Raw genomic sequence first — 56563 nt, forward strand, 5'->3', positions numbered from 1 at the left:
CGCCTCCGACGGGTGATCCGGTGACGGGTGAGGGTGAGGAGACGACCCCGCTGCCCGCCGACCCGGGCCTGAGCGTGACGAAGATCGGCACCCTCGACCCCGACGCCGAGGTGCGTGCGGGCGCGGTGCTGAACTACACCTTCCACGTGGCCAACACGGGGAATGTGACTTTGAGTGATGTTGCTCTGGATGATCCGCGTCTGAATGGTGCGGAGGTGGTGTTCCAGTGGCGTGATGATCAGAGTGCTGGGGTGCTGGTTCCGGGTGATTCGGTGACGGCGTCGGCGGAGTATGTGTTGACGCAGGCGGATGTGGATGCGGGTGTCGTGGAGAACACGGCGACGGGTTCGGGGACGCCTCCGACGGGTGATCCGGTGACGGGTGAGGGTGAGGAGACGACCCCGCTGCCCGCCGACCCGGGCCTGACGCTGGAGAAGGACGGCGAGCTGTCCGCCGACGCCCGAGCGGGCGAGCGGGTGGACTACCGCTTCACCGTCGCGAACACGGGGAACGTGACCCTCACGGGCATCACCCTCAGCGACGTGCTCGACATCACCGGTCTGGCCTTCGACTGGGATGCCACGGAGCTGCAGACCCCTGGCACGCTCACGCCGGGCGACCGTGTCACCGCCACGGCGGCCTACACGCTCACCCAGGCCGACGTCGACGCCGGGACGATCCTCAACAGCGCGACGGCGAGCGGGACCCCTCCGGCGGGCGACCCGGTCACCGACGGCGACGACGCGACCGTGCCGCTGCCCGCCGACCCGTCGATCGAGATCGTCAAGACCGGCCTGTTCGACGCGGGCTTCACCGGGGTGCCCGGCGACACCGTCAGCTACGGCTTCGAGGTCCGGAACACCGGGAACGTCACGCTCAGCGGCGTCGTCATCGCCGACCCCCTGCCCGGCCTCGGCGAGATCGTCGTCGACGGCTGGCCGGGTGACGCGGGCGTGCTCGCTCCGGGACAATCCGTGACCGCGACCGCGCCGTACACGCTGACCGCGGCGGACGTCGACCGCGGCGAGGTGCTCAACACCGCGACGGCGAGCGGGACCCCTCCGACGGGCGACCCGGTCACCGGCGGCGACGACGAGACGATGACCATCCCGTCCGAGCCGGCGATCCAGCTGGACAAGAGCGGCGTGCTGACCCCCGGCGACGGCCCGGCTCAGGCCGGGACGGTGGTGGAGTACTCCTTCACCCTCACCAACATCGGCAACGTCACTCTCGGCGACGTCACGCTCGCGGACGAGCTCGAGGGTCTGCGCGACCTCACGCTGACCTGGACCGACGAGCAGACGGCCGGCACTCTCGCCCGCGGCGGGCAGGTCACGGGCACGGCGAGCTACGCGCTCACGCAGGCGGACATCGACGCGGGCGTCGTGACGAACCTCGCGACGGCGACGGGAACGCCGCCGAGGGGAGCCGACCCGGTCTCCGACGAGGACACGGTGGACGTCCCCGTGCCGCGCGAGTCCCAGCTCGAGCTGGTGAAGACCGCGAGCGCACCCGACGGCGAGCTGCGGGCCGGCGACGAGGTGCGGTTCGAGTTCCGCGTCACCAACACGGGCAACACCACTGTGAGTGACGTCGTCATCGACGACCCGCTGCCCGGGCTCGGCGAGATCGCCTACGACTGGTCGGGGGCTGCGGGCGAGGGCGTTCTTCGTCCGGGCGAGGTGCTGCTCGCCAGCGCGGGGTACACGCTCACCCAGGCGGACGTCGACCGCGGCAGCGTCGCGAACTCGGCGACCGTCACCGGTGACACGCCCGATGGCGGGGACCCGGGCGACGATGACGGCACCGAGCTGCCCATCCCGGCCGCACCGGCCATCGCGCTGGACAAGTCGGGGGAGCTTCCCGGCGGTGCTGCGGCGTCCGCCGGTGACACGGTCGAGTACTCCTTCGAGCTGAGCAACACGGGCAACGTCACGCTCCACGGCGTCGCGGTCAGCGACCCGCTGCCCGGCCTCGGCGCGATCAGCGTCGCCGAGTGGCCCGGCGAGTCGGGCGTCCTCGCACCGGGGCAGACGGTCACGGCCCGCGCGGACTACACGCTCACCCAGGCGGACGTCGACCGGGGCTCGGTGGCGAACACGGCCACGGCGAGCGGGACGCCGCCGGACGGCGGTGACCCGGTCACCGATGTCGACGAGGTGCTGGTGGAGATCGAGCCCGCGCCCGCCATCGAGGTCGTCAAGGACTCGAGCCTCGAACCCGGCGCCACCGGGGTGGCCGGCGAGACCATCCGCTACGACTTCCTTGTGCGCAACACCGGGACCGTGACGGTGGACGACGTCCGGCTCAGCGACCCGCTTCCCGGCCTGTCGGCGATCGAGTTCGGCTCCTGGCCGGGCGAGACCGGCGTCCTCGCGCCCGGTCAGCTCGTCGCGGCGACCGCGTCGTACACGATCACCCAGGACGACGTCGACCGCGGCTCGGTCGAGAACACCGCGACGGGCACGGGCACGACGCCCGGCGGCGACACCGTCGAGGACGAGGGGTCCACGACGACCCCGCTGCTCCAGGACTCGGCGCTCCAGCTGGTCAAGAGCGGCTCGATCGATGAGTCCGCTCCGACCGTCGCGGGGGATGTGGTGCGCTTCACCTTCGAGGTGAGCAATGTGGGGACCACGACCGTCTCCGGTGTCGTCATCACCGATCCGCTTCCGGGCCTCGGCGCGATCACCGTCGCGGAGTGGCCGGGCGCGCCCGGCGTCCTGGCGCCAGGCCAGAGCGTGCTCGCCACGGCCGACTACACGCTGACTCAGGCGGACGTCGACCGCGGCTCCGTCGAGAACACCGCGACCGTCACCGGCACGCCCCCCGGCGGCTCGCCCGTCGGAGGGGAGGACGGGACGACCGTTCCGCTCCGGCCGGTCAGCGGTGTCGAGGTCGCCAAGTCGGCTGCGGTCGTCGGAGGGGGCGCCGCGGCGCTGGACTCGACCATCGAGTACACGATCACGGTGGTCAACACCGGCGGCACGACGCTCACCGGCGTCGTCGTCGACGACCCGCTGCCGGGGCTCGGCGCCCTGCGCCTGGTCTGGCCGGGCGAAGCCGGAACGCTGGCTCCGGGCCAGACGGTCACGGCGACGGCGGACTACCGGGTCACGCAGGCGGACGTCGATGCCGGGCAGGTCGCGAACACGGCGACGGTGACGGCGACACCGCCGGTCGGCCCGACCGTGACCGGAGGCGACACCGTGACGGTGGACGTTCCGGGGCCGCTGCCGAGCACGGGCGCCGAGTCGGCGGTCGCGCTCGCGGTGCTCGCCGCGTTGCTGCTCGCCGCGGGTGTCCTCGTGGTCACGCGGCGCCGCCGGTCGGCTCCCGTCGTCGGGACGGCCGGCTCGGAGGACTGAGCACGATCGAGGGGGCGGGGCCGCGCACGGTGCGGCCCCGCCCCTCGCGCTGCAGCCGGCCTCTGTGCTCGGAAGCCCCCGACGGTGTGGACGCCGCGCGTCATCCGGGCGCCGGGCGCCCGCGAGCGCGGATAGCCTTGACCCATGACCGCTGAGCCCCACTCCACCGCGCCCGCCACGACCGGAGGGCGCGTGCCCGTCGACGGTCCCGGAGCCGCCGTCCGGTCCGTTCCCGGTGCCGTCGACGCGGAGGGGCTGGCCGGGATCGCCGAGCGCATCGCCGTTCGCGCGGCCGAGCTCGTCGCCCGGCGTCGCCGCGACGGCGTGAGCGTCGCCGCGACCAAGTCGAACCCGGTCGACATCGTCACCGCCGTCGACCGCGAGTCGGAGGACCTCATCCGCGAGCTGATCCTCGCCGAGCGGCCCTCCGACGGCTTCTTCGGCGAGGAGTCGGGCGGTTCGGGCACGGGCACCTCCGGACTCACCTGGGTCGTCGACCCGATCGACGGCACGGTCAACTACCTCTACGGCATCCCCGACTACGCGGTGAGCATCGCCGTGGTCAGGGGAGAGCCCGACCCGCGGCGCTGGGAGGCACTCGCCGCCGTCGTCGTGAACGCCGCCACCGGGGAGGTGTTCCGCGCGGTGCGCGGAGGGGGCGCCACCCGCGACGGGGTGCCGCTCCGGGTGAACAGCGGGGTCCCCGTCGATCGTGCGCTCATCGGCACCGGATTCGGCTACGACCCGCGCCGCCGCGTGTGGCAGGCGGGACTGGTCAGGGAACTGCTTGCCGAGGTCAGGGACATCCGCCGTCTCGGCTCCGCCGCCCTCGACCTCTGCTACCTGGCGCAGGGCCGGATCGACGGCTTCTTCGAGCGCGGCCTGCAGCCCTGGGACCACGCGGCCGGTGCGCTCGTCGCCGCCGAGGCCGGCGCGCGGGTCGAGGGGCTCAACGGCGCCCCGGCGTCGAGCGACTTCCTCCTCGCAGCCGAGGAGGGGCTGTTCTCAGCGCTGCACGAGCGGCTCGTCGCGGCGGGGGCCGACGACACGTCCTTCTGACGCGTGCGGCGCCCGTCGAGCGAGCCCTGCGGCGCCCCTCGGACGCGCGGAAAACGTGACCTACTGGCCCTGCTCCCGGTACCGCGCCTCGGTCGCGTCCTTTTGCGGGGCCCACCAGCCCTCGTTGTCGCGGTACCAGGCGATCGTGCTCTCCATCCCCGAGCGGAAGTCCGCGTAGCGCGGCGCCCAGCCGAGCTCGTCGCGCAGCTTGCTCGAGTCGATCGCGTAGCGCATGTCGTGACCGGGGCGGTCGTTGACGTGGTCGTACGCGTCGCGCGGCTGGCCGAGCAGCTCGAGGATCAGCTCGACGGTGTCCCTGTTGTTCTTCTCGCCGTCGGCGCCGATCAGGTACGTCTCGCCGATCGCGCCCCTCTCGAGGATCGTCAGCACGGCGGAGGAGTGGTCGTCGGCGTGGATCCAGTCGCGCACGTTCTCACCCGTGCCGTAGAGCTTGGGACGCTCGCCGCGGAGCACGTTCGTGATCTGGCGGGGGATGAACTTCTCGACGTGTTGGTACGGACCGTAGTTGTTGGAGCAGTTCGAGATCGTCGCCTCGACACCGAAGGAGCGCACCCAGGCCCGGACGAGCAGGTCGCTGGCGGCCTTCGTCGACGAGTAGGGGCTCGACGGGTTGTACGGCGTCGACTCGGTGAAGCGCGCCGGGTCGTCCAGCTCCAGGTCGCCGTAGACCTCGTCGGTGGAGATGTGGTGGAAGCGGGTGCCGTGACGGCGAACCGCCTCGAGCAGCGTGTAGCTGCCGATGATGTTGGTGTCGAGGAACGGCCGTGGGTCGTGCAGGGAGTTGTCGTTGTGGCTCTCCGCGGCGTAGTGGACGACCGCGTCCGAGCGCTCGACGAGGGGGTCGACGAGCTCGGCGTCGGCGATGTCGCCCTTGACGAAGCGGAATCGGTCCGAGGGCAACCCGTCGAGAGAGGCGAGGTTGCCCGCGTAGCTCAGCTTGTCGAGCACGGTCACCGTGTGGTCGGTGTTGGCCAGGACGTAGTGGACGAAGTTGGATCCGATGAATCCGGCGCCGCCGGTAACGAGGAGTTCAGACACGCGCTCAGTGTAACCGGGCCGGGTGGCCGACCCGTGAGCGTCGTCCCCCGGCCCGGGCGTACGCTGGCGTGCATGAGAGCAACCGTCCTGCACGCCGCCCGCGACATCCGCCTCGACGAGGTCCCCGACCCCGTGATCGCCGTCCCCTCGGACGCCATCGTCCGCGTGGTCGCCGCCTGTGTCTGCGGCTCCGACCTCTGGCCCTACCGCGGCATCACGCCGACCGAGAAGCCCAAGCGGATCGGCCACGAGTTCGTGGGCGTGGTCGAGGAGAAGGGGCGAGACGTCACCGGAATCGCCGTCGGCGACACGGTCATCGCGCCCTTCTACCACTGCGACGGCAGCTGCGTGAACTGCCGCAACGGCGTCAGCACCTCCTGCGTGGAGGGCGGCTGGTGGGGTGCGGACGACCGGGACGGCCACTTCGCCGACGGCGGCCAGGGCGAGTACGTCCGGGTCCCGCACGCCGCGGGCACGCTGACGGTCGTCCCCGGGCCGGTCGACGCCGCGCTGATCCCCTCCCTCCTGACCCTCAGCGATGTCTTCGGCACCGGTCACCACGCCGCGGTCTCCGCGGGGGTGCGCCCCGGTGCAACGGTGGCCGTGGTCGGTGATGGCGCGGTCGGCCTGAGCGGTGTGCTCGCCGCCGTCCGGCTCGGTGCCTCGCGCGTCGTCGCGATGTCGCGGCACGAGGACAGGCAGCGGCTCGCCCGCGAGTTCGGGGCGACGGACGTCGTCGCGGAGCGCGGTCAGGAGGGCATCGACCGGCTCGCCGACATGTTCGACGGCATCGGCCCCGACTGCGTCCTCGAGTGCGTCGGCACGAAGGAGTCGATGGATCAGGCGCTGCGCTCGGCGAGGCCCGGTGGACAGGTCGGCTTCGTCGGCGTGCCCAACGGCGGACCGGAGCTGCCGGTGCGGACGATGTTCGCCACGAACGTCGGGGTGAGGGGAGGAGTCGCGCCGGTGCGGGGCTACGTCGCCGAGCTGCTGCCCGAGGTGCTGGACGGCTCGCTCACTCCCGGCAAGGTTTTCACGCGTGAGCTGCCGCTGGACGACATCGCTGAGGCGTACCGGTTGATGGACGAGCGTGAGGAGATCAAGGTCCTCGTGCGGCCGTGACGGCTGGGGACCGGCGGTGCCGGGATCGGGCGATGCCGGCGTCGAGGCGGGCGGCCCGGTTGTGACACGCGCGGGTTACAGAACGGAGTTCTCATGGACGCGTGCGGGATGCTATTCTCATCTGGTGCCACGATCGCTGGCACGCGCCCCGATAGCTCAGTGGTAGAGCACTTCCATGGTAAGGAAGGGGTCGCCAGTTCAATCCTGGCTCGGGGCTCGTTGCACATCCACGTTGGGTGAGTACGCGGCAGGGTAGCTCAGTTGGTGAGAGCGCACGACTCATAATCGTGAGGTCGCGGGTTCAAGCCCCGCTCCTGCTACAGATGTCCAGATCAGCCCCGGCCTCGGCCGGGGCTGATCCTGTTTACGGGGGCGCGTCATCGTCCGCTCGGACGCGACGGTTCGTCGTGTCCCGGACCGGCCCGCGGGGAAAGGCCTCAGCTCAGGCGGCGGAGCTGCGACGCGGTCGGGCAGTCGAAGGGGTCGCGTGCGGCCAGGCCGACGCGGTTGAGGTACGCGATGACGATGCCGTAGGACTCGAGCAGGGACGTCTCGGTGTACGGCACGTCGTGGGTCTGGCAGTACTCGCGCACGATCACCCGCGCCTTCGCCAGGTGCGGGCGCGCCATGCTCGGGAACAGGTGGTGTTCGACCTGGTAGTTCAGCCCGCCCATGAGCGCCGTCGCCCACCACCCGCCGCGGATGTTCCGTGAGGTGCGCACCTGCTTGGTGAAGAAGTCGAGCCTGGCGTCCTTGGCGATGACGGGCATGCCCTTGTGGTTGGGCGCGAAGGACGCACCCATGTACACGCCGAAGACCGCCAGCTGCACCCCGAGGAACGCGAACGCCATGCCGAGCGGGAGGAGCAGGAACAGGGGCGCGAGGACGATGACGAAGCGCGCGGCGATGATGCCGAGCTCGGTCCAGCGGCCCTTCACCTTGCCAGGGGTCAGCAGGTATTTCAGGCTCTGCACGTGCAGGTTGATCCCCTCGAGGGTGAGGAGGGGGAAGAACAGCCAGCCCTGTTTGCGGGTGATCAGCCGGACGATGCCGCGTGATCTGGCCGCGTCCTCGTCGAGGAAGGAGATCGTGTCGACGGCGATGTCCGGGTCCTTGCCGACACGGTTGGGGTTGGCGTGGTGACGGCTGTGCTTGGAGTCCCACCAGGCGTAGCTCATGCCGATCGACCCCGCGAGGACGCGGGCAAGTCGGTCGTTGGCCGGCCCGGTGGAGAGGATCTGGCGATGGGCGGCCTCGTGGGAGAGGAAGGCGATCTGGGTGAAGACCAGCCCCAGGCCCCCGGCGACGATGAGCTGGAGCCAGCTGTCGCCGAGCAGGAGGAACGCGGCGACGCAGCCCGCGAGCGCCACGAGGATGACGGCTGCCGTCGAGGCGTAGAACCAGAAGGCGCGGCGGAGCAGCCCGCCCTCCCTGACGACCTGCGACAGCTGGGTGTAGGTCTTCGCCATCGGGGGGAAGGTGTCGGTGGTGGCGTAGCTTTGGCGGATGGGCCCGAGAGTGGACTCGCGGACGGCGGTGGGGGAGGCCATGATCGGCACCTGCTTAGATCGGTGACGACTGCGGTGGTCGTCGATCCGGAGCGGACAGGCGGCCGCCCATCGCTGTGCCAACCGTAACCGCACCGGTATGCAGGCGTGGCTATCGCGGGCTGATGCTCAGGATCGATGTCGGCGTCGTCCAGCGGGACACGCCGCGCGGTCAACGGCTCCGTCCCCGCCTGAGGTTCGTGCCACGGCGCAGCCGCGAGCTCACCTGCCCGACAGTCGGGGGTGCCCCGTCGGGGGACGGGGCCCGAGCTCCCGGCCGAACCCCCACACCTGCAGCGTGGCGTGCCGGGACTCGGCGACGGTGAAGTCCTGCTCGGGCATCCGTTCGAAGCCGAGGGACCGGTAGAGCCGGTGGGCGGCCGTCATGTACTCGGCGGAGTGGAGGCGCAGGCCGTCGGCGTCGAGCGTGCGCGCCCGCTCGAGGGCGAAGCCGATCATCGCGGCGCCGAGGCCGCGACGGCGTGCGGAGGGGGCGACGGCGAGCAGGGAGCAGTGCGCCCAGCCGTCCACCACGGCACGCGAGGTGGAGATCGTCGCGACGGGCTCCGTCCCGTCGAACGCCAACCAGATGTCGTCGTCGGCGACCCTGTCCTGCGGTCGGGCGAGCCGCCGGCGGTACTCAACGCTGAGCGGCGCGTAGTCCGCCTCGTACGAACGGAGCAGCAGCCGGGCGACGGACGGGAGCTCCTCGGCCGACGCCCTGCGGACTGTCCGTCCCTGCGACGCCGACGGCTGGGCGCCCTGCTCGTCTTCTGCGGTGGTCATCGACCCCATTATCGCCCGCGGGCATAGGCTTCACGGGTGACCCCCGCCGCCGTGCCTCCCATTGCCTCCGCAGCTGACGCCGTCGTCCGCGCGTCCTCCGACGGGACCGAGACGGGCGGTCCGGAACGCCCGCCTGGGCCGTTGAGCACGGGCATCCTCGCCTTCGTCGAACACGGCCGGGCCGCCGGCGCCCGCTCCCGCGCGCTCGAGGACGGGCTGGCACTCGTCCAGCTGGCCGAGGACCTCGGCTACGACAGGGCCTTCGTCCGCGCCAGGCACCTGGAGGACTACCTGTCCTCCCCGCTGACCTTCCTCGCTGCGGCTGCGCAGCGCAGCGAACGCATCGGGCTGGGAACCGCGGTGATCCCGCTGCGCTACGAGGACCCCATCCGGCTGGCCGAGGACGCGGCGACCGTCGACCTGCTCAGCGGTGGGCGGCTTCATCTGGGCTTCAGCAGCGGCTACGCCCAGAACGAGGCCGTCTTCGCGCCCGTCTACGGTGCCATCGACCGGCCGTTCGCCGCGGAGGCCGAACATCGGCTGCGGCGTTTTCTCGCCGCGGTGGAGGGGACCCCTGTCACCACGGCGGACGAGCACACCGGCTTCGCCGCGGCGGGGACGCCGCTGCGCGTGACCCCCGACGCCCCCGGCCTCGCCGGGCGCGTCTCCTACGGGGCCGGCCGGCTGGCGTCGGCCGCCCGGGCGGGGGAACTGGGCGTCCACCTGCAGCTGTCGACGCTGAGCACCGGGAGGGACGACGGCGGCTTCGAGGCGGGGCAGCTCGCGCAGATTCGGGCCTACCGGGCGGCGCGCGCAGAGGTCACCGACGTCCCCGGGCACGTCAGCGTGAGCCGGATGATCCTGCCGATCCTCGACGCCTCCGACGCCGAGGCGCTCGCTCCTCTGCTCGACCGCGACGCCGAGCGCCAGCGCGCCGAGCACTCCGACGCGCCGCCGTCGATGCAGTTCGGGCGGGTGCACGCCGGTGACCCGGATGCCATCGTCGCCGGGCTGCTGGCTGACCCTGCGCTCGCCGAGGCCGATGAGCTCATCCTGGCGCTGCCGTTCGGGCACGGGGACACGACGGTGCGGCGGATGATGCGCGCGGTGGCGGTCGAGGTGCTGCCGGGGCTTCGCCGCTAGGCTGGTCCGGTGGCAGTGAATCCTGAGATCAAGGGGCGGGTCTTCCCGCCGACGGAACCCTACCTGGTTGGCCGCGAGAAGGTCCGCGAGTTCGCCCGTGCGGTGGGAGCCCAGCACCCGACGCACCACGACGTCGCGGCGGCACGCGCGGCCGGGTACGCCGACGTGGTGGCGCCGACGACCTTCGCGGTCGTCGTGCAGGAGCTCACCCTCGCGCAGCTCCTCGCCGAGCCGGATGCGGGCATCGACTTCTCCCGCGTCGTGCACGGCGATCAGCGTTTCAGCAGCACCAGGCCCATCGTCGCCGGCGACGAGCTGACCGCGACGGTCACCGTCGCGGACGTCAAGAGCCTCGGCGGGCACTCGATGGTCACCGCGAGCACCGACGTCGTCGACGCCGACGGCGGGCACGTCGTCACCGCCATCTCCACTCTCGTCGTCAGGGGGGACGAATGACCGCGAACACTCCCGCACCCGTCCTCGCCGAGCTCGAGCAGGGCCAGGTCGTCGCCGAGCGCACCCTCGCGTTCAGCAGGGACAGCCTCGTCCGCTACGCGGGCGCCTCCGGCGACTTCAACCCGATCCACTACCGCGACGACGTGGCCGCGTCGGTCGGCCTCCCCGGGGTCATCGCCCACGGCATGCTGACGATGGGCGCCGTCGTCCAGCCGGTCGTCGACTGGCTCGGCGACCCCGGCCGCATCAGGGACTACCAGGTCCGCTTCACCCGTCCCGTCGTCGTCGACCCTGTCGCGGGCGCCGAGGTCGAGGTGACGGCGACCGTCGCCCGCATCGACGCGGAGGCCTCGACCGCGCGGATCGACCTCACGGTGCGGTTCGGCGGGCAGACGGTGCTCGGCCGCGCGCAGCTCGTCGTCGGGCTGGACTGAGCCGTGACCTCGCCGCTTCTGGCCGAGCACACCACTCTTCGGGTCGGCGGGCCGGCCGACGAGATCGTCACGGCGGCGACGGAGGAATCGCTCGTCGCCGCTGTCGCCGCCGTCTGGGACAGGGGGGAGGACCCCCTGGTCGTCGGCGGGGGATCGAACCTGCTCGTCGGTGACGACGGCTACGACGGCACCGTCGTCCTGGTCAGGACGACGGGGATTCGGCGTCTGGACTCCGACGAGGGCCGCGTGCGGCTGCGCGTGCAGGCGGGCGAGAACTGGGATGCGCTCGTCGCGGCGACCGTGGAGTCCGGCTGGTCCGGCATCGAGGCGCTGTCGGGAATCCCCGGCTCGGTGGGGGCGGCGCCCATCCAGAACATCGGCGCCTACGGACAGGACGTCGCGGGCGTCCTCGTCGGTGTCACCGTCCTCGACCGCGAGAGCGGCGACCGGGTCCACCTGGACGCCGCCGAGCTGGCGCTCGGCTACCGGACCTCCGTGCTCAAACGGCACGGTGGACTGCCGCCGGTGAGGGACGCCGTCGTGCTCAGCGTCGACATCGAGCTGGTCGAGTCGGGGGGCCGTTCGCAGCCGGTGGCCTACGAGCAACTCGCGCGTGCGCTCGGCGTCGAGCTGGGCGCGGTCGTCGCGCCGGCCGAGGTGCGCTCGGCCGTGCTTGCGCTCCGCGCGAGCAAGGGAATGGTGCTCGATGCCGCCGACCCCGACACCCGCAGCGCGGGGAGCTTCTTCACCAACCCGACCGTGCCGGCGGCCGTCGCTGCCGTCCTCCCCGCCTCCGCTCCGCGGTGGCCCGTCGAGGACGGCACGGCGGCGGACACGGTGATCCCGCTGGACCGGTTCGACGGCTCGGTCCCGGCGCCGTCGGGGCACGGAGCCGCGCGGGTGAAGCTCAGCGCGGCATGGCTCATCGAGAACGCCGGGATCCCCCGCGGCTTCGCACTGCCGCGCTCGCGGGCCGCGATATCGAGCAAGCACACCCTCGCGCTCACCAACCACGACGGTGCAACCGCCGCCGAGGTCGCTGAGCTGGCCCGCTTCGTCGTGCTGCGCGTGCGCGCCGAGTTCGGCGTCGACCTGGTACCCGAGCCGGTGACGCTCGGCGTCGAGATCTAGGGCTTCCCGTCGCCCGTCGATGACGCCTCCCCTGCGTGGCGTCCGTGGCGCGAGCGGGACCGGCGCGTGCCGGGGGCGGTCGGGTCGCGGAGCGGGTCCGGCTCCGGGCCGAAGACGGCGGTGCGGATCAGCCCGGGGTCCACGCCGGCGTCGATGAGCTGTGCCCGTACCGAGGTCATGAACGGGATGGGGCCGCAGACGACGACGACAGCCCCGTCGGGCACGTCGGTCGCGGAGACGCGCAGGTGCCGATCCTCCTGCGCGCGCCCGTCGGTGAACCAGAGGACGGCGTCGGCGCCGGGCAGCCGCGCGAGGAGCTCGTCCAGCTCGCCCCTGTGTGCCAGGCGCTCCGGCGTCCGGTCGCTGTGCAGCACACGGATCGTCCTCGCGTCCCCGGTGTCGGCGAGGTAGTGCAGGATCCCGAGGAACGGCGTGATCCCCGCGCCCGCGCTGATCATGACCAGGGGCACACCCTCGTCGGGCAGGCCGACGGCGCCGAAGGGCAGGGAGGTCCTGATGGTGTCGCCCTCGTGGACCGTGTCGACGATCGCGTTCGACACCTCGCCGGGCAGGTAGGCGGCGTGGGAGCCGCGGGTCGGCTCGATGCGCCTGACGGTGATCCGCCAGCGCCCGTCCATGCCCGGCGACGACGACAGACTGTACTGCCGGATCTGCTCCGCGCCGTCCGGGAGTCGCATCTGCACCGAGATGAACTGTCCGGGGAGGAAGGACGGCAGCGGGGGCTGCCCCTCGGGCGCGGCCAGGACCAGTGATACGGTCCCCTCCGCGGCCTGCTGCCGGTCGATGACGAGCCGGTCGCCCCACACCTCGCCGTCGCCGACGTGGGCGTGACGGTACAGCGCGCTCTCCGCCGCGACCAGCTCGTCGGCCATCAGCCAGTACACCTCGTTCCAGGCCGCGCCGACGTCGGCCGTCACCGCGTCGCCGAGGACGGCGGCGATCGCGGCGAAGAGGTGCTCGTGCACGACCGGGTACTGGTCCTCGACGATGCCGAGGGAGGCGTGCTTGTTGCTGATCCTGGCCATGAGCTCGGCCACGGGCGGAGCGCCCGGCGTCGTGAGGTGCCGGGCGAAGGCGACAACCGCACCCGCGAGCGCGCGCTGCTGGTCGCCGCGGGCCTGGTTGCCCCTGTTGAACAGGTCGGACTCGAGCGCGGGGTGGGCGGAGAACAGCCGGCGGTAGAAGTCCGCGCTGATCTGCTCCATGTGCTCCGAGACGAGGGGGAGCGTGGCCGCGATCAGCGTCGCGGATCGTGGGGTGAGCATGGGTGTCCTTCCGTCGATGACCGCGCGGTCCGGGCGCCGACGGTCCGTCGCCCGATCGCGCTGCGGCCCGGCGACGGCCGGGACGGGGGAGCGCCGGGGGCGCGGGGCCGGCGTGTGCTCGCGGGCGGGCCGATGTGGCCGCACCCAGCCTGGAACACCGCGAGCCCTCCGCGCCGGGACGGAGGGCTCGCCTGGGGACAACCGGTGACCCGCCCCGTTCGGGTCGGTGGGGCCGGAGGGGCGGCCGGTCAGCCGAAGAGGCGCTGGAGGCGCTGGATCCCCTCGAGCAGCGGCTCGTCGCCGAGGGCGTAGCTGAGTCGGAGGTAGCCGGAGGGGCCGAAGGCCTCGCCGGGGACGGCGGCGACCTCGGCCTGGTCGAGGACGAGATCGGCGAGCTCGAGCGAGGTGTGCGCGGTTGTGCCGTTCCAGTCGCGGCCGAGCAGCCCGCTGACGTCGGGGTAGACGTAGAACGCACCCTCGGGGACGGGCGTGACGACGCCGGGGATGCGGTTCAGCTCCTCGACGATGAGCCGTCGCCGGCGGTCGAAGGCGCGGCGCATCTGCTCGACGGCGTCCTGCGGGCCGGTCAGGGCGGCGATCGCGGCGCGCTGCGCGACGTTGTTGACGTTCGAGCTCAGATGGGATTGCAGGTTCGCGGCCGCTTTGATGGCGTCCGACGGCCCGACCATCCAGCCGACCCGCCAGCCGGTCATGGCATAGGTCTTGGCCACGCCGTTGACGAGGATGGTCTGCTCGGCCAGTTCGGGGACCGCCTGGAGGATCCCGGTCGCCGAGGTCGGGGCGGCCTCGGGGTCCTCGGTGTAGGTGAGGTTCTGGTAGATCTCGTCGCTGATGACCCAGATACCGTGGGCGAGCGCCCACTCCCCGATGGCGCGCACCTGCTCGGGGGAGTACACGGCGCCGGTGGGGTTCGACGGGGAGACGAACAGCAGCACCTTCGTCCGGTCCGTCCGTGCGGCCTCGAGCTGCTCGACGGTGACCAGGTAGCCCTGCTCGGCCCCGGCGAACACCTCGACCGGAACACCGTCGGCCAGGCGGATCGCCTCGGGGTAGGTGGTCCAGTACGGGGCGGGGAGGAGCACCTCGTCGCCCGGGTTCAGCAACACCTGGAAGGACTGGTACACCGCCTGCTTGCCGCCGTTGGTGACGATCACCTGGCCGGGGGTTGCGGCGTGGCCCGAGTCGCGCGCGGTCTTGTCGGCGATCGCCTCGCGGAGCTCGGGCAGTCCCGCGGCCGGGGTGTACCGGTGGTTCTTCGGGTCGACGACGGCGCGTTCGGCGGCCTCGACGATGTGCGCCGGCGTGGCGAAGTCGGGCTCGCCCGCCGCGTAGCTGATCACGGGGCGGCCGGAGGCCTGCAGAGCCTTGGCCTTGGCGTCGACCTTGAGGGTCGCGGACTCGGCGATGGAGGAGATTTTCGTTGAGAGTCGGGGTGTCTGTGCCACGGTACGAGCATAGGCGGTGCCCGGTTCCAAGCGGGGAATCCGTCAGGATCGGTGCCGGCCGAATGTGTGAACGCGTGTTCAGGAATATGTGTTGCAGTTGTGGTGACGTCGCGTCCCCGATGGCCGCCTCCCCCGGCGTCGACGCTCACAACGATCCCCAGGAGGCAGCCATGCCACGACCATCGCACGCGCCCGCCCCGTCGCACCGGACGGGCTCTCACGCGGGAACCCCGCGCTCCCGTTCCCGTACCCGCCGCCTCGCCCCGATCGGGGCGGTCTCGCTCGGCGCCGTCCTGCTGCTCAGCGCCTGCGCCGGGCCCGAGCAGGGCGCCGCCGCGGCCGCGCCCGAGCTCGGGCCGGTCCCCGACGCGGCCACCGCGCTGGCGGACGAGTCCGCTGAGCTCGCCGAGCTGTACGAGAAGGCCGTCGCCGAGGGAGGGACGCTCACCGTCTGGGCAGGGGGAGACGCGCCCAACCAGCAGGACGCGCTCGTCGACGCCTTCGAGAAGCGCTTCCCCGGCGTCGACCTCGACCTGACCGTCGACCTGTCGAAGGTCCACGACGAGCGGATCAACGAGCAGCTCGCCGAGGGCAGGGTCGAACCGGACGTGGCCATGCTCCAGACCACCTTCGACTTCGACGACTGGAAGGAACGCGGCGAGCTGCGCGAGTTCACCCCACTCGGTGCCGAGCACCAGCTGCCGGGGTACGCCGACGAGGACGGCGCCTACCTCACGGCGATGATGCTCGGCTTCCTGCCCAGCTACGCGCAGGACGAGGTCGAGACCATGCCGACCGGCTACGGGGACTTCCTCGACGAGCAGTACGACGGCCGCCTCGCTCTGACCCCTCCCCACGACGACGACGCGGTGCTGTACGTCTACGACAGGATCCGGGAGACGTACGGCGACGGCTTCCTCGCCGAGCTGAGGGACCAGCACCCGGAGTGGGTGAGGGGCACGGCCGCGCCCGCCGCCATGGTCGGCGCCGAGGGACAGAAGGCGATCGGCAACCTGACGGCCTACGCCACGGCCGAGGGCGACCCGTCCACCGCGTTCATCCCCGCTGAGGACCCGTTCCTCGTGTGGACACAGCGCGCCGCCGTCTTCGACAAGGCCGACAACCCCGCGGCGGGGGAGCTGTTCCTGGCCTACGTGGCCAGCGCGGAGTTCCAGTCGGTCCAGCCCGGGTGGCGGACGAGGGACGACCTCGCCGAGCCCGCGGGGCTGAAGCCGCTGTCAGAGTACCCCAACACGGATCCGGCCGACTTCGTCGAGTGGATGGCCGACCGCGACCACGTCGCCGAGGTCCGTGCCGAGATGGAGGAGGTCTTCGGGCCGGTGACCGGTGAGTCCCCGCTGACGGACCCGCGCCTGCTGCGGATCCTCGGCATCGGCTCCTGACCGGTGGCGCCCGTGGCCGGGCCGGGACGCACTCGCGCGTTCCGGCGCGGCCACGTCCGCGACGGCGGCCGCGCTGACGCCTCGAACGCACCCCTTCTCTTCCGTCGGCGACGCCGATACGCTGCCAGGACATCGCTGGAGATCACGGGATCGGGGACACCATGACACTCAGAAGAACGCTGGTCGGGGGACTGGCGACCGTGGGACTCGCCGCGGGACTGCTCGTATCGGCGGCGCCGGCCCAGGCCGCGGCATGGGGCGGTAACTTCTCGTCCCGGATCGCGTGCGTGGCTGGGACCCCCGCCAAGGTGGCCTATTACGCGTCGTACGGCTACAAACCGCGTGTGGCGACGTACTGCGAGTACCACAAGATCGGCAACGACGCCCCCTTCTGGTACACCGAGATCAGGTACTAGCTCACCGGAACATCCACGTGCGCCGCCGGGAGGGACGGGGCGGCGCACGTCGACGCGCGGGGTACGGGGTGCTCGCCCGCCCGGGGTCTTCCGTGCGACTGGGGGGGACGGGATGACGCGGGGCGACGAGGAAGGGTAGCCTTCCCTGGACGTCCCCGTGTTCACCCTCGCCCGCCAGGAAAGGCAGCCATGCGTCAGACTCCCCGTCGCACCATCGACCCCGTTCCCGCTCGACGCCCGCTCCGCACCGTCAGCCTCGCCGTCGTCGGTGCCGTGTCCGCTCTCGCGCTCGCCGCCTGCTCCGGCTCGCCCGCCGCGGAGGAGACCACGGGCACGTCGGCCGAGGGCTTCCCCGTCACCGTCGACTCGGCCTTCGGCGAGGTCACGATCCCGGACCGTCCCGAGCGCGTCGTCGCGCTGGGCTGGGGCGACGCGGAGGCCGCTCTGGCGCTCGGCGTGCAGCCGGTCGGCGCGTCCGACTGGCTCGCCTTCGGCGGCGAGGGCGTGGGGCCGTGGGCCGAGGACCTCTACGACACCGCGCCGGAGATCATCGGCACGCTCGAGCCCTCCTACGAGGAGATCCTCGCGCTCGACCCCGACGTGATCCTCGACGTCAAGAGCAGCGGCGACGAGCAGCGCTACGAGCGGCTGAGCGAGATCGCCCCCACGGTCGGCATCCTCGAGGGGGGTCAGAACTACCTGACCTCGACCGAGGACCAGCTCACCGTCATCGCCGAGGCGCTCGGTGCCGCACCCGCGGGCGAGGAGCTCCTGGCCCAGCTCGACGCCTCCTTCGAGGCGCAGCGTGCCGCGCACCCCGAGTTCGACGGGGCGACCGCGACCGCCGCGGTCTACACCTCCGAGGGGTGGAGCGCGTACGTCGAGGGGGACGCGCGCGTGGAGTTCCTCGAGCGGCTCGGCTTCGAGCAGAACCCCGAGATCGCGGGGATGGACGCGGACGGCGGCTTCTTCGTGCCGATCTCGTCCGAGGACCTCAGCGCGCTCGACGCCGACCTGATCGTCACCTTCCTCATCGGCACGGACGAGGACGAGGTCACCTCGCAGAAGCTCTACACCGATCTGCCCGCGGTGAAGGACGGGCGGGCCCTGATCATGTCCGATCAGACGCAGGCGAACGCGTTCTCGACCGGGTCCGTGCTCTCCACCGAGTACGCGATCGAGACCGTGGTCCCGCAGCTGAGCGAGGCGCTCGACGGGAAGTGACCTCCCGGCCGACGACGACGCCCCCGCGAGCAGGCTCGCGGGGGCGTCGTCGTCGGAGGGTCAGGCGCCGTCGTTCCCCGTGGAGTCGTCCTGCGCGGTCGGAGGCGTCCGACGCCGGAGCACCGCGAAGAGGATCGCCGCGACGGCCGCGAGGGCGATGCCGCCGAGGACGAAGGGCATCGGTCCGGCACCGGAGGCGTCGTCGACTGCGGCCGGTGCGCTCTCGGTCGCGCTGGGCGTCGCCGACGGCTCATCGGTGGCCGTCGCGCTCGGCTCGGCCGCACTGCTCGGCGTGGCGCTTGCCGTTGCCGCCGCCTCGACGCTGAACGGGATGACGCCCTCGATCGGGTGGCCGTCGGAGGAGACGACCCTCCAGCGGATCTCGGCGTCCCCGGGGGCCATCTCGTCGTCGACGGGGACGCTGACGGTGTCGCCGTCGATCTCGGGCTCGCCGATGGCCCTGTCGACGCCCTCGGAGTCGGCCACGATCAGGGTGGCGCCGGTGTCGAGCAGTTCGGCGGAAAAGACGGCGCTGACCTCGGTGGGGGCGGCATCGAGGACCTCGCCCTCGGACGGGGCGCTGCCGATCAGCTGGTCGTGCGCCTGGGCGGGCGCGGCGAGGCCGAGCGCGAGCAGTGCGCCCGCGGCGACGGCGGTGACGGTCGCCGCCGCGCGACGCGCGGGGCGGAGGGGTGTGGTGTGCACGGGTGTGCTCCTTGGTGATGAAGTGGGGCGGCGGTGCGCCGCGGGATGTCGGGTCGTCTGGCGCTCAGGCCGGCACCGGGAGGGGCCGGGCGCCGGGCGCGTTCGCCGTCCGCGGCGGCGCGCGGGAGCCACGGGGTCCGCGTCGGGGGGAGGGCACGGCGGCGGAGCGCCCGGAGACGGCGGTCGCTGCGGAGCGCCGTGCCGTCACGACGGTGCCGCGGAACAGCGCTGCGATCCGGCGGAGTCCGCCGCTTCGCCCGAGCGCCGTGGCGGCCGCAGCCGCGGCCCCGAGCATCAGCACCGTGAGCACGGCGGCGGAGAGGTGCAGCGCGACCATCGACGCGCACGCAGCCGCGGGTGGCGCGGCCACGGTGCTCAGCGCAGGGACCAGATCCACGCCGCTCCCGCTCCCGTGTCCGGCGTGCGCCGTCGTGGCGGAGCCGACGGACCCCGGCACCGTCGCCGTGCCGACGGAGCCGAGCAGGAAAAGCTGGTGGAAGAGCAGCTGGGACACCGACACCGCGGCGATCCGCCGCGGCCAGGACCACCGCCGTCCGGCCAGCGGCACGCAGGCGGCCGAGGCCAGGACGAGCGGAACGAGGACGCCGAGCGGGTGCGGGGGTTCCCCTCCGGCGAGGACGTGCGCCGCGAGCGCGACGTAGCAGGCGACGGCAGCCGTCAGGACGCCGCGGAGCGCGCGCGAACGACGGGAGTGGGCCATGCCTGCCAGTCTCTCAGACCCGTCGCCGCGTCGCCTGGACCCCGCGGCGACCGTGACGCCGTCCGCGCGGGTCGCTACCGTTGTCAGCATGCGCCCCACGAAGCGACGTCGACTGCCCCTGCTCGTCCTGCCCGCTGTGGTCCTGACCGCGGTCGGCCTTGGCGGCTCCGTCGGCGCGACCCCGGCCGCCGCCGACGTGGAGGACTTCCACTACAGCGACCTGGACGTCGGTATCACGCTCGGCACGACCGACGACGGCAGGGCGACGGCCGAGGTCGTCGAGGACTGGACGGCCGTGTTCCCCGAGACCGATCAGAACCGCGGCATCGTCAGGGGCCTGCCGCAGAGCTACAAGGGCGCCCCGCTGAACACGAGCGACATCGAGGTCACCGACGGGGAGGGCACCGAGGTCCCGTTCGAGGTCGACGACCAGGAGGGCGCGGACGAGCAGGAGTACACCGTCCTCACCATCGACGACGACACCTTCAAGCACGGTGCGACGCGGTACGTCATCTCCTACCGGATGGAGAACGTCGCCTTCAACCCCGACCCGTCGACGCAGACGGAGGACGAGTTCTACTGGGACATCCTCGGCGGCGCGACCCCGCAGCGCATCGACCGTGCGAGCGGCACCGTGACGGTCCCCTCGGCGCTCGCTCCGGGGCTGGACGGCCGCAGCACCTGCTTCATCGGCGCCTACGGGGACGACAGCCGGTGCGACGTGGACCGTAGCGAGTCCGGCGGTGCGACCGTGTTCTCCGTGGCCGCGACCGACCTCGCCCCCGACACGGCGTGGAGCATCGTGCTCGGCTTCAACGAGGGGACCTTCACCCGGCCGCACTTCCCCGAGGAGACGACCCTCGGCCGCTTCGGCTGGATCGGGCTGCTCGGCGCGTCCGCGCTGGCGCTTGTCGTCGGGCTGTTCGCCAGGGCACGCTGGAAGGACGAGGACGGCAGGGGCGTCGTCGTGGCCCAGTACGTCCCCGACCCCGAGGTCTCGCCCCGCCTCGCCGCCGAGATCGTCACCGTTCCCGCGCAGCGGGTGCTCACCGCCGAGATCCTCGCGCTCGCGGTGTCGGGCGTCATCCGGATCGTGCAGTCGCCGACGAAGAAGAAGTCGATGCACCTGGAACTGCTCCAGACGCATGTCGAGGGGGACACGGAGGCGGCGCGCAGCCTGGACCGCACCCTCGGCGCGCTGTTCCCCGCACGCACCCCCGGGAACGTCAATACGATGTCCTCGTCCGACCAGAAGCAGGGCACGCGGCTCAGCGAGCTGAGCGAGACCTCCGCGGCGACGCGTCTGGGCCTCCGGGCGAAGCCGGCCGACCGGCGTCCGCGCCACGTCATCCTCGCCCTCGCGGCCCTGCTGGCGGTCGGCGGCGTCGCGGCGCTCGTCGTGGCCGTCGTGCTCGGCGCGGTCACCCCCACCTTCCTGCTCGCCGGCGTCGGCCTCGCAGCCGTTCTGATCGTGCTGCTCGTCCTGCAGCTTCCCCCCGCACGGCTCACCCGCGCGGGTGCGGAGAAGAAGGAGTACCTGGAGGGCCTGGAGGAGTTCATCGAGCTGGCGGAGAAGGACCGCATCGCCTACCTGCAGTCGGTCTCAGGGGTGGACAGGGTCGATGTCGGAGACGACGCGCAGATGCTCCGGGTGACCGAGCGCCTGCTGCCGTGGGCGGCGCTGTTCGGCCAGGAGAAGAGCTGGATGGCCGAGCTCGCCGTTCGCTACGACAGCGTCGGTCAGCCGGGCTGGTTCCAGGGCTCCGACGGCACCGTGAACGCCGTGCTGCTGGCCACGATGGTGTCGCGGCTGTCGTCGCAGAGCTCCTCGTCCCTCGCCGCCGCGTCCTCCGGATCGGGCGGGGGCGTGTCCGGGGGCAGCGGCTTCGGCGGTGGCGGCTTCGCCGGTGGCGGCGGCGGTGGCGGGTTCTCCGGTGGCCGCTGATGGTCCCGGCCCAGCGGGGCGTCGGGCAGACGCGGAGCCGACGGGCAGAATGGGTGCCGTGATGCCCGGTGCGGAGACGGTCCCACACGGGCAGCGACGAGGGGAGGCCCGATGACGGGTGACGGCGGCGTCCCGCTCCTGGCGGGGACGTACAACTCGCGCGACCTCGGCGGCGTCCCGGCGGGCGACGGCGCGATCAGGACCGGTGTCCTCATCAGGGCGGACGGGCTGCACGGGCTCACCGACGGCGCGAGGGAGCGGATGGCCGAGCTCGGCGTCCGCGTCGTCGTCGACTTCAGGGACGACGCCGAGGTGGCGAGGCAGCCGGACGCGCTGGACGGGGTCGCGGTCGAACGGCGGAGCCTGCCGCTGGTCACCGGATCCATCGAGCAGAGCGCCTTGGACCGTGTCGGACTGGACGTGCTCTACCGCTCGATCCTGGACGATGCGACCGCGCACCTGGCCGAGCTGGCCCGGATCGTTATCCGTACGGCCGGCTCGGGTGCCGTGCTCATCCACTGCACAGCGGGCAAGGACCGCACCGGTGTCGCCACGGCGGTGCTGCTGTTGCACGCCGGCGTCGACGCGGAGCGGGTGATCGCGGACTACGCGCTGTCGGAGGGCATGCTGTCGGGGGAGTGGGAGTGTCGTGTCGTGGCGATCGTCGAGTCGCTCGGCTTCGAGGTGACCGACGAGCTGCGGGCGCTGATCGTGTCGAGCCCTGCGTCGACGATGCGGGCGACGATCGAGTACCTCGACGCCGCGTACGGTGGCGCCAGCGCCTACCTCGCCGCGGCGGGGCTGAACGGCGATGAGCTGGCGCAGCTGCGCACGGCGCTCGTCGTGCCGGGTACCGCAGCGCGGTAGCGGGCGGGCGGCGTCGTGGCGCTCGGGCTATCGCGTCGGGGCATCCGTCGAGGCGGCGGTATCGCCCGCGTGCGTGTGCGCTGTGGTGGACGCATCGGCGTCGGCGTCGGTATCCGTGTCGGCGTCCGTTCGAAGGGCGTCGGCGTGTGCGTCGATGTCGGCCGTGTCCACCGCGGCGTACTCCAGGAGTGGACGCCCCGGTGCTCCGTGCCTGCTGCGGCGCACGGCCGCTCCGGTGTCGACCAGGTGCTCGAGATAGCGCCGTGCCGTCACCCGCGACACCCCGAGCTCGGCCGCGAGTGCCGCGGCGGAGCGCGGCTCCGCCCCAGCGCGTCGCAGCGCGCGGGCCGCCGCGTCCAGCGTGTCCCCGCTCAGCCCCTTCGGCGGCGCGGTGCGCGCGGGCCGGTGCAGGGCGGCGAAGGCCGCATCGACCGAGGACTGGTCCGTCCGTGCCTCGGGCAGGCTGCGTTCGGCGTAGTCGCGGTAGGCGAGCAGGCGCTCGCGGAGGGCGGCGAAGCCGAACGGCTTGATCAGGTAGTGCCCGACCCCGAGCGCGATGGCCTGACGCACCGCCGCCGCGTCCCTGACCGCGGTCACGGCGATGATCGCGACGTCGTCGCCGGCGCCGCGCAGCGCCCGGGCGACGTCGAGGCCGGTCGCGTCGGGCAGCGTGAGGTCGAGCAGGACCAGCCGTGGCCGCTCGGCACCTCTCGTGGCCCGCAGTGCCGCGAGCGCCGCCCCCGCGCTGTGCACCGGCTCGCCGGCGTGGAAGCCGTCGACGCGGTTCACCATCGCGACGTGCGCGGCGGCGGTGAGCGGGTCGTCGTCGACGACCAGCACCCTGACCGCCGTGCCGGTCCGCGCCCGCTCGGCGGGCGGTGAGCCCTGCCCGGTGGCGGCGTCACTCGCCCGGCTCACGTCGCGCTCCCCGCGCGCGCCAGGGGGAGGACGACCTCGAACGTCGAGCCGTCGACCCGGAGCGTGCCGCCCGCGCTGAGCACGCTGTGCCGCACGAGCGCTAGGCCGACGCCGTGCCCGTCCCCGGCCTTCGCCGTGGTGCCCAGCTCGAAGACCGCCGGGCCGTCGAGCGGGCCCCGGCCGGAGTCACCGACCCTGACGCGCCACCGTTCGGGGGACGAGTCGACCCGCACGCGCACCGTGGGGCGCGGCGTCGCCGCGGCCGCGTCCAGGGCGTTGTCGACGAGGTTGCCGACGATCGTGATCAGCTCGCGCCCCGTCACGGGCGCGGGCGCCGCCCCGCCGTCGAGCTCGACGGTCAGCTCGATGCCTCGGGCCGCCGCCTCGGCGCTCTTCCCGATCAGCAGCGCCGCGAGCACGGGCTCGGCGGAGTCCTCCATCAGCTCAGCGGCCAGTGACGCGTCCACCCGGCTCTGCGCGAGGGCCAGCTCGACGGCCTCCTCGGCGCGGTCGACCTCGATCAGCGCGATCATGGTGTGCAGCCGGTTGGCGAACTCGTGGTTCTGGGAGCGGAGCGCGTCGCGCACGGCCGTCAGCGTGGCGACCTCTCCGCTGAGGGCGGCGACGTCGGTGTCGTCGCGCACGGTGGTGATCCAGATCGCCCCCGCCCCTCCGTGCGGGTGGCCGCTGGCCGAGCCGAAGCGCTCCCTGTCGGTCCGCAGGATGCGTCCGCCGGCGATCAGCGCGGCGTCGCTGTGACCGGATCTGCGACCGAGCAGCTCCGCGGCCGCGGTGGAGAGCTCCGTGGCCGAGTCGATGCCGAGCAGCTCCGCCGCGCGCGCGTTCCAGTGCAGCAGCCGCCCGTCGTCCGCCTGGAGGACCAGCCCGTCGCCCCTGCTCGAGTCGATGCCGTGGCGCGCGGCGAAGAGCAGGTCGAGCTGCTCGCGCGCACCGCCCCTCGTCACCTGGTGCAGGTAGCGGCCGACGCCGAGCAACGCCGCGGCGCAGACCGTCAGGACGGCCAGGGCCACGCCGATCGTGACGGCGAGCCGGGTCGAGAGCAGCTGCTGCGTCGTGGCGAGCGTCGTTCCCGCCGCCACGAGCGCGATGACGCGGTCCTCCGCGTCGCGCACGGGGGCGACGGCGCGCACCGAGGGGCCGAGCGTCCCATCGAAGGTCTCGGTGAGGACATCGCCGCGCAGGGCCGCGTCGATGCTGCCGACGAAGGCGCCGCCGATGCGCTCCGGGTCGGGGTGGGTGTACCGGGTCCTGTCCGTGTCCATCACGGTGATGAAGTCGACGTGGCCGCCCGCCAGCACGCGCTGAGTGTACGGCTGCAGTCGCGCGGTCACCTCTGCCGGGTCGGCCGAGGCGCCGACGGCGTCGACGACGAAGGGGGCGGTCGCGAGCGTCCAGGCGGTGCTCCGACTGAGCGCGACGGCCTCGCGTTCCACGTCCGAGCGTGCCGCGGCGGCCGACCACGCGGTCACGGCCACCCCGACGAGCAGCATCAGGCAGAGCTGGATCGCCAGCAGCCGTGCGGCCACCCCCCATCGTGCGTTCCGTGTGTTCATGGGCTCCCGTCCTGCCGGGGCGACACCGGCGTCGCCCGACGACCCGGCGGCGCTGCCGGGGCTGTGACCAGTATGAACACAACGGGACAGGGCGACAACGCCGTCGGCAGAGTGTGCGGACAGGCCCGCGACGGTGCGGGCACGCCCGACAGCGAAGGCAGGAAGCAATGGCGCACCAGCCCCGGAGCACGACGCGGCGCCGCCGCAGGATCGACCCGTCCCACTACCTCTACATCGCTGTGATCGTCGCGGTGCTCGGCGGCGTCGCCGTCGGGCTCGCGGCCCCGGAGTTCGCCGTGGGGCTCAAGCCCGTCGGCGAGGCCTTCGTCCTGCTCATCAAGATGATGATCGCCCCGGTGATCTTCTGCACCCTCGTCCTCGGCGTCGGCTCGATCGCGCAGGCGGCGACCGTCGGCAAGGTCGGCGGCCTGGCGCTGGGCTACTTCATCGTCATGTCGACCTTCGCGCTGGCCATCGGGCTGGTCGTCGGCAACCTCATCCACCCGGGCGAGGGGCTCAACATCGCCGGGTCCAGCTACGACGCGGGCGAGACGGAGGAGGCGTCGACGACCTCGTTCCTGCTCGGGATCATCCCGACGTCCCTGGTCTCCTCCCTCGTGGACGGCAACATCCTCCAGGTGCTCCTCGTCGCGCTCCTGGTCGGCTTCGCCCTGCAGCGGATGGGGGAGAGGGGCGCGCCGATCCTCGAGGCGACGCGGCTCGTCCAGGCGCTGGTGTTCCGGATCCTGTCGATGATCATGTGGGTGGCGCCCGTCGGCGCGTTCGGCGCGATCGCGGCCGTCGTCGGCCAGACCGGCGTCGCCGCGATCGTCGGCCTGGGCACGCTGATGCTGGCGTTCTACATCACCTGTGCGCTGTTCATCGTCGTGGTCCTGGGCTCGCTGCTCTGGCTCGTCGCCCGGGTGAGCATCTTCCGGCTCATGGCGTACCTGGGCAGGGAGTACCTGCTCATCGTCTCCACCTCCTCGAGCGAGGTGGCGCTGCCGCGGCTGATCGCGAAGATGGAGCACGTCGGCGTCTCGAAGCCGGTCGTCGGGATCACGGTGCCGACGGGGTACTCCTTCAACCTCGACGGGACGGCCATCTACCTGACGATGGCGTCGCTGTTCCTCGCCTCGGCGATGGGGACGCCGCTCAGCCTGGGGGAGCAGATCTCGCTGCTCGTGTTCATGATGATCGCCTCGAAGGGGGCGGCCGGCGTGACCGGGGCGGGGCTGGCCACCCTCGCCGGAGGCCTGCAGGCGCACCGACCGGAGCTCGTGGACGGGGTCGGCGTCATCGTGGGCATCGACCGCTTCATGTCGGAGGCGAGGGCGCTGACGAACTTCACCGGCAACGCGGTGGCGACGGTCCTCATCGGGTCCTGGACGTCGCAGCTGGACCGCGCGCGCATGGGCGAGGTGCTCGACGGGCGACGCCCCTTTGACGAGGCGACGCTCAGCCCCGACGGCCACGGCGTCCGGTCCTCGGCCGGCCCCGCTCCCGACGCGGATGCCGGCCCGTCGCTCGGGCACACGAACCGCGGCTGAGGGAGCGGCGCTGACCGGCCGCGGCGGGAAAACCGCAGTGACGGCACCGGTCCGTGCTGCGTCCCGGGGCCGGCCGCATCGGTGCGGACAGAGCGACGCCCCGCCTCCGATGGAGGCGGGGCGTCGCGGGTGATGCCGCGGTCGTCGCGGGGCGACGGGCGGGCTACTTGGCGGGCAGCTCGAGCTTCTGGCCGACGTAGATGACGTCGGGCGAGTCGATGCCGTCATGGTTGACCGCGTAGAGCGCGAGCCAGCCCTGGTCGACGCCCTTGTCCTCGGCGATGCTGGCCAGGCTGTCGCCCGCGGCGACCTCATAGAACTCGCCGGAGCCCTCGACGTCGGGCAGCGTGTAGTCGACCGTCTCGGCCACGGGGGCCTGCTCGGCGGTCTGCTCGACAGGAGCCTGCTGGGTCTGCTGCTCGACCGGGGCCTGCTGGGTCTGCTCGGTGGTGCTCGTGTCGACGCTCGTCGAGCTCGGGCTCGCGGAGCCGGATGCGCCGACCTGGGCGGAGCAGGTGGGCCATGCGCCCCAGCCCTGGCTGGCGAGGACGTTCTCGGCGACCCGGATCTGCTCGGCCTTCGACGCGTCCGCGGCGTTGCCGCTTCCGCCGTTGGCTGCCCAGGTGGACGGCGAGAACTGGAGGCCGCCCGAGTAACCGTTGCCGGTGTCGATGCCCCAGTTGCCGCCGGACTCGCACTGGGCCAGCGCGTCCCAGGTGCCCTCGTCGGCGGCGTTGGCGGGCATGACGGTGACCGCCGTCGCCGCGACGGCGAGTCCTGTGGCGGCGAGACCGAGGCGGGCGGCGCGTCCGAAGCGGGCGGTCCTGGGGGTGGTGGTGGTGTTTGTCAAGATGCACTCCGTCGCCCTGCCGCCGCTCGGACCGTCCCCGGTCGTTGTCACGTCACCGCCCGGCTGAAGCAAATCGGGATTCAGAACGCGGGCTCCCCGGGGGCGGTGGGTGGCAGAGGGAGTCCGCGCGTACACGGTCGGCAACACTACGCGTCAGTTCTTCGTTGTCAAACCGTTATCAAGCCGAATCGGCCGTCGACGCCGCCGTCGACGCCCGCGCTGCTCGGCGGCCGTGGCGACGAGGCCAGCCGTCCTTCCGCGTCATCGCGGGCGAGGGAGGGGACCGTCGCTTCCCGTGCCGCCCCCGCCCGCGCCGATCAGGCAATTCACGGGTTCCCGGCGCCGCGAGGGCCCGTCACACGGGCCGCGGACACGAGCAGGGGCCGGTCGACACCTCGACCGGCCCCGGGGGAAACGCTGCCCCGGCGAGGGCTAGACGACGCCCTGAGCCAGCATCGCGTCGGCGACCCGCACGAAGCCGGCGGCGTTGGCGCCGAGCACGTAGTCGCCCGGTGCGCCGTAGCGCTCCGCGGCCTCGAAGGCGGAGCGGTGGATGTCCGCCATGATGTCCGCCAGGCGCTGCTCGCTCTCGGCGAAGCTCCAGCGCTGCCTGGCGGCGTTCTGGCTCATCTCGAGCGCGCTCGTGGCGACCCCGCCGGCGTTCGCCGCCTTGCCCGGGCCGAACAGCACGCCGGCCTCGCCGAACGCGGCGACCGCCTCGGGCGTGCAGGGCATGTTCGCCCCCTCCGCGACGGCGATCGCGCCCCCGGCGATGAGCCGTGCCGCCGCCGCACCGTCGAGCTCGTTCTGCGTCGCGCAGGGGAGGACGATGTCGCCGGGAACCTCCCAGAGGCTGCCACCGGCGACGTACCGCGACCCGGGTCGGCGGTCGGCGTAGTCGGAGATGCGGCCGCGCTCGACCTCCTTGATCTGCTTGAGGAGCTCGACGTCGATGCCCGCCTCATCGACGACGTAGCCGCCGGAGTCGGAGGCCGTGATCGCCGTCGCGCCCAGCTGGGTCGCCTTCTGGATCGCGTAGATGGCGACGTTGCCCGAGCCCGAGACGACGACCCTCCGCCCGGAGATGTCGGTGCCGATGGTGTTCAGCATCTCCTGCGCGAAGTACACCGCGCCGTAGCCGGTCGCCTCCGTGCGGACCTGCGCCCCGCCCCAGCCGATGCCCTTGCCGGTGAGCACGCCGGACTCGTGGCGGTTGGTCAGGCGGCGGTACTGGCCGAACAGGTAGCCGATCTCGCGGCCGCCCACGCCGATGTCGCCAGCGGGCACGTCGGTGTGCTCGCCGATGTGGCGGTACAGCTCGGTCATGAACGACTGGCAGAAGCGCATGACCTCCGCGTCGGAGCGCCCGTGCGGGTCGAAGTCGCTTCCGCCCTTGCCGCCGCCGATGCCCTGATCGGTGAGCGCGTTCTTGAAGATCTGCTCGAAGCCGAGGAACTTGACGATCGAGGCGTTGACGCTCGAGTGGAAGCGCAGGCCCCCCTTGTACGGCCCGAGCGCGGAGTTGAACTCGATGCGGAACCCGCGGTTCACCCTGACGCGGTTCTCGTCGTCGGTCCAGGGGACGCGGAAGAGGATCTGGCGCTCCGGCTCGACGAGGCGTTCGAGGACTCCCGCCTCGACGTACTCGGGATGCTCGGCGATCACGGGGGAGAGGCTGTCCAGGACCTCGCGGAGGGCCTGGTGGAACTCCGGCTGACCGGGGTTCCGCGTCACGGCCTGGTCGAACACGGAGTCGATGACGGGGGAGATGGAGCTGGTGGGCAAACGAAGCCCTTTCGTGTGGAGCGTGGTGGAGCTGTCCGGGCCCGTGCGCGGTGGACGGTGTGGTCGTCGACCGGGGTGAGCCGCGGGGAGACTCCGAGAGTGGAGCCGTTGTGGGGCCAGATCAGTTTGGCGCCGGGGGGTCCCCCACGGCAAGTGCGCCCGGCGGCGACTTCCGGCTGTGCTTAGGCTGTGCTAACTTCGTGCTGTCCGCCCCCGCGGTCACCCCACGATCAGGTCACGTCGCGCCGTACACCGGCGCCGTTCGTCGTGCCCGGACGCCGCTGCGGCGGCGACAGCGAACAAGTGAAGAGAACAAGGAGAACGGTCATGACACGACGCAGAGGCCTCATCGCCACCGCGATCGCCGCGAGCGCACTGCTGCTCACCGGATGCGCCTCTGGCGCGAGCGACACCGCAACGGAGTCCGCCGCCGCCGAGGGCGACTGGCCGCGGACGATCACCCACGAGCTCGGCGAGACCACGCTCGACGCCCAGCCCGAGCGCATCGTGTCCACCTCCGTCACGGCGACGGGAACGCTCCTGGCCATCGACGCGCCCGTCGTGGCCAGCGCCGCGACCACGCCGAGCGACATCACGGACGACGTCGGCTTCTTCTCCCAGTGGTCTGACGTCGCCGAGGAGCGCGGTGTCGAGGTCCTCTACCCCGACCTCACCCTCGACCTCGAGGCCGTGATCGCCGCCGACCCCGACCTCATCGTCATCTCGACCGCCGGAGCCGACAGCACCGCTGACCAGTACGAGGCGCTGAGCGACATCGCCCCGACCGTCGCCGTGGACTACTCCAGCAAGGACTGGCAGGACCTCGCCGCCGAGCTCGGCGAGAGCACGGGGCACGAGGCCGACGCGACCGCGCTCGTCGAGGACTTCGACGCGACCACGGCCGCCGCGGCGGAGGAGCTCGCCCAGCCGGAGGGGACCTCGTCGATCGTGTCCTTCAACGGGGCGGGCCAGGACGCGGGCATCGCCAAGGAGGGCGGTTCCCACGCCACCCTGCTCGACGCCCTCGGCTTCGACGTCGTCGAGGCGGACGCGTCACTCGACACCAGCGAGCAGGCGCGCGGCGACTTCGCCTTCGTGTCGTTCGAGAACCTGCCGAAGGCGATCGAGGGGGACAGCGTGTTCCTGATCTCCTCCACGGAGGACACGGTCGCGCAGTTCCTCGACGAGCCGGTGCTGCAGAACCTGCCCGCCGTGACGGACGCGCAGGTCTACACCCTCGGCGAGACCTCGTTCCGCATCGACTACTACTCCGCGCTCGAGATCATCGACCAGCTGCGCGCGCAGCTCGGCTAGCACGGTGGAGTCCACCCCCGCCGGCGCGGGACCGGGCCGACGCGCCCGGTCGCGGCGCCGGCGGGGTTTCGTCGCCGGCGGCCTGCTGTTGGTCGCGCTGGTCATGGTCAGCCTCGCCGTCGGCTCGAGGGAGATCCCCCTCGCCGACGTCGTCCACGCGCTGCTGCACCGCGACCCGGCCGACGACCAGAACCTCGTCGTCTGGGAGCTCCGCGTCCCGCGCACCGTCCTGGCGGTGCTGACCGGAGCCGCCCTCGGCGTCGCGGGGGTCATCATGCAGGCGATCACCCGGAACCCGCTCGCCGACCCCGGCCTGCTCGGCGTCAACGCCGGCGCCGCGGTCGCCGTGGCCGTCGGGATCTCGGTGTTCGGGGTGACCGCCGTCGGTGGCTACGTCTGGTTCGCGCTCGGCGGGGCGCTGCTGAGCAGCGGCGTCGTCTACCTGCTGGGACGGGCTCACGACGCAGGGACCAACCCGATCCGGCTCGTCCTGGCGGGCGCTGCGCTGACCGTCGTCCTCGGATCGGTGACGAGCGTCCTGCTCATCAGCGGGACCGACACGGCCTTCGACGACTACCGCAACTGGGCCACGGGCTCACTTCAGGGGCGCGGCTTCGAGGTGCTCCCCGTGATCGCCGTCGCGACCGTCCTCGGCCTGCTGCTGGCGGTGCTCATCGCGCGGCCGCTGGACCAGGCCGCACTCGGCACGGAGCTGTCCACCGCGCTCGGGATGAACCACCGCCGCACCTGGATCATCGCCGTCGCCGCGGTCGTCGTCCTCGCGGGGACGGCGACCGCCGCGGCCGGACCGATCGGCTTCGTGGGGCTTGCGGCGCCGCACATATCGCGGCTCCTCGTCGGGCAGGGACACCGCTGGCTCCTGCCGTGCAGCGTGCTGGTGGCCGCGATCGTCATGCTCGCCGCCGACGTGCTCGGCCGGGTCGTCGTCGCCCCGGGAGAGATCGGCGCAGGCGTCATGACGGCCCTCATCGGCGCGCCGTTCTTCATCGCGCTCGTGCGCCGCCGCCGGGTGGCGAAGCTGTGACCGGCGTCACGCCGAGCGGCCTGCTGCTCCGGCGCGGCCGGCGCTCCGTGCTGATCCCTGCGCGTGCGCTGCTCGTCTGTCTCATCGCGGCGGTCGGCATCGTGGTGCTCGGGATCGTCGTCCTGGGCACCGGGACGCTCCAGCTGAGCCCCGGCGAGGTCGCGGGGGCCCTCATCGGCAGAGGAGAGGACCGCGTCGAGAAGATCGTGCTCGGCATCCGTGTGCCCCGGCTGGTGACGGCCGTCGCGGTCGGAGCGGCCCTGGGCATCAGCGGATGCGTGTTCCAGTCGATCTCCCGCAACGCGCTCGGGTCCCCCGACGTGATCGGCTTCACGACCGGGGCGGCGACCGGAGCGGTCGCGCAGATCGTCCTCGTCGACGGCGGGCCGGTGGCCACGGCCCTTGCGGCGGTCCTGGGCGGCCTGCTGACCGCGCTCGTCGTCTACCTGCTGTCCATCAAGGGGGGTGTGACCGGCGGCTACCGGCTCGTGCTCATCGGCATCGGCGTCGGCGCGCTGCTCGCGGCGGCCAACACCGTCATCATGGCCAGAGGACAGCTGGAGCTCGCGATCTCGGCGCAGATCTGGCTCACCGGGTCGCTGAACGCCAGGACGTGGGCGCACGCGGTTCCCGTGCTCGTCGGGCTCGCGGTCCTCATCCCCGTGGTGCTGGCGAAGGCGCGGGCGCTCGCCGTCATGGAGATGGGCGACGACACCGCGGCACAGCTCGGCGTCCGCGTCGAGCGCAGCCGGGTGCTGCTCATGGTCGCCGCCGTCGCGCTGGCGGCCGTCGCCGTCGCCGCGGCGGGTCCGATCGCCTTCGTGGCGCTGGCGGCACCCCAGCTGGCGGCACGGCTGGTGCGGGGCTCGGCGCCGCCGATCCTCAGTTCCGCCCTGGTCGGGGCGCTGCTCGTGGTCGCGGCCGACGTCGTCGGACAGTACGCGCCGATCCGCGTCCCCCTGCCGATCGGCGTGGTGACGGGCCTGCTGGGCGGTCTGTACCTGCTCTGGCTTGTCACCAGGACCAGGCAGGTGTGACGGTGGGGGACGGGCGACCATGACCACGAGGACGACACGGCCGCAGCGACGGCGCCGACGCGGTGGAGACGACGAGGGAAGGACCGGAATGGATCAGCACGAGGCGGAACGCGGCGGTCCGCGACTGGCGGGGCGCGGGCTGCGGCTCGGCTACGACGGGCGGACCGTGTCCGACGGGCTCGACGTCGAGATCCCCGATCGGTCGTTCACCGCGATCATCGGGCCCAACGCCTGCGGCAAGTCGACGCTGCTGCGTGCCCTGGCCCGGCTGATCAAACCGGAGACGGGGCACGTCGTGCTCGACGGCCAGGAGATCACGCGCTTCCCCTCGAAGGAGGTGGCCCGCAGGCTCGGGCTGCTGCCGCAGTCGGCGACCGCGCCGGACGGCATCACCGTCGTCGACCTCGTCTCGCGCGGACGGTTCCCGCATCAGGGCGCGTTCCGGCAGTGGTCGCCGGAGGACGAGGCGGCCGTCACCAGGGCGCTGGAGGCGACGGGCGTGCGGGAGCTCGCCGACCGGCACGTCGACGAGCTCTCCGGCGGGCAGCGCCAGCGCGTGTGGATCTCGATGGTGCTGGCGCAGGACACCCCGACCCTCCTGTTGGACGAGCCGACCACCTTCCTCGACATCGTGCACCAGATCGAGGTCCTCGAGCTCTGCCGTCGGCTGCACCGGACCGGCGACTACACGCTCGTCGCGGTCCTGCACGACCTCAACCTCGCCTTCCGCTACGCGGACCACGTCATCATGATGAGGGACGGCCGTGTCATGGCGACCGGTGCACCGGCGGAGATCGTCACCGCGGAGCGCCTGGACGAGGTCTTCGGCCTGAAGGCGCGTGTCATCGACGACCCTGTGTCGGGGACGCCCCTCGTCATCCCCGAGGCCGTGCAGTGACGGGCCGCGGTGTCGTCCACCCGCCGCCACGGGACGCCGTCGTCCCCCGGGTGGCCGCCCCGATCGCGGAGAGGTGGGAGTTCCTCGGCGACGTCGCCAGGGCCGCGGTGGTCGAGCGGCTGCGCGGTGTCGAGACGCCGATCCTCGAGGAGGACGCCGACGGGTCATGGCTGGTGACCTTCGTCTGGAGCAGCGCCGACGCTCGGGCCGTGGTGCTCGCGGCGAACGCGCTCTTCGACCACGCGCACCCGGGGCTCAGCGAGTTCGAGCGGCTCGCCGGCTCGGACCTCTGGGTGCTGAGCTACCTGGTCCCGTCCGGGTGGCGTGCCGGCTACGTGATCACAGAGCACAGCGGCGACGGGCCGGCGCCCTGGCGCGCGGCCACCGACCGCAGGGCCGCGCGCCTCGCCGCGATGGCCGGGGGGCCCGACCCGCGGAACCCGCTGCGTGCGGCGCAGATGATGTCGGAGGGTGAGCAGTCCGTCGTCGAGGTCCCCGACGCGCCGGAGCACCCGTTCGCCTCGCCGCCGTTCGGCCCGGCGCCGGAGGAGTGGTCCGTGCCGGACGCGGTCGCGGGGCTGGACCGGCGCGTGTGGGTCTACCGGCCGCCGGCACCCGCCTCGTCGCCCTTGGCTGCGCGGGTCGGCGTCGCGGTCGACGGGGCCCGCCAGGACCCCGGACCCGGCCGGGAGGGCACGCCCCTGCTCCTGCTGTTCGACGGCCAGGTCTGGGCGACCAGGGCGTCTCTGGCGACGATGCTCGACCGTGCGATCCGTGCGGGCGCCCTGCCTCCGCTGCACGTGGCGATGATCGACTCGGTCGACCCCGACCGCCGCACCGCGGAGCTCGGGGTCAGCGGCGGGATCAACGACTTCGTGCTCGACACCCTCCTTCCCCTCCTCCGGCGCGAGCTGCCGGTGAGCGCTGCGCCCGAGGCGACGGCGGTGAGCGGTCAGAGCTTCGGGGGGCTGGCCGCGCTGTGGCTTCTCGGTCGCGCGCCGGAGACGGTGGGCGCGGCCATCGCGCAGTCGCCGTCGCTGTGGCGCAACGACCCCTCGCCGCTTCTTCTCGACCGCTCCGCGCCGTACCGTCTGGTGCTGACCGCCGGCTGCTTCGAGGAGGAGATCGCGGAGGGCGCCGCGGGCCTCGCCGAGCGGTTGCTCGCCGGAGGGGCGAAGGTGCTCTACCGTCCGGTCACCGGGGGGCACGACTGGGCGTGGTGGTCGCAGGGCCTGATCGCCGGGCTGCAGGAGCTGTACGGCCGGCCCCCTCGCCGGTGACGGGGCGACGTCCACGACCCGCCGCCCGGCTTTACTCTCCGGCACGGTTTCACGTAAGCTGTCCCAGGAGTCGAAATCCGCAACGCTTGATCCGTGCCATTTTCCCTGTGAAGATCGCGGCGGCCGCGCGGGTGGAGGACTCCCCTCGGCCGGTCTCCGGCTGAAGGGCGGTGGCTCAATTGGTAGAGCAGCGGTCTCCAAAACCGCAGGTTGCAGGTTCGAGTCCTGTCCGCCCTGCGCGTCGACAGTGACATTCCGTGTCGGCACACGAAAGGTGTATCCAGGTGGCCCGTAAAGTTATCGACGAACCCAGCGAGGACATCGTCGCGACCGCTCAGCGCGAGCGTGCAGCACGGCGCAACCCCTTTGCGAAGATCATTCTCTTCCTCAAGCAGGTCGTTGGTGAGCTGAAGAAGGTCGTCACCCCGACCCGCAAGGAACTCGTCAACTACACCATCGTCGTGCTGGTGTTCGTTGTGATCATGATGGCGCTGGTGTACGGACTCGATCAGCTGTTCGGCTGGCTGGCCATCATCGTCTTCGGCAACCCGTCGATCTAGCTCGGCGGCCCGCGAGGGCAGGGTGCGGGCGGATGCCGGGTCGGCTCCGGACGGGAATCAACTGTGAGGAATGGGAATCTAGGTGTCTGAGATCAATCGCGACGAGGTCGACTGGGCCACGGCTGCTGAGCAGTCCGCCGAGGACGACGAGGCCCAGGAGGGCAACATCCTGGCCGCCGAAGAGGCGTCGGTTGAGCCGGCGGAGTCCGCCGCGGTGACCGAGGAGAACCCCGAGTCCGGCCTCGATGCGGCACTGGACGCCCTCGCCGAGTCGCGTGACCCCGAGGCTGACGCCGTCGTGGACGACTCCCTCGACGTCGACGACGCCGCCGAGGCGGAGGCCGCCGTCGAGGCGACCGAGGACGAGGACGCCGAGGAGCAGGCGATCGAGGCCGAGGACGCCCCCGAGGTCGACCCGTATGACGCCTTCAAGGCGGAGCTGCGCGTCCTGCCGGGCAAGTGGTACGTCATCCACTCCTACGCCGGCTTCGAGCGCAAGGTCAAGGCCAACATCGAGCAGCGCAAGGGCACGCTCGACGTCGCGGACTTCATCTACCAGGTCGAGGTCCCGATGGAGGACGTCGTCGAGATCAAGAACGGCCAGCGCAAGATGGTGACGCGCGTGCGGATTCCCGGCTACGTGCTCGTGCGCATGGACCTCAACGAGGACAGCTGGTCCGTCGTCCGCCACACCCCCGGGGTGACCGGCTTCGTCGGCAACGCGCACAACCCGACGCCCCTGCGCTTCGCCGAGGCGTTCAACATGCTCAAGAGCCTCGTCGAGGTCAAGGAGCAGGCGGCGGCCAAGTCCGCCGGCGGCTCCGGCGCGCCCCAGGTCTCCCGTACGGTCACCGCCGAGGTCGACTTCGAGATCGGCGAGACCATCACGATCAAGGAGGGGTCGTTCGCGGGCCTTCCCGGGTCGATCAGCGAGATCAAGCCGGAGAGCGGCAAGCTCACCGTCCTCGTGTCGCTGTTCGAGCGCGAGACGCCCGTCGAGCTGAGCTTCGACCAGGTCACCAAGCTCTAGACATCCCCAAGCCACCGCGGTCCGGCTGGACGCGCGGGAGAGCCGCCGTCATCCGTCGGCGGTTCGAACCCCAGAAGAAGGAAGAAACATGGCACCGAAGAAGAAGGTCTCAGGTCTGATTAAGCTTCAGATCCAGGCCGGCGCCGCCAACCCCGCCCCGCCGATCGGTCCGGCGCTGGGTCAGCACGGCGTCAACATCATGGAGTTCTGCAAGGCGTACAACGCCGCGACCGAGTCGCAGCGCGGCAACGTCATCCCCGTCGAGATCACCGTGTACGAGGACCGCTCGTTCACCTTCGTGCTCAAGACCCCTCCGGCAGCCGAGCTCATCAAGAAGGCCGCCGGCGTCGCCAAGGGCTCGTCGACGCCCCACACGGTGAAGGTCGCGAAGATCACCCAGGCCCAGGTCCGCGAGATCGCCGAGACCAAGAAGGCCGACCTCAACGCCAACGATGTCGACGCCGCGTCGAAGATCATCGCCGGCACCGCCCGTTCCATGGGCATCACGGTCGAGGGCTGACCTTCCCCCACTTATTCCGTGGCAGCGCCGGCCAGGCGCGATAGACCACGATCTCGAACTGGAGAATCACATGGCACAGAAGTCAAAGGCCTACCGGGCCGCGGCCGAGAAGATCTCGGACGGAAAGTTCTACACCCCCGCTGAAGCGGTCGCCCTCGCCAAGGAGACCGGCTCGGCCAAGTTCAACAGCACCGTCGAGGTCGCGCTGAAGCTCGGCGTGGACCCCCGCAAGGCGGACCAGATGGTCCGCGGTACGGTCATCCTCCCCCACGGCACGGGCAAGACCGCTCGCGTCATCGTCTTCGCCACGGGTGCGGCGGCCGAGGCCGCCATCGCCGCGGGTGCGGACGAAGTCGGCGGCGACGAGCTCATCGCCAAGGTCGCCGACGGCTGGACCGCCTTCGACTCGGCTGTCTCGACGCCGGAGCTCATGGGCAAGGTCGGTCGTCTGGGTAAGGTCCTCGGCCCGCGCGGCCTGATGCCGAACCCCAAGACCGGCACCGTGACCCCGAACGTCGGCCAGGCCGTGTCCGACATCAAGGGCGGAAAGATCGAGTTCCGCGTCGACAAGCACTCCAACGTGCACTTCGTCATCGGCAAGGCCGGCTTCACCGCCGAGCAGCTGAACGAGAACCTCACCGTCGCCCTGGACGAGGTTCTCCGCCTCAAGCCGTCCAGCGCGAAGGGTCGCTACGTGCAGAAGGGCGCCGTCTCGACGACCTTCGGCCCCGGCATCCCCCTCGAGGTCAACGGCCTCTGACCGGCTGCGTCGACGGCATCAGCCGTCGTCCGGCCTGACGACGCAGGTCACGATGGGCCCCGCAACCTCGGTTGCGGGGCCCATCGCCGTACGCCGGCGTCCGCGCCGGGCGCCGCGGCGTGCGACGATGGTGGCGTGCGGTTCGCAGTCGTCTCCGACATCCACGGCAACATCGATGCGCTGCGCGCCGTCGAGGCGGACATCCGCGCGGCCGGGTCGCCGCCCGTGCTCAATCTCGGCGACTCCGCCTCCGGCGGAATGGACCCCGTCGGCACCATGGAGCTGCTCATGGAGCGCGACTGGCTGACGGTGAAAGGGAACCACGACAGGGCCGTCGCCGCGACCGGCGGTACGGCCATGGACCGCCACGCCAGGGAGCTGCTCCCGGCGTCGATGGTCGCCGTTCTCGGCGCCCTCCCCGTGACCGCCGAACCGGCCGCCGGCGTGCTCGCCGTGCACGGGACCCCGGCCAGCGACACGGAGTATCTGTTGGAGGGGGAGCAGGACAGGGACGGCGCCGTCCCGGACGAGCACCGCATCGTCCGCGTGCTCGACGGCTGCGGCGGCGGGCTGGTGCTGTGCGGTCACAGCCATGTGCCGAGGGTGCTCCGCCTCACCGACGGACGCATGGTCGTGAACCCCGGGAGCGTCGGTCTGCCGCGCGCGCTCAAGCCCGGTGCCCCTCCGCCCGCCCGATACGCGCTGGTGAGCAGGGACGGGGCCGGACCGGACGGCGACTGGACCGTGCAGCTGCGGGAGGTCCGGTATGACGCCCGCGCGGCGGCGGATCGCGCCACGGCGAACGGGTTCGACCGGATCGCCGACGCCGTCCTCGGCATCACGCGTGGAGTGCGGACCCGCCAGGGGGCCTGACGCCTCGACGGACGGCGCCGGGCATCAGGCCTCGCCGACCGAGAGGACGACCTTGCCGCGGCTGTGCCCGCTCTCGACGTGCTCATGGGCGGCGGTCGCCTCGTCGAGCCGGTAGACGCGGTCGACGTAGGGTCGGACGCTCCCCGAGCTCATCAGCCGCCCGATCGACTCGAGCGTGTCCCCGTCGGGGGAGACCTTGTAGCCGGTGGCGCGCAGGCCGCGCGCGGCGGCGGCCTCCTCGAACCCGGTCCAGCTGTTCGTCGGCACGTTGATCAGCAGCCCGCCGGGGCGGAGGACGTCCAGCGAACGGGTGCCGGTGTCGTCGTGGACGTTGCCGACCAGGTCGATCACCACGTCGACCGGGGCGACGACGTCCTCGAAGCGTTCGGTGCGGTAGTCGACGCACTCGTCCGCACCGAGGACGCGCAGCCAGTCGTGGTTCTCGGCGGAGGCCGTCGCGATGACCTCGGCGCCGAAGTAGCGGGCGAACTGGACGGCGAAGTGGCCGACGCCTCCGGCCGCGGCGTGGATGAGGATCCGCTGCCCCCTGTGCGCCCGTGCGGTGTCCACGACCAGGCCCCAGGCGGTGAGCGCGGCCAGCGGCGTCGCGGCCGCCTCGGCGTGCGACAGCGACGCCGGCTTGGGCGCGACCGACCCGACCGGTGCGACGACGTATTCCGCGTAGCTTCCGTCGTAGCGCGGGGTCGCGGTCATGCCGAAGACCTCCGTTCCGGGGGCGAGCGGGTGCGCGGCGTAGGGCGAGCGCACCACGACGCCGGAGAAGTCGTAGCCGAGGACGGCGGGGAACGAGGTGATGTGGTCGGAGACCCCTCCGCCCGCGCGCGTCTTGCAGTCGAGCGGGTTGACGCTCGCGCAGCGGACCTGGATCAGCAGCTCGGCGTTGATCGGGCTGGGCGTGGCCACCCTCCCGGTCCGCAGCACCGAGGCGGTGCCCGGTCCGTCGATGACCACGGCGGCCATGCTGTCGGGGACGGCGGCGGCCCTCGTGCCGATCGGATAGGTGTCCCACGCCGTGGTCAGCCGTTCGCGCACCATCGTTCCCCCTTGTCGATCGCTGAGCCGGTCGTAGACCACTCAACACGACCGATGCGTCGAACGTGTTTCACGGAGGTGACGTGTCGTGGCCGGGGCGGGCCGGGGACGCGGGGCACCGGACGGGCTGCGATAGGCTCGGGACACCCGACCCCCCCCAGCACTCCGAGGACACGCATGCCCCTGCCCAGCCTCGACGGACGCGCGTTCCGTCTGCTCAGCTCCTCCAACAGCGCCGTCGACCCCGACGCCTCGAGCGTGTTCGTGTTCCACGAGCGTGCGGGCATCGTCTGGAGCGAGTACGGCGGCGACACCGTCACCGTCGGCCGCGGCGTGGGGGTGCGCGAGGGCGACACGCTGAGGGAGTGGTTCGTCCATCGCCTGGCTGCGGACGGCTCCGTCGTGTCCGGCGACAACACCAGCGAGATCGTGGGGGAGCCGGGCGCGCTCCGGCTCGTCGAGCGGTTCACGATCGACGGCGTCGACCTCGAGAGCGTCTGCGTCGAGCTCGACCCTGCCGAGCGGGCGCGGTGGGCCGACGCGCTCCTCGTCCCCGACGACGTCGCGGTGACGGCTGGCGGCGCCGCCCCGAGCCTGGACGGCCGACGCTTCGTGCTGACGTCCTCGACGGCGAGCGTCGTCGACGAGGACAGCCCGAGCACCTTCGACTACCACGAGCACGCCGGCCTCATCTGGGGCGAGTACGGGGGTGACACCGTGACCTTCGGTCGTTTCATCGGGACCAGGTCGGGTGACACGATCAGCGTCGTCTTCGCCCACGAGCTCGTCGCCGACGGCCGGGTGATCACAGGGGGAAGCGACAGCGCCGTGCGGCTGAGCGACGGGGAGCTGACCCTCGTCGAGGACTTCGTCGTCGACGGCGTCGAGCACCGCAGTGTGTGCGTGCAGGCCCGCTAGCCGCCGCGGCGGCTACTCCGCCAGCGAGGCGCGGGACTCCGAGGCGGGGATCCACTGCGTCATGCCGAGCGTGTCGTCGTCGCCGGAGCGGTCGGGGATGTCGGAGGGCAGCACGAACGGCCGCCGCACGAGCTCGTCGAGCACGACGACGCTGACGATCGCCTTGACCGCCTCGTGCACCGCGATCACGGAGGTCGAGAAGTGGTGCACGGCGCGCACGTCCGGGGCGCGCAGCAGCAGCATCGCATCGTGTTCCCCCGTCGTGATGCAGGCGTACTCGACCTCGGGCAGCTGCCGCAGCGCGTCGCGGAACGGCTGCCACAGCCGAGGCTCGACGTTGAGGAAGACGAGCGCGCAGATGTCCAGGCCGAGCCGGGAGGGGTCAACCCGGACGCTGAAGCCGTCGATGATGCCGCGGCGCTCCATCGACTCGACGCGCTGGTACGCGTTCGCGCGGGAGATGCCGACCTGGTCGGCGAGCGCGGACATCGAGATCCGGCCGTCGGATCGCAGCACCTCGAGCATCCGGAGGTTGGTCTCGTCACGCTCGACCTCGGTCGATGCGGCGGGGTCAGAGGCGTTGGACATTCTGCTCGCTCCAGGTGCATTCGGTTCACGCTTCATCAATTTGTAACGAATCCTATTGGACATTTGATGTTCAAACGTGTCAATCTCATGGACGTACCCCATGCGCGCCCTCGCGGCTGACGCACCTACCCGGAGGTCCCATCACATGCACATCACCCGAACCGGCACCGTGACAGCGCTCGGCGCCGTCACCGCCCTCGTCCTCGTCGGATGCTCCGGCGGAAACTCGGCGAACAACTCGTCGGGCGACTCGACGTCGCTGACCGTGAACACCTCGTTCACCATCGAGACGGCCGACCCGGGGAACAGCTACGACCCGACGGGCAACACCGTCGCCAAGGCGCTCTACGAGACGCTCGTCGACTTCGAGGGCTCCGACGTCAGCACCCCGGTCCCCGGGCTGGCCAGCTGGACGCAGAACGACGACGCCACCGAGTTCACCTTCACCATCGCCGACGGCCGCACCTTCTCCGACGGATCCCCCGTGGAGGCGTCCGACGTGGTGTTCAGCCTGGAGCGCATCCAGGCGATGACCGAGGCGAAGCCGGCGTTCCTGCTGGAGGGCCTCAGCTTCGCCGAGGTCGACGACTCCACGGTCACCGTCAGCTCCGAGACGCCGAAGCTCGCGCTCCCCGCGCTGCTGGCCAGCCCCGCCCTCGGCATCCTCAACGCCGACGTCGTCGCCGAGCACGGCGGCAGCACCGACGGCGAAGACACCGCGCAGGAGTGGCTGGACGCCAACTCGGCCGGCTCCGGGCCGTACACGCTCGACTCGATCGACCTCACCAGCCAGATCACCCTGGCCGAGAACCCGGAGTACACCGGCGAGCACGCCCCGGGCTACAGCCGCATCGTGCTGCGCAACGTCAGCGAGAGCGCGACGCAGCTGATCAACCTCAAGGGCGGCGACGCCGACGTGGCGCTCGACCTCAACGGCGACCAGGCCTCGGGCCTCGGCGATGGCTTCACCGTCGACTCGGTGCCGAGCGGCCAGACGATCTTCCTCCTCGTCAACCAGGACGACGAGGTCGGCGGCGTCGCCGCGAGCCCCGAGTTCGCCAGCGCCGTGCGCACCGCGATCGACGGCGACGGGCTCCTGGAGCTCGCGGGCACCGGCTCCGTCCAGGCGACCGGCGTCATCCCTCCCGGCTACAGCGGCGCGCTGAGCGACCCGGTCGGTCAGGACCTCGACGCGACCGCCGCGGCGCTGACGGAGGCCGGCTACGACGGCGAGACCATCCGGCTGTCCTTCCCCAACGACTACCCGGTCGGCGGGGTGGAGTTCACCCCGCTCGCCGAGCGCATCCAGGACCAGCTGAAGTCGGCCGGCATCAACGTCGAGCTGGCGCCCGCGCCGTTCGCCAGCGAGCTGGACGCGTACGTCAACGGCACCGAGCAGATGGGCCTGTGGTTCTGGGCTCCCGACTACGCCGACTCGACGAACTTCCTGCCCTTCGCCCCCGGCCTCAAGGTCGGCCTGCGCGCCGGGTGGACGGCGGAGGACAACCCCGCCATCGCCGACGTCGCGGCCGAGGCCTACGCCGCCTCCAGCACCGAGGACCGTGACGCCGCGCTGAGCGACTTCGCCGCCCAGATGCAGGAGTCGGGCCCGTTCATCCCGCTCATCGTCCCCGCGTCCAACATCGCGACGGCCGACAGCGTGACCGGCGCCGCGTACAACTCGGTGTGGACGATCGACCTGGCCGAGCTCGCCCCGGCGGAGTAGCCAGAACAGCAATGCAGAAGACCGCTGCGACGAGGAGCCCGGCCAGCCCGCTGGCCGGGTTCCTCCTGCGTCGCCTGGGAACCTCCGTCCTGCTCCTCATCGGGGTGACGCTCGTCACCTTCCTGCTCACCAACCTCGTGCCGGGCGACCCCGTGACGGCCGCCCTCGGCGAGGGGCCGGCGAGCGACCCCGCCACGAGGGAGGCGTTCATCCAGGCGCACGGCCTCGACAAGCCCGCGCCCGTCCAGTACGTCATGTACCTCGGCGCGCTGCTCACCGGCGACCTCGGCCGCTCGCTGACCACGGGGCAACCCGTCGTCGCCGACCTGGCCAAGGCGATCCCCGCGACGATCGAGCTCGCCGTCGCCGCCATCGTGCTCAGCCTCGCCGTCAGCCTCGTGCTCGGCACCCTGGCCGCGTACCGCAGGGGCATGGTCACCGACCAGGTGCTGCGCGTGCTGACGCTCATCGGCCTCAGCGTGCCGACGTTCTGGCTCGCCCTCGTGGCGTTCTACGTGTTCTTCCTGCAGCTCGGCGTCGTCCCCGGCTCGGGACGGATCTCGCCCTCCATCACCCCGCCGCCGACCGTCACCGGCCTGTACACGGTGGACTACCTGCTGAACGGCGACTCCGTCGGCTTCCTCGACGCGCTCGCGCACCTCACGCTGCCCGTGCTCGTGCTGTCGCTGTTCACGATCGGGCTGCTCACGCGGTTCGTCCGCACCTCGGTGCTCGAGGTCCTCGACACCGACTACGTCAGGGCCGCCAGGGCGAAGGGCCTGGGCGGGTGGCGGGTGGTGAGCGCCTACGTGCTCCGCGGCGCCTCGCTGCCGATCCTCACCGTTGTCGGCGTCGCCTTCGGCGCGCTGCTCAGCGGGACGGTCCTCGTCGAGTCGGTGTTCTCATGGCCGGGGCTCGGCAGCTACTCCTACAACGCCGCGCGGAACCTCGACCTGCCGGGGATCATGGGGGTCGGCCTCGTCGTCGGCGTCATCTACCTGGTGATCAACCTCGTCGTCGACCTGTTCTACGCCATCCTCGACCCGAGAGTGCGGCTGTCATGACCTCCTCGATCCTCACCCCCGCCCGAGCGCGCCGCCGCCGGATCGGCGCACAGTGGAGGGCGCCGCTCGGCATCGTGGGCGCCGTCGTCGCGCTCGCCTGGATCCTCGTCGCCTGCACGGCCCCGCTGTGGGTGCCCTACGACCCGGTCGCCCAGGGGCTACCGCGCCTGCAGCCGCCCGGACCCGAGGCGATCCTCGGCACCGACTCGGTCGGGCGCGACGTGTTCTCCCGGCTGATGGCGGGCGCGGGCGTCACCATCCCGCTGGCCCTGCTGCTCGTCGGCTGCTCCGTCGTGCTCGGCACCCTCGTCGGCGCGATCGCCGGCTACGCGGGCCGCTGGGTCGACGAGACGCTCATGCGCATCACCGACCTCGTCATGGCGTTCCCCACGGTCATCCTCGCGATGGTCATCGCCGCCTCGCTCGGGCCCTCGCTGTTCAACGCCGTGATCGCGGCGATCGTCGTGTCCTGGCCGCAGTACGCCAGGGTGAGCCGCTCGATCGTGCTGTCGCTGCGCGGGCAGAACTACGTGATCGCGTCGCGGCTGCTCGGCTACTCGCCGGCGCGCTCGCTGTGGACCGACATCCTGCCGAACGTCGCCGGACCCATCCTCGTGCTGGCGAGCCTCGACATCGGCACGGCGATCCTGCTGCTGTCGGGACTGTCGTTCCTCGGCCTCGGCGCCCAGCCGCCGACGGCGGAGTGGGGGTCGATGATCTCCGGCGCGATGGAGAACTTCGACGCCTGGTGGATCGGCGTGTTCCCCGGCCTGGCGATCCTCACCGTCGTCATGGCGTTCAACTTCATCGGCGACACCCTGCGCGACGCGTTCGATCCGCTCGCCCGCGCGCAGAGCATCGCCGCGAACACGGGGGAGACCGCATGAGCCGCGACGCCGTCCTCAGCATCAGCGAGCTGCACATCTCGATCGGCAGGCCGCTGGTCACAGGGATCAGCCTGGACCTGTATCCCGGCCGCGTCACCGGCCTGGCCGGCGAGTCCGGCTCGGGCAAGACGCTCACCTCGATGGCCGTGCTCGGCCTGCTGCCGCGGGGCGCGCGCGTCACCGGATCGATCCGCTGCGGCGACACCGAGCTCGTCGGGGCCGACCGTCGGACGCTGTCGGCGGTGCGCGGTCGCCGGGTGGCCATGGTGTTCCAGGACCCGTCCGCGAGCCTGCACCCGCAGCTCAGCGTCGGGGTGCAGCTGACCGACCACGTGCGCCGCCACCTCGGGCTGTCCCGTCGTGCCGCGAGGCAGCGGGCGGTCGAGCTGCTCGAGCGCGTGCAGGTGCCGGAGCCGGAGGCCGCGCTCGCACGCTACCCCCACCAGTTCTCCGGCGGTCAGCGCCAGCGCATCGCCATCGCCATCGCGCTCGCCTGCGACCCCGAGGTCCTGCTGGCCGACGAGCCGACCACCGCGCTCGACGTCACCGTGCAGGCGGGAATCCTGCAGCTGCTGCACCAGCTCGCCGAGGAGCGTCAGCTCGCGGTGCTGCTGGTGACGCACGACCTCGGCGTCATGAGCGCGATCGCCGACGAGGTCGCCGTCATGCGCGCGGGGGTCATCGTCGAGCGCGCGCCGCGTGCGGCGCTGTTCTCCGCGCCGCAGCACCCGTACACGCGGCAGCTGCTGGCGGCCCTGCCCGGATCCCGACTGGAAGAAGAGCCCGATGTCTGAGTCACCCGTGCTGGAGAGCCGCGACGTCACCGTCAGCTACGGAGGGCGGCGCCCCGTCCACGCGGTCAGGGGCGTGTCGATCCGCGTCGAGCGCGGCGAGACGGTCGCCCTGGTGGGTGAGAGCGGCTGCGGCAAGTCGAGTCTGGCCCGGGCGGTCGTCGGCATGGAGCGGATCGGCTCGGGCACGGTGCTGTTCGACGGCGAGCCCGTGCCGCCTCTGGGGCTGCGCACCCGGAAGAACACCGGGATCCAGATGGTGTTCCAGGACCCGAACACCTCGCTCAACCCCCGGCGACGCGTGGGGGACCAGATCGAGGACGGCATTGCCGCGGCCACCGCGCGCGGGCTGGCCGGGTCGAGCGCGGGCGACTGGCTGGAGCGCGTCGGGCTGCCCGCCGCGTCGGTGAGCCGCTACCCGCACGAGTTCTCTGGAGGGCAGAAGCAGCGCATCGCCATCGCGCGGGCGATCGCCGCCCGTCCCCGGCTGCTCGTCGCCGACGAGCCCATCTCAGCGCTGGACGCCTCCACGCAGTCGAGCGTCGCCGCGCTGATGAAGGACCTCACGCGCGAGCTCGGCGCGGGCATGCTGTTCATCTCCCACGACCTCGCCGTCGTGCGGCGGTTCGCCGACCGCACCCTGGTGATGCTCGCGGGCGAGATCGTCGAGTCGGGGGAGACGGCGCGACTGTGGGCCGAGCCGCAGCACCCGTACACCCGGGCGCTGCTCGCGGCGATCCCCGAGCCGGACGGCAGCGGTCGCATCCCCGCCTCGCCGAGCGCCGAGGAGCGTCGCTCCTGGCTGTGACCCCCGGCGGGGTCAGCCGCGGGTGGTCATGCGGTGCAGCTCGTCGATCAGAGCGTCGGCGAGCGTGACCAGTCCGGCGATCTCGCGGTCGTCTCTGTCGATCCAGCGGCACAGCGGCTCGTCGCCGACGGGAACGAAGTTGTCGTGCTGCTCCCACACGACGAGGGTGCGCTCGGCGCCGATGACGTACTGCTGCCACCAGATCTGACGGAGGTAGTTGCGCGGGACGCTGCGCCACGGCTTCGTCGTCGTCTTGATCTCGGCGAGGATGACGCTGCCCTGCGGTGTCACGGTGAGGCCGTCGGGGGTGGCCAGGTGGCGGTGCTCGACCTCGGCCCTGAACAGCGCGCTCGACGGCTGGATCCCGTGCGTCGCGGCCACCCAGCGGGCGATCTCCGGCTCGCGTGCCCTGCCGTGGTCGGTGTAGCGGTTGCCGCTGAAGCCGGTGCCGTTCAGCTTGGCCCAGGCGGCGCGTTCGATCGAGCGGGGCGTCGAGAGCGTGGCCACATCGGTCGCGGTGATCCCCCTCGAGCGGGCCCTCAGCCAGCCGACGCGGTCCGTCGAGTCGGCGATGATGCGGGAGGAGAGCTCGGGTGTCACCACCCCATTCTGCCGCGTTCCGCGGTCCGCGGGTGGAGCGCCGCACGGCGCGGGGGCCCGCTCGTGTCGTCGGCGGCGTGCCGTCGCGCGCGTGAGCTGCTCACTCGCCGGCGGCGCGGAGGATCGCCGACGGCGACAGCACGCGCTCCGCGGCGAGCAGGGCGGCCCCGACGAGCCCGGCCTCTGCACCTGCCGTCGAGGTCCTGAGCACGAGCTCGTCACCCGCCAGGGGGATGCTCCTCCCGGGGAGGACGTCGAGTATCCCGTGCAGGAGTGCGTTGTCCGCCCGCGCGATCGAGCCGCCGAGCACGACGGTGCGCGGGTTGAGCAGCCCGGTGACGGTGCCGAGCACCTCGCCGATCAGCCGGCCGGATGACCGGGTCTCTGCGACGGCGAGCGGGTGCCCGGCGGACAGGAGCGCGGCGACGTCCGCGGTTCCCGCCGCGGCGACGCCGCCGGCGCGTAGGCGCGCGGCGATCGCGGGTCCGGCCGCGAGTGCCTCCAGATCGCGGTCGTCGTCGGCAGCGCGGGCGAAGGAGGGGCTGTGGGGCACCCGCACGTGGCCGAGGTCCCCCGCCGACCCGCGTGCTCCGCGCTGCAGCCTGCCGCCGGCGATGATGCCGGCGCCGATGCCGGTCGAGACCTTGAGGAAGAACAGCTCGTCCCCGTCGTCGGCCGACCCCGCGCGCTCGGCGAGCGCGAGCAGGTTGACGTCGTTGTCGACGGAGACGGCGACGGCGGGACCGAGGCGGGCGGCGACGAGCGCCGGGATGTCGAGGTTGTGCCAGTGCGGCATCATCGGCGGTGCGACGGGGCGGCCGAGCGCATGCTCGACGGGCCCGGGGATGCCGATGCCGACCGCGGCGACGGGGGCGTCGTCCGCGGTGCGGAGCGCGTGGACGGCGTCGAGCGCCGCGTCGATCGCCGCAGCACCGCTGCCGTCGAGCTCGATCGCGACGGGGCGGCTGCGCAGCACGCGACCGGACAGGTCGGTGAGCGCGACGGCGGCGTGGCTCGCGCCGATGTCGACCGCCGCGATGAGCCGCGACTCCGGGTCGAAGGCGAGCCTGCCGGGGCGCCGTCCCCCGGAGGAGGCGGCCTCGCCCGCCGCGCGGACGAGGCCGATCCTGCGCAGCTGGTCGAGCCGGGCGTTGACGGTGGACCGCGCCAGCCCCGTGGCGGCGACGATCTCCGATCGGGTGCGGGGTGCGCCGTCCCTGAGCAGGCCGAGCACGTCGCTCGCCGTGGTGTCCCTGGGGGGCCGGGGTTCGCCTGCCATAGCCGTAGTCAACCACAGCGGTCCCGCCGTCGACGGACTTTTGTTTGACCGTCGTCAGAAGTCGCCGTACTGTGGAACTACCATCGCGCCCGCCGGTGGCGACACTCGACGAGGAGAACCGTGACCGAACCCATCGCTCCGATTTCCGCACTCTCCGTGCAGCTCTACTCGGTGAGGGATGCCCTCGCCGCCGACCGCGACGGGACACTTGCCGCCCTCGCCGGCATCGGCCTGACCAAGGCCGAGCCCTTCGGCTTCGCCGCCGCCGACACCGCCCTCGTCGCGGCGGCGCAGCGGGCGGGCCTCGCCACCCCCAGCGCCCACGGCAGCGTCGTCGACGTCGAGGACAGGGAGGCGCTCTTCGCCGCCGCGGCGGCGGCCGGCGTCGCCACCGTGGTGGAGCCGTTCCTCCCCCCGGAGCGCTGGACGGGGATCGACGACGTGGAAGCCATCGCGGCGGCGCTCAACCACGCCGCCGAGCAGGCGGCGGCCCACGGCGTCACCGTCGGGTACCACAACCACGCCTGGGAGCTGTCCACCGTCATCGACGGCGTGACGGCCCTGGAGGCGCTCGCCGCGCGCCTCGACGACCGGGTCGCGCTCGAGGTCGACACCTACTGGGCCGAGGTCGGCGGACGCTCCGCCGTCGAGCTGCTCACCGCGCTCGGTGACCGGGTCACCCACATCCACGTAAAGGACGGCGACCGGAGCGGTGACACCGCCCGGCAGCAGCCGGCCGGGTCCGGCGAGCTGCCCATCCGCGCGATCGTCGCCGCTGCTCCGCAGGCGGTGCCGGTCGTCGAGTTCGACGCCTACGGCGGCGACGTCCTCGACGGCATCGCCGCGAGCGTCGCCTTCCTGACCGGGGGCGAGCGATGAGCCCTGTCGGCGTCGGCATCATCGGCGCGGGGGTCATCAGCGCCACCTACCTGGAGAACCTCACCTCCTTCGCCGGGGTCGAGGTCCGGCGCATCGCCGACCTGGACGTCGACCGTGCCGCCGAGCGGGCCGCGGAGTTCGGCGTCGCCGCCTCGGGAACGGTCGACGAGCTGCTCGCCGACGACAGCGTCGACATCGTCGTCAACCTCACCATCCCCGCCGTGCACGCCGAGGTCGCCACCCGTATCGTCGACGCCGGCAAGCACGTGTGGGGCGAGAAGCCGCTCGCCCTCGACGTCGCCAGCGGCCGTGCGCTGCTCGACCACGCCGGATCGCTCGGGCGCCGGGTCGCCTCGGCACCTGACACGCTCCTCGGCGCGGGGCTCCAGACGGCTGCGCGCACCATCGCCTCCGGCGCCATCGGAACGCCGCTCGCGGCGACGGCCGTGTTCCAGGTCCCCGGTCCCGACGCGTGGCACCCGAACCCCGACTTCCTCTTCGCCAGGGGGGCCGGGCCGCTGTTCGACATGGGGCCGTACTACCTCAGCGCGCTCGTGACGAACCTCGGCCCCGTCGCCGAGGTCACCGCCGCGGGCGGAGCGGCCAGGCGGGAGCGCGTCATCGGCTCCGGCCCGCGCGCGGGCGAGACCTTCCCCGTCGAGGTCCCGACGACGGTCCAGGCGCTGCTGCGCTTCCGCTCCGGCGCGAGCGCCCAGCTGACGCTGTCCTTCGACACCCATCGCGCCCGCGCGGGTGTGCTCGAGATCATCGGCAGCGCCGGCACGCTCGTCCTGCCCGACCCCAACGGCTTCGACGGAGCGTCGACCCTGTTCGACGCCGACAACCCCGAGGGCAGGGAGATCCCCGCCGAGGGCCACACCGCCTCGCGGGGCACGGGTGTCGCCGAGCTTGCCGAGGCGATCGCGGAGGGGCGCCCCGAGCGGGCGTCGGGGGCGCTCGCCCTGCACGTGCTCGAGGTCATGGAGTCCATCGAGTCGGCGATCGCCTCAGGCGAGACGGTGCACATCGTCAGCACGGTCGAGGTCGCGCCACCGCTGGCCGCCGACTGGGACCCGGCGCGGGTGCTGGCGTGAGCGCGCTCAACGCCGCCTTCGTCGGCGGGGGCTTCATGGGCCGCGTCCACGCGCACGCCGTGCACGCGGCCGGCTCGCCGCTGCTCGGCGTCCTCACCCGCACGCCGGAGGGGTCGAGGAGGGCGTCGGCCGAGCTCGGCGCCACCGGGCACTACGAGGACCTCGACGCGCTCCTGGACGACCCCGAGGTCGACGTCGTGCACGTCCTCACCCCCAACGCGACCCACAGGCGGATCGCCGAGCGGGCGCTGGAGGCGGGAAAGCACGTCGTCTGCGAGAAGCCGCTGGCGACGTCCGTCGCCGACGCGCTGGCGATCGCCGGGCGCGCGGAGGCGGAGGGGCTGGTCGTGGCGGTTCCACACTTCTACCGCTTCCACCCGATGGTGCGCGAGGCGAGGGCTCGGGTGGCCTCCGGCGGCATCGGCCGGCTGCTGACCGTCTCCGCCGGGTACCTGCAGGACTGGCTGCTCGACGCCGGGGCGGACGACTGGCGCGTCGACGACGCGGCGGGAGGACCGTCGCGGGCCTTCGCCGACATCGGTTCGCACCTGGTCGACCTGGTCGAGTTCATCAGCGGCGACCGTGTCGCACGGCTGGTGGCGCGGACCTCGACGGCGCACGCCGACCGGGGGCGGGGCGAGGTGCGCACCGAGGACGCGGCCGCGCTGGTCATCGAGACCGTCGGCGGCGCCATCGGGACCCTGCTGGTGTCACAGGTCGCCGCGGGGCGCAAGAACGCGCTCACGCTCGAGCTGTCCGGCACCGACGCCGCCGTCGCCTTCGACCAGGAACGCCCCGACGAGATCTGGTGGGGGACGACGACCGAGAACAGCGTCGTACCCCGGGGCATCGCCGGCCTGAGCGCCGACGCCGCACGACTCAGCACGGTCCCGGCCGGGCACCCGATGGGCTACCAGGACGCGGCGAACGCCTTCGTCCGCGACAGCTACGCGCTCATGGCCGGCGGCACGCCCGACGGCGTCCCCACCGCAGCCGACGGGGTGCGCTCCGCGGTCATCATCGATGCCGTGCTGCGCTCGCACGCCGCCGGCACCTGGGTCGAGGCCGGCCCTGCTCCGGCCGCGACAGAAACGAATGGAGTGAACGCATGACCGCAGCATCCACGCACCCCGTCACCCTGTTCACCGGGCAGTGGGCCGACCTCCCGCTCGAGGAGGTCGCCCGGCTGGCGGCCGAGTGGGGCTACGACGGGCTCGAGCTCGCCGCCTCGGGCGACCACCTCGACCTCAAGCGCGCCGACGAGGACCCGGCCTACCTGCGCGGCAGGCGCGAGATCCTGGACCGGCACGGCCTGCGGCTGTTCGCCATCTCCAACCACCTCACCGGCCAGGCCGTGTGCGACGACCCGATCGACGCCAGGCACCGGGCCATCGTCCGGGACTACACCTGGGGCGACGGCGAACCGGAGGGCGTGCGCCGCCGCGCGGCCGAGGACATGAAGCGCGCCGCCAGGGTCGCCCGTGCACTCGACGTGGACACGGTCGTCGGCTTCACCGGGTCGAGCATCTGGCCGTACGTGGCGATGTTCCCTCCCGTGGGCCAGGACGTCATCGACCGCGGCTACGAGGACTTCGCGACGCGCTGGAACCCGATCCTCGACGTCTTCGACGGCGAGGGCGTGCGCTTCGCCCACGAGGTCCATCCCTCGGAGATCGCGTACGACTACTGGACGAGCGTTCGTGCGCTCGAGGCCGTCGAGCACCGCTCCGCCTTCGGCTTCAACTGGGACCCCAGTCACATGATGTGGCAGAACATCGACCCGGTCGGCTTCATCTGGGACTTCAAGGACCGGATCTACCACGTCGACTGCAAGGACACGCGCCTGCGCCCGTCGAACGGCAGGGCGGGCGTGCTCGGCTCCCATCTGGCGTGGGGCGACGTCCGCCGGGGCTGGGACTTCGTCTCGACCGGGCGCGGCGACGTCCCCTGGGAGGACGCCTTCCGAGCGCTCGAGGGCATCGGCTACGACGGTCCGATCTCGATCGAGTGGGAGGACGCGGGCATGGACCGGCTGCACGGGGCGAAGGAGGCGGTCGGCTTCGTCCGCTCGCTGCTGTGGCCGCGGCCGACGGCGTCCTTCGACGCGGCGTTCAGCACGCAGTAGCGCGGCGGGCCTCCGCCGGTCGACCGTCCTCGCGGGCCCCCGAACAGGGGTCCGTGAGGATTTGTCATATTCCGTGGTTTCTCACTAGGCTGATCCCGGACGTCGCCGAGCGGGTGCTTCTCGCGGCGCGTCGACCGGCCCGTGCGGATCCCTGGGGGGGGACCGGGTTCCGCACACACAGTGTGGGTGGCTCAACGTGGGGGCGTTGGGCCACCCGCAACCTCCGTGTCTCCGCGGTCACCGTTTCCCTCGCCCGGCGACTCCTGCGGTCCGCGTCCGCGCGCGCCGTGCCCGGCGGCTGCTGTGCTCACGCCTGCCCGGATGCTCAGATCCGCGTCGCGCTCGCCGCGAGCCGGGACAGCAGCTCGGTCAGGCGGGTGACGTCGGCGGCGCTCCAGTTGCCCATCTCGGTGCGCAGCCGGGCCGACTCGGCGCTCCTGGCCTCGTCGAGCATGGCGCGCCCGCGCGCGCTCGCGCTGAAGACGGCACCCCTGCCGTCCGAGGGGTTCGGGTGGCGTTCGATGAGGCCCGCCTCCACCAGTGTCTTCGCCGACCGGGACACCACGCTGCGGTCCAGGCTGAGCAGCTCCGCGAGGCTGCCCGCGCTGATCGGCTCGAGGCGCGCGATCTGCGTGAACAGGGTGAACGTGCCCCGCTGCATGTCGGGGGCGATTCGTTCGGCCCTGGCGTGGATGGTGCGCTTGGCCTCCGTCACGATGCCGAGCAGCGCGCTCTCCAGCGCGGTGATCTGCTCGGGGCTGGGGGCGGAGCTGGGACCGGGGCCGGCACCGTCCGGCAGGGGGGCGGGCCCCCTGCCGGAGGCGCCGGCGGCGGTCATCGCCCGCTCTCCCGCCCCGGCTCTGCCTCGCCGGCCGGTGCCGCGTGCCGCGCGCCGGGGGCTCGTTCCGCGCCGCCGTCGATCCGGGATGCCCCGTCCTCGGGGGAGAGGTCGTCCGCGACGACGGCGATCGAGCCGGTCGGGGTGACGCCGGCCGTGGCGATGGCGGCGTCGGCGACCTCGTCCCTCCGGTCCTGCGCCGTCTGGGTGCTGAGTGAGACGTTGGGCAGGAACACGATGGCGATGAGCGACACCAGTGCGAGCGGCGCGGCGGTGAGGAAGATCGAGGCGATGCCGTCCCCGTATGCCGACTCGATGATCTGCCTGACGCCGTCCGGCAGGCTGGACACCGCGGGGATGGTCCCGGAGGCGAGCGAGGCGGCGACCTTCTGGCCCTCCGCGCCGAGGGCGGCGAGGGCCTGCTGCAGCGCGGCCTGCTGCGCCGTCATCGACGCCGTGACCCGCTCGGCCAGCAGCGCGCCGAGCACCGCGACGCCCGCCGCGCCGCCGAGGCTGCGGAAGAAGGCGACGGAGGAGCTGGCGACGCCGAGCTGCTGCGGGTGCACGGTGTTCTGCACGACGAGCACCAGGTTCTGCATGACCATTCCGACGCCGGAGCCGAGGATGAGCATGAACAGTGCCACCTGCACGTAGGAGGTGTCGTAGTGGATGGTCCCCATCAGGGCGAGCCCCGCTGTCAGCAGGACCGCGCCGATCACCATGTAGCGCTTCCACGCGCCGTAGCGGGTGATGAGCGCGCCGACGATGGTGGAGGACAGCAGCAGTCCGACGATCATAGGCAGGGTGAGCAGGCCGGACTCGGTCGGTGTGGCGCCCCTGGCCAGCTGCATGTACTGGCCGAGGAACACGCTGGTGCCGAACATCGCGACGCCGACGGCGAGGCTGGCGATGACCGAAAGGGTGAAGGTGCGGTTGCGGAACAGGGTGAGCGGGATGATCGGGTCCGCGGCCCTGAACTCGACGACGATCGCCGCGGTCAGCAGCAGGACGCCGCCGCCGACCATCCAGAGGGTCGTCGTGCTCGCCCACTCGAACTGGCTGCCGGCCAGGCTCACCCAGATGAGCAGCAGCGAGACCGCGCCGGCGATGAGCGCGGCGCCGAGGTAGTCGATGCGGGCGCGCGTCGTGGTGCGGTGGGCGAGGTGCAGGGTGCGCTGGAGCAGGATGATCGCGACGACGGCGATCGGCAGGGCAACGAAGAAGTTCCAGCGCCAGCCGAAGCTGTCGGTGATGAGCCCGCCGGCGAGGGGGCCGCCGATGGTGCCGACGGCCATGACCGCACCGAACAGGCCCATGTACCTGCCGCGCTCGCGCGGGCTGATGATGTCGGCCATGATGATCTGGCTGAGCGCGGTGAGCCCTCCGGCGCCGAGTCCCTGCACGGTGCGGAACGCGATGAGCGTGGAGGTGTCCTGGCTGAACCCGGCCAGCGCTGAGCCGATGACGAAGATGCCGAGCGCCAGCTGGATGAGCAGCTTGCGGTCGAAGAGGTCGGCGAGTTTGCCCCAGATCGGGGTCGACACGGTCGTCGCGAGCAGGGTGGAGGTGACCACCCAGGTGAACGCCGTCTGGTTTCCGCCGAGCTCGGAGATGATCTTCGGCAGCGACGTCGACACGACGGTGCCGGCGAGGATCGAGACGAACATGCCGAGCAGGAGTCCGCTCAGCGACTGAAGTACCTGTTTGTGGGTCATCGCGGGCGCGGTGGGCGCGATGGATGTCATGGACTCTCCTTGTGGGGCTGGCTCATCCTGAGCTCGTCGTCGCGCCCGGATCTAGTTGATGAATGTCAACCATATGCCGATGATTGACTTTTATCAACCACCTCGCTGCTGCGCGTCCCCCGGCCCGCGCAGCCGGGGGAGCGGTCCGGCTCAGTGCCAGCTGGACCAGTCGCGTTTGGGGATCAGGCAGTGCACCCCGACGACCCCGTCGACCACCTGCGACACCTCGAAGTCGCCCGCGGCCGACAGATAGGCCAGCGCGGACTGGGGAGGCAGCTCGAAGCGCTCCGACAGAAAGCGGATCGCCTCCCGCACCGCCCGGCGCATCGCCTCGTCCAGGCTCGCCGCCATTCCGGTGGGGATCCAGTGCTCCGTCGTCTCCGCCAGCGGGGTGGTCAGGGCCCCGAACAGCCCCGTGCTCTCGTCGGCGGGGATGACGGTGAGCGTGAGGGTGGCGCGCAGCGACGCCTCCAAAGCGGTCAGCGCCACCTCGCCGTTGCCCTGCGCGAAGTGAGGGTCGCCCGCGTAGAAGAGTGCGCCATCGGCCCTGATCGGGAGGTACAGCGTGCTACCGGCGACGAGATGCTTGATGTCGATGTTCCCCCCGTGCGGCCCCGGGGGAACGGAGTGCACCGGGGCGTCGTCCTGGCCTGCGACGCCCATGAGCCCGAGGAACGGTGCCAGCTGGAACGACGCGGTCCTGCCTGCGCCGACGCTGAACCGGCCCCGCGCTCCGTCCCCAGAGTCCTCCACCCAGCAGAAGTGCGAGACACCCCCGCCCGGAAGCAGGTCCGGCGTCCACGGGTGCCTGTCGTCGAGCGGGTACTCGCCGGGGAGCGCGCCGAAGCCGTGCCGGTTGCTGATGAAGCCGTACGGCACGCGACGGTCGAGCGCGCGCACGTCGACCCGCAGGACGTCGCCCGGCCGCGCCCCGGTGACCGCGATCGGGCCGGTGACCACGTGCGGGCCGTCCTCGTCGCCGTTGGGGACCTCGCTCGCGGCGAGCTCCACCGCGTCCTCCAGGACGTCGCGGACGCCGTGTGTCCCGAGGAACGTCCGCGGGTCCCTCCCCTGATCGGCCAGGATCCCCTCGTGGGAGAGCGTGTCGAGGGTCACGGACTCCCCGGAGCCGATGGTCATGACCGGTGTGCTCGCCGCCGTCGGCAGCCAGCCCCAGCCGACCTCGTCCGGACGGCACGGCAGGTAGTTGTCCGCCCGGATCGGGCCACGTCCGGGGTCCAGGATCGCGCTCATCGTTCGCCCCCGTCGACCAGACCGACGATGAGGTCGATCTCCACCCGTGCGCCGACCGCCAGGCCGCGGACGCCGACGCAGGTCCGTGCCGGCCGCGGCTCGGCGAACCACCGACGATAGACCGTGTTGACGGCGTCGAAGTCATCGAAGTCCTCCAGGTACACCCGCACCATGAGCGCATCGTCGAGCCCCGCGCCGCAGGGGGCGAGGACGGCGGTGAGGTTGCGCAGGACCTGCTCCGTCTGCTCGGCGACGCCGCCTGCGACGACCTCGCCCGTGTCGGGCAGCGTGGGCATCTGCCCGGTCACAAACAGCAGGTCGCCCCAGCGCACCGCGTGGGAGAACGGCCCCACCCGGGCCGGGACGTCGGGGTGTCCCGTCAGGTCGAGCGCGGTCCTCGTCGTAATGCCCGCATCCGGTGCGGTCGTCGTGGCGTTCGTGGTCATGGTCCTCGTTCCTGTCGTCGTTGTCGTCGTCTGCCGCATGCGCGCACTCACACCTCGGCCGCGTTCATCGCGGTCATGAACGTCACCGCCTGCGGGGTGCTCGGATCGCCGATCACGCGCTCGGCCGGTCCAGTCTCGACCACGCGGCCCCCGGCCATGAACACGGCCGTGTCGGCGACCTGGCGCGCGAAGCGCAGCTGATGCGTGGCCAGCACCATGGTCAGTCCCTCGTCCCTGGCGAGGGAGGTGATCACCCTGAGCACCTCCGCGACCAACTCCGGATCCAGTGCGCTGGTTGGTTCGTCGAGGAGCAGCAGCCGCGGTCGGGCGGCGATG

At 72.2% G+C, this 56563-nt stretch carries 53 protein-coding genes and 3 tRNA genes (1 of these 56 cut by a window edge); 36 read left to right on the forward strand and 20 right to left on the reverse strand.

The genetic code is table 11. The features are described from left to right. Positions 1 to 20: 20 nt before the first annotated feature. Positions 21 to 3368 (forward strand): DUF7507 domain-containing protein, encoded by a 3348-nt coding sequence (locus FM119_RS09760; RefSeq protein ID WP_087137611.1) that lies wholly within the window; start codon positions 21 to 23, stop codon positions 3366 to 3368. A gap of 144 nt (positions 3369 to 3512) precedes the next feature. Beyond that, entirely contained in the window at positions 3513 to 4427 is a 915-nt protein-coding gene (locus FM119_RS09765) for an inositol monophosphatase family protein (protein WP_087137612.1), read from the forward strand. Positions 4428 to 4487: 60 nt separating this feature from the next. On the opposite strand, the gene rfbB is transcribed toward FM119_RS09765, so the two are convergent. Then, a complete protein-coding gene (gene rfbB / locus FM119_RS09770) occupies positions 4488 to 5486 on the reverse strand; it encodes a dTDP-glucose 4,6-dehydratase (protein WP_087137614.1) in 999 nt (332 codons plus the stop codon). 72 nt (positions 5487 to 5558) lie between these two features. Here rfbB and FM119_RS09775 point away from each other — a divergent pair, with 72 nt between their 5' ends. The 3 genes from FM119_RS09775 to FM119_RS09785 all read left to right on the forward strand — a co-directional run bounded on the left by FM119_RS09775 (position 5559) and on the right by FM119_RS09785 (position 6928). Then, positions 5559 to 6608, forward strand: coding sequence for a zinc-dependent alcohol dehydrogenase family protein (locus FM119_RS09775; RefSeq protein WP_087137616.1), 1050 nt, complete (start codon positions 5559 to 5561; stop codon positions 6606 to 6608). Positions 6609 to 6753: 145 nt separating this feature from the next. After that, a tRNA-Thr gene (locus FM119_RS09780) sits at positions 6754 to 6825 on the forward strand. Positions 6826 to 6854: 29 nt separating this feature from the next. After that, positions 6855 to 6928: transfer RNA gene (locus tag FM119_RS09785), tRNA-Met, on the forward strand. Positions 6929 to 7045: 117 nt separating this feature from the next. Here the strand turns inward: FM119_RS09785 and FM119_RS09790 are convergent. Both FM119_RS09790 and FM119_RS09795 read right to left on the reverse strand, forming a co-directional pair. Further along, positions 7046 to 8158 carry a fatty acid desaturase family protein gene (locus tag FM119_RS09790; protein ID WP_087137754.1) on the reverse strand — a complete coding sequence of 371 codons (1113 nt, stop codon included), beginning with the start codon at positions 8156 to 8158 and terminating at the stop codon, positions 7046 to 7048. A 219-nt stretch (positions 8159 to 8377) separates the two neighbouring features. Next, on the reverse strand, positions 8378 to 8941 hold the full coding sequence (locus FM119_RS09795; RefSeq protein ID WP_179205286.1) for a GNAT family N-acetyltransferase: 564 nt from the start codon (positions 8939 to 8941) through the stop codon (positions 8378 to 8380). Positions 8942 to 8977: 36 nt separating this feature from the next. On the opposite strand from FM119_RS09795, the gene FM119_RS09800 reads away from it, so the two are divergent. The 4 genes from FM119_RS09800 to FM119_RS09815 are packed head-to-tail and all read left to right on the forward strand — an operon-like array spanning position 8978 to position 12105. Beyond that, a complete protein-coding gene (locus FM119_RS09800; protein WP_087137620.1) occupies positions 8978 to 10084 on the forward strand; it encodes an LLM class flavin-dependent oxidoreductase in 1107 nt (368 codons plus the stop codon). Between the two features lie 9 nt (positions 10085 to 10093). Continuing rightward, positions 10094 to 10540, forward strand: coding sequence for an FAS1-like dehydratase domain-containing protein (locus FM119_RS09805; RefSeq protein ID WP_087137622.1), 447 nt, complete (start codon positions 10094 to 10096; stop codon positions 10538 to 10540). Next, positions 10537 to 10974, forward strand: coding sequence for a MaoC family dehydratase (locus FM119_RS09810; protein ID WP_087137624.1), 438 nt, complete (start codon positions 10537 to 10539; stop codon positions 10972 to 10974). Before FM119_RS09805 ends, FM119_RS09810 begins: the two co-directional genes overlap by 4 nt. Positions 10975 to 10977: 3 nt before the next feature. Continuing rightward, entirely contained in the window at positions 10978 to 12105 is a 1128-nt protein-coding gene (locus FM119_RS09815; RefSeq protein WP_087137626.1) for a UDP-N-acetylmuramate dehydrogenase, read from the forward strand. Here FM119_RS09815 and FM119_RS09820 read toward each other — a convergent pair. Together FM119_RS09820 and FM119_RS09825 are read right to left on the reverse strand one after the other, a co-directional pair. Beyond that, entirely contained in the window at positions 12102 to 13391 is a 1290-nt protein-coding gene (locus FM119_RS09820) for a globin domain-containing protein (RefSeq protein WP_087137628.1), read from the reverse strand. The two genes, FM119_RS09815 and FM119_RS09820, sit on opposite strands and share 4 nt — an antisense overlap. 248 nt (positions 13392 to 13639) lie before the next feature. Further along, positions 13640 to 14857 (reverse strand): pyridoxal phosphate-dependent aminotransferase, encoded by a 1218-nt coding sequence (locus FM119_RS09825; RefSeq protein WP_087137631.1) that lies wholly within the window; start codon positions 14855 to 14857, stop codon positions 13640 to 13642. A 170-nt stretch (positions 14858 to 15027) separates the two neighbouring features. On the opposite strand from FM119_RS09825, the gene FM119_RS09830 reads away from it, so the two are divergent. From FM119_RS09830 to FM119_RS09840, 3 genes are all read left to right on the forward strand, one after another. Continuing rightward, entirely contained in the window at positions 15028 to 16260 is a 1233-nt protein-coding gene (locus FM119_RS09830) for an ABC transporter substrate-binding protein (protein WP_087137757.1), read from the forward strand. Between the two features lie 161 nt (positions 16261 to 16421). Next, a complete protein-coding gene (locus FM119_RS09835) occupies positions 16422 to 16676 on the forward strand; it encodes a hypothetical protein (protein ID WP_087137633.1) in 255 nt (84 codons plus the stop codon). 189 nt (positions 16677 to 16865) lie between these two features. Then, positions 16866 to 17900, forward strand: a complete 1035-nt coding sequence (locus FM119_RS09840; protein WP_087137635.1) for an ABC transporter substrate-binding protein — start codon at positions 16866 to 16868, stop codon at positions 17898 to 17900. Between the two features lie 60 nt (positions 17901 to 17960). On the opposite strand, the gene FM119_RS09845 is transcribed toward FM119_RS09840, so the two are convergent. Then, positions 17961 to 18605, reverse strand: coding sequence for a copper resistance CopC family protein (locus FM119_RS09845; RefSeq protein WP_179205287.1), 645 nt, complete (start codon positions 18603 to 18605; stop codon positions 17961 to 17963). Positions 18606 to 18669: 64 nt separating this feature from the next. After that, positions 18670 to 19326, reverse strand: a complete 657-nt coding sequence (locus FM119_RS09850) for a hypothetical protein (protein WP_087137639.1) — start codon at positions 19324 to 19326, stop codon at positions 18670 to 18672. An 88-nt stretch (positions 19327 to 19414) separates the two neighbouring features. Between FM119_RS09850 and FM119_RS09855 the strand changes: the two genes are divergently transcribed. Further along, positions 19415 to 21271, forward strand: coding sequence for a DUF2207 family protein (locus tag FM119_RS09855; protein ID WP_179205288.1), 1857 nt, complete (start codon positions 19415 to 19417; stop codon positions 21269 to 21271). Positions 21272 to 21382: 111 nt separating this feature from the next. Further along, positions 21383 to 22138, forward strand: coding sequence for a tyrosine-protein phosphatase (locus tag FM119_RS09860; RefSeq protein ID WP_087137643.1), 756 nt, complete (start codon positions 21383 to 21385; stop codon positions 22136 to 22138). Between the two features lie 27 nt (positions 22139 to 22165). On the opposite strand, the gene FM119_RS09865 is transcribed toward FM119_RS09860, so the two are convergent. Both FM119_RS09865 and FM119_RS09870 read right to left on the reverse strand, forming a co-directional pair. Then, complete coding sequence (locus tag FM119_RS09865; protein WP_087137645.1) at positions 22166 to 23056, reverse strand: response regulator; 891 nt, start codon at positions 23054 to 23056, stop codon at positions 22166 to 22168. Then, positions 23053 to 24630 carry a sensor histidine kinase gene (locus tag FM119_RS09870; protein WP_087137646.1) on the reverse strand — a complete coding sequence of 526 codons (1578 nt, stop codon included), beginning with the start codon at positions 24628 to 24630 and terminating at the stop codon, positions 23053 to 23055. Before FM119_RS09870 ends, FM119_RS09865 begins: the two co-directional genes overlap by 4 nt. Positions 24631 to 24797: 167 nt before the next feature. Here FM119_RS09870 and FM119_RS09875 point away from each other — a divergent pair, with 167 nt between their 5' ends. Then, on the forward strand, positions 24798 to 26180 hold the full coding sequence (locus FM119_RS09875) for a cation:dicarboxylate symporter family transporter (protein ID WP_087137647.1): 1383 nt from the start codon (positions 24798 to 24800) through the stop codon (positions 26178 to 26180). 163 nt (positions 26181 to 26343) lie between these two features. Here FM119_RS09875 and FM119_RS09880 read toward each other — a convergent pair whose 3' ends face one another. After that, positions 26344 to 27030, reverse strand: a complete 687-nt coding sequence (locus FM119_RS09880; RefSeq protein ID WP_245827423.1) for a LysM peptidoglycan-binding domain-containing protein — start codon at positions 27028 to 27030, stop codon at positions 26344 to 26346. A 432-nt stretch (positions 27031 to 27462) separates the two neighbouring features. Continuing rightward, positions 27463 to 28800 carry an NADP-specific glutamate dehydrogenase gene (gene gdhA, locus FM119_RS09885; RefSeq protein ID WP_087137762.1) on the reverse strand — a complete coding sequence of 446 codons (1338 nt, stop codon included), beginning with the start codon at positions 28798 to 28800 and terminating at the stop codon, positions 27463 to 27465. A 342-nt stretch (positions 28801 to 29142) separates the two neighbouring features. On the opposite strand from gdhA, the gene fepB reads away from it, so the two are divergent. From fepB to FM119_RS09940, 11 genes are all read left to right on the forward strand, one after another. After that, entirely contained in the window at positions 29143 to 30129 is a 987-nt protein-coding gene (fepB, locus tag FM119_RS09890) for a Fe2+-enterobactin ABC transporter substrate-binding protein (protein WP_087137649.1), read from the forward strand. 4 nt (positions 30130 to 30133) lie between these two features. After that, positions 30134 to 31174: a FecCD family ABC transporter permease gene (locus FM119_RS09895; protein WP_245827424.1), complete on the forward strand. Its 1041-nt coding sequence runs from the start codon at positions 30134 to 30136 to the stop codon at positions 31172 to 31174. After that, positions 31171 to 32211 (forward strand): FecCD family ABC transporter permease, encoded by a 1041-nt coding sequence (locus tag FM119_RS09900; protein WP_087137651.1) that lies wholly within the window; start codon positions 31171 to 31173, stop codon positions 32209 to 32211. The genes FM119_RS09895 and FM119_RS09900 overlap by 4 nt, the downstream gene beginning before the upstream one ends. Positions 32212 to 32299: 88 nt before the next feature. Then, complete coding sequence (locus tag FM119_RS09905) at positions 32300 to 33109, forward strand: ABC transporter ATP-binding protein (protein WP_087137653.1); 810 nt, start codon at positions 32300 to 32302, stop codon at positions 33107 to 33109. Then, positions 33106 to 34389, forward strand: coding sequence for an enterochelin esterase domain-containing protein (locus FM119_RS09910; protein ID WP_087137655.1), 1284 nt, complete (start codon positions 33106 to 33108; stop codon positions 34387 to 34389). Before FM119_RS09905 ends, FM119_RS09910 begins: the two co-directional genes overlap by 4 nt. A 164-nt stretch (positions 34390 to 34553) precedes the next feature. After that, positions 34554 to 34626, forward strand: a tRNA-Trp gene (locus FM119_RS09915). A gap of 47 nt (positions 34627 to 34673) precedes the next feature. Continuing rightward, entirely contained in the window at positions 34674 to 34949 is a 276-nt protein-coding gene (secE, locus tag FM119_RS09920; RefSeq protein WP_087137657.1) for a preprotein translocase subunit SecE, read from the forward strand. Positions 34950 to 35031: 82 nt separating this feature from the next. Continuing rightward, positions 35032 to 35979 carry a transcription termination/antitermination protein NusG gene (gene nusG, locus FM119_RS09925; protein ID WP_087137660.1) on the forward strand — a complete coding sequence of 316 codons (948 nt, stop codon included), beginning with the start codon at positions 35032 to 35034 and terminating at the stop codon, positions 35977 to 35979. Between the two features lie 88 nt (positions 35980 to 36067). Next, complete coding sequence (rplK, locus tag FM119_RS09930) at positions 36068 to 36499, forward strand: 50S ribosomal protein L11 (RefSeq protein ID WP_087137662.1); 432 nt, start codon at positions 36068 to 36070, stop codon at positions 36497 to 36499. A 70-nt stretch (positions 36500 to 36569) separates the two neighbouring features. Next, entirely contained in the window at positions 36570 to 37259 is a 690-nt protein-coding gene (gene rplA, locus FM119_RS09935) for a 50S ribosomal protein L1 (RefSeq protein WP_087137664.1), read from the forward strand. Positions 37260 to 37394: 135 nt separating this feature from the next. Next, positions 37395 to 38132, forward strand: coding sequence for a metallophosphoesterase family protein (locus FM119_RS09940; protein ID WP_087137665.1), 738 nt, complete (start codon positions 37395 to 37397; stop codon positions 38130 to 38132). Positions 38133 to 38156: 24 nt separating this feature from the next. Here the strand turns inward: FM119_RS09940 and FM119_RS09945 are convergent, their stop codons facing one another. Continuing rightward, the gene (locus tag FM119_RS09945) at positions 38157 to 39188 is read right to left on the reverse strand and encodes an NADP-dependent oxidoreductase (protein WP_245827425.1); all 1032 of its coding nucleotides are present in this window, start codon (positions 39186 to 39188) and stop codon (positions 38157 to 38159) included. Between the two features lie 174 nt (positions 39189 to 39362). On the opposite strand from FM119_RS09945, the gene FM119_RS14255 reads away from it, so the two are divergent. Next, positions 39363 to 40103 carry an avidin-fold protein gene (locus tag FM119_RS14255; RefSeq protein ID WP_245827426.1) on the forward strand — a complete coding sequence of 247 codons (741 nt, stop codon included), beginning with the start codon at positions 39363 to 39365 and terminating at the stop codon, positions 40101 to 40103. 12 nt (positions 40104 to 40115) lie between these two features. Here the strand turns inward: FM119_RS14255 and FM119_RS09960 are convergent, their stop codons facing one another. Then, positions 40116 to 40691 carry an Lrp/AsnC family transcriptional regulator gene (locus FM119_RS09960; protein ID WP_087137668.1) on the reverse strand — a complete coding sequence of 192 codons (576 nt, stop codon included), beginning with the start codon at positions 40689 to 40691 and terminating at the stop codon, positions 40116 to 40118. 145 nt (positions 40692 to 40836) lie between these two features. Here FM119_RS09960 and FM119_RS09965 point away from each other — a divergent pair, with 145 nt between their 5' ends. From FM119_RS09965 to FM119_RS09985, 5 genes are read left to right on the forward strand one after another with little or no spacing between them, the layout of a single operon-like run. Then, positions 40837 to 42417 (forward strand): ABC transporter substrate-binding protein, encoded by a 1581-nt coding sequence (locus FM119_RS09965; RefSeq protein ID WP_087137670.1) that lies wholly within the window; start codon positions 40837 to 40839, stop codon positions 42415 to 42417. An 11-nt stretch (positions 42418 to 42428) separates the two neighbouring features. Then, the gene (locus FM119_RS09970) at positions 42429 to 43481 is read left to right on the forward strand and encodes an ABC transporter permease (protein ID WP_087137671.1); all 1053 of its coding nucleotides are present in this window, start codon (positions 42429 to 42431) and stop codon (positions 43479 to 43481) included. Then, the gene (locus FM119_RS09975) at positions 43478 to 44368 is read left to right on the forward strand and encodes an ABC transporter permease (protein ID WP_087137673.1); all 891 of its coding nucleotides are present in this window, start codon (positions 43478 to 43480) and stop codon (positions 44366 to 44368) included. Before FM119_RS09970 ends, FM119_RS09975 begins: the two co-directional genes overlap by 4 nt. Next, complete coding sequence (locus tag FM119_RS09980) at positions 44365 to 45162, forward strand: ABC transporter ATP-binding protein (RefSeq protein ID WP_087137675.1); 798 nt, start codon at positions 44365 to 44367, stop codon at positions 45160 to 45162. Before FM119_RS09975 ends, FM119_RS09980 begins: the two co-directional genes overlap by 4 nt. Beyond that, complete coding sequence (locus tag FM119_RS09985) at positions 45155 to 45967, forward strand: ABC transporter ATP-binding protein (protein ID WP_087137677.1); 813 nt, start codon at positions 45155 to 45157, stop codon at positions 45965 to 45967. Before FM119_RS09980 ends, FM119_RS09985 begins: the two co-directional genes overlap by 8 nt. A gap of 12 nt (positions 45968 to 45979) precedes the next feature. Here the strand turns inward: FM119_RS09985 and FM119_RS09990 are convergent, their stop codons facing one another. Both FM119_RS09990 and FM119_RS09995 read right to left on the reverse strand, forming a co-directional pair. Beyond that, on the reverse strand, positions 45980 to 46567 hold the full coding sequence (locus FM119_RS09990) for a YqaJ viral recombinase family protein (protein ID WP_087137771.1): 588 nt from the start codon (positions 46565 to 46567) through the stop codon (positions 45980 to 45982). A gap of 100 nt (positions 46568 to 46667) precedes the next feature. Next, positions 46668 to 47846, reverse strand: coding sequence for an ROK family transcriptional regulator (locus tag FM119_RS09995; protein WP_087137679.1), 1179 nt, complete (start codon positions 47844 to 47846; stop codon positions 46668 to 46670). A gap of 120 nt (positions 47847 to 47966) precedes the next feature. Here FM119_RS09995 and FM119_RS10000 point away from each other — a divergent pair, with 120 nt between their 5' ends. The 4 genes from FM119_RS10000 to FM119_RS10015 are packed head-to-tail and all read left to right on the forward strand — an operon-like array spanning position 47967 to position 51944. Then, a complete protein-coding gene (locus FM119_RS10000; protein ID WP_245827428.1) occupies positions 47967 to 48725 on the forward strand; it encodes a sugar phosphate isomerase/epimerase family protein in 759 nt (252 codons plus the stop codon). Next, positions 48722 to 49819 carry a Gfo/Idh/MocA family protein gene (locus tag FM119_RS10005; RefSeq protein WP_087137681.1) on the forward strand — a complete coding sequence of 366 codons (1098 nt, stop codon included), beginning with the start codon at positions 48722 to 48724 and terminating at the stop codon, positions 49817 to 49819. The genes FM119_RS10000 and FM119_RS10005 overlap by 4 nt, the downstream gene beginning before the upstream one ends. Continuing rightward, the gene (locus FM119_RS10010; protein ID WP_245827430.1) at positions 49816 to 50931 is read left to right on the forward strand and encodes a Gfo/Idh/MocA family protein; all 1116 of its coding nucleotides are present in this window, start codon (positions 49816 to 49818) and stop codon (positions 50929 to 50931) included. The genes FM119_RS10005 and FM119_RS10010 overlap by 4 nt, the downstream gene beginning before the upstream one ends. Then, positions 50928 to 51944, forward strand: a complete 1017-nt coding sequence (locus tag FM119_RS10015; RefSeq protein WP_087137683.1) for a sugar phosphate isomerase/epimerase family protein — start codon at positions 50928 to 50930, stop codon at positions 51942 to 51944. The genes FM119_RS10010 and FM119_RS10015 overlap by 4 nt, the downstream gene beginning before the upstream one ends. Positions 51945 to 52269: 325 nt before the next feature. Here FM119_RS10015 and FM119_RS10020 read toward each other — a convergent pair whose 3' ends face one another. The 5 genes from FM119_RS10020 to FM119_RS10040 form a co-directional block, all read right to left on the reverse strand. After that, positions 52270 to 52782 (reverse strand): MarR family winged helix-turn-helix transcriptional regulator, encoded by a 513-nt coding sequence (locus FM119_RS10020; protein WP_087137685.1) that lies wholly within the window; start codon positions 52780 to 52782, stop codon positions 52270 to 52272. Then, complete coding sequence (locus tag FM119_RS10025; protein ID WP_245827431.1) at positions 52779 to 54527, reverse strand: MDR family MFS transporter; 1749 nt, start codon at positions 54525 to 54527, stop codon at positions 52779 to 52781. The genes FM119_RS10020 and FM119_RS10025 overlap by 4 nt, the downstream gene beginning before the upstream one ends. 150 nt (positions 54528 to 54677) lie before the next feature. Then, the gene (locus FM119_RS10030; RefSeq protein ID WP_087137687.1) at positions 54678 to 55781 is read right to left on the reverse strand and encodes an acetamidase/formamidase family protein; all 1104 of its coding nucleotides are present in this window, start codon (positions 55779 to 55781) and stop codon (positions 54678 to 54680) included. After that, positions 55778 to 56227 (reverse strand): RidA family protein, encoded by a 450-nt coding sequence (locus tag FM119_RS10035; protein ID WP_087137688.1) that lies wholly within the window; start codon positions 56225 to 56227, stop codon positions 55778 to 55780. The genes FM119_RS10030 and FM119_RS10035 overlap by 4 nt, the downstream gene beginning before the upstream one ends. 47 nt (positions 56228 to 56274) lie before the next feature. Continuing rightward, on the reverse strand, positions 56275 to 56563 hold the final stretch of the coding sequence (locus tag FM119_RS10040) for an amino acid ABC transporter permease/ATP-binding protein (protein ID WP_087137690.1). The gene runs 1310 nt beyond the window's last position; only the last 289 of its 1599 coding nucleotides appear in the window; its start codon lies beyond the right edge, outside the window; the stop codon is at positions 56275 to 56277.

It is taken from the genome of Mycetocola reblochoni REB411, assembly GCF_900163835.1.
In the GTDB taxonomy this organism is placed as follows: domain Bacteria; phylum Actinomycetota; class Actinomycetes; order Actinomycetales; family Microbacteriaceae; genus Mycetocola_B; species Mycetocola_B reblochoni.

Bases quoted from the DNA above. Each gene is read 5' to 3' on its own strand.
- FM119_RS09765 (WP_087137612.1), top strand. From the start codon at position 3,513: ATGACCGCTGAGCCCCACTCCACCGCGCCCGCCACGACCGGAGGGCGC.
- FM119_RS09775 (WP_087137616.1), top strand. From the start codon at position 5,559: ATGAGAGCAACCGTCCTGCACGCCGCCCGCGACATCCGCCTCGACGAG.
- FM119_RS09790 (WP_087137754.1), bottom strand. From the start codon at position 8,158: ATGGCCTCCCCCACCGCCGTCCGCGAGTCCACTCTCGGGCCCATCCGC.
- FM119_RS09795 (WP_179205286.1), bottom strand. From the start codon at position 8,941: ATGACCACCGCAGAAGACGAGCAGGGCGCCCAGCCGTCGGCGTCGCAG.
- FM119_RS09810 (WP_087137624.1), top strand. From the start codon at position 10,537: ATGACCGCGAACACTCCCGCACCCGTCCTCGCCGAGCTCGAGCAGGGC.
- FM119_RS09820 (WP_087137628.1), bottom strand. From the start codon at position 13,391: ATGCTCACCCCACGATCCGCGACGCTGATCGCGGCCACGCTCCCCCTC.
- FM119_RS09830 (WP_087137757.1), top strand. From the start codon at position 15,028: ATGCCACGACCATCGCACGCGCCCGCCCCGTCGCACCGGACGGGCTCT.
- FM119_RS09835 (WP_087137633.1), top strand. From the start codon at position 16,422: ATGACACTCAGAAGAACGCTGGTCGGGGGACTGGCGACCGTGGGACTC.
- FM119_RS09840 (WP_087137635.1), top strand. From the start codon at position 16,866: ATGCGTCAGACTCCCCGTCGCACCATCGACCCCGTTCCCGCTCGACGC.
- FM119_RS09850 (WP_087137639.1), bottom strand. From the start codon at position 19,326: ATGGCCCACTCCCGTCGTTCGCGCGCGCTCCGCGGCGTCCTGACGGCT.
- FM119_RS09855 (WP_179205288.1), top strand. From the start codon at position 19,415: ATGCGCCCCACGAAGCGACGTCGACTGCCCCTGCTCGTCCTGCCCGCT.
- FM119_RS09860 (WP_087137643.1), top strand. From the start codon at position 21,383: ATGACGGGTGACGGCGGCGTCCCGCTCCTGGCGGGGACGTACAACTCG.
- FM119_RS09870 (WP_087137646.1), bottom strand. From the start codon at position 24,630: ATGAACACACGGAACGCACGATGGGGGGTGGCCGCACGGCTGCTGGCG.
- FM119_RS09875 (WP_087137647.1), top strand. From the start codon at position 24,798: ATGGCGCACCAGCCCCGGAGCACGACGCGGCGCCGCCGCAGGATCGAC.
- fepB (WP_087137649.1), top strand. From the start codon at position 29,143: ATGACACGACGCAGAGGCCTCATCGCCACCGCGATCGCCGCGAGCGCA.
- FM119_RS09905 (WP_087137653.1), top strand. From the start codon at position 32,300: ATGGATCAGCACGAGGCGGAACGCGGCGGTCCGCGACTGGCGGGGCGC.
- rplK (WP_087137662.1), top strand. From the start codon at position 36,068: ATGGCACCGAAGAAGAAGGTCTCAGGTCTGATTAAGCTTCAGATCCAG.
- rplA (WP_087137664.1), top strand. From the start codon at position 36,570: ATGGCACAGAAGTCAAAGGCCTACCGGGCCGCGGCCGAGAAGATCTCG.
- FM119_RS09945 (WP_245827425.1), bottom strand. From the start codon at position 39,188: ATGGTGCGCGAACGGCTGACCACGGCGTGGGACACCTATCCGATCGGC.
- FM119_RS14255 (WP_245827426.1), top strand. From the start codon at position 39,363: ATGCCCCTGCCCAGCCTCGACGGACGCGCGTTCCGTCTGCTCAGCTCC.
- FM119_RS09960 (WP_087137668.1), bottom strand. From the start codon at position 40,691: ATGTCCAACGCCTCTGACCCCGCCGCATCGACCGAGGTCGAGCGTGAC.
- FM119_RS09965 (WP_087137670.1), top strand. From the start codon at position 40,837: ATGCACATCACCCGAACCGGCACCGTGACAGCGCTCGGCGCCGTCACC.
- FM119_RS09970 (WP_087137671.1), top strand. From the start codon at position 42,429: ATGCAGAAGACCGCTGCGACGAGGAGCCCGGCCAGCCCGCTGGCCGGG.
- FM119_RS09975 (WP_087137673.1), top strand. From the start codon at position 43,478: ATGACCTCCTCGATCCTCACCCCCGCCCGAGCGCGCCGCCGCCGGATC.
- FM119_RS09980 (WP_087137675.1), top strand. From the start codon at position 44,365: ATGAGCCGCGACGCCGTCCTCAGCATCAGCGAGCTGCACATCTCGATC.
- FM119_RS09985 (WP_087137677.1), top strand. From the start codon at position 45,155: ATGTCTGAGTCACCCGTGCTGGAGAGCCGCGACGTCACCGTCAGCTAC.
- FM119_RS09995 (WP_087137679.1), bottom strand. From the start codon at position 47,846: ATGGCAGGCGAACCCCGGCCCCCCAGGGACACCACGGCGAGCGACGTG.
- FM119_RS10005 (WP_087137681.1), top strand. From the start codon at position 48,722: ATGAGCCCTGTCGGCGTCGGCATCATCGGCGCGGGGGTCATCAGCGCC.
- FM119_RS10015 (WP_087137683.1), top strand. From the start codon at position 50,928: ATGACCGCAGCATCCACGCACCCCGTCACCCTGTTCACCGGGCAGTGG.
- FM119_RS10020 (WP_087137685.1), bottom strand. From the start codon at position 52,782: ATGACCGCCGCCGGCGCCTCCGGCAGGGGGCCCGCCCCCCTGCCGGAC.
- FM119_RS10025 (WP_245827431.1), bottom strand. From the start codon at position 54,527: ATGACATCCATCGCGCCCACCGCGCCCGCGATGACCCACAAACAGGTA.
- FM119_RS10030 (WP_087137687.1), bottom strand. From the start codon at position 55,781: ATGAGCGCGATCCTGGACCCCGGACGTGGCCCGATCCGGGCGGACAAC.
- FM119_RS10035 (WP_087137688.1), bottom strand. From the start codon at position 56,227: ATGACCACGAACGCCACGACGACCGCACCGGATGCGGGCATTACGACG.